The organism is Salinarimonas soli (genome assembly GCF_008386575.1).
Taxonomy (GTDB): Bacteria; Pseudomonadota; Alphaproteobacteria; order Rhizobiales; family Beijerinckiaceae; genus Salinarimonas_A; species Salinarimonas_A soli.
This window is the reverse complement of the sequence record NZ_VUOA01000006.1, coordinates 1-53,291: the sequence shown is the minus strand read 5'-3', so window position 1 is coordinate 53,291 and position 53,291 is coordinate 1. Positions and strand designations below refer to the sequence as shown.

The 53,291-nt window shown below is 71.1% G+C and carries 58 protein-coding genes (1 of these 58 running past the window's edge); 33 read left to right on the top strand and 25 right to left on the bottom strand.

Annotation, left to right across the window (positions count from 1 at the left end):
• Window positions 1–218, bottom strand: partial view of an RNA polymerase sigma factor region1.1 domain-containing protein gene (locus F0L46_RS02750; RefSeq protein WP_149815497.1) — the 5' portion only. Its footprint begins 217 nt before the window's first position; only the first 218 of its 435 coding nucleotides appear in the window; it begins with the start codon at window positions 216–218; its stop codon lies beyond the left edge, outside the window.
• Between the two features lie 166 nt (window positions 219–384).
• Between F0L46_RS02750 and F0L46_RS02745 the strand changes: the two genes are divergently transcribed.
• The 8 genes from F0L46_RS02745 to F0L46_RS02710 all read left to right on the top strand — a co-directional run bounded on the left by F0L46_RS02745 (window position 385) and on the right by F0L46_RS02710 (window position 6,752).
• Window positions 385–762: an SPW repeat domain-containing protein gene (locus F0L46_RS02745; RefSeq protein ID WP_149815496.1), complete on the top strand. Its 378-nt coding sequence runs from the start codon at window positions 385–387 to the stop codon at window positions 760–762.
• A 139-nt stretch (window positions 763–901) separates the two neighbouring features.
• Window positions 902–1,552, top strand: a complete 651-nt coding sequence (locus tag F0L46_RS02740; RefSeq protein ID WP_149815495.1) for an NAD(P)-dependent oxidoreductase — start codon at window positions 902–904, stop codon at window positions 1,550–1,552.
• A complete protein-coding gene (locus tag F0L46_RS02735) occupies window positions 1,549–2,031 on the top strand; it encodes a GNAT family N-acetyltransferase (protein ID WP_149815494.1) in 483 nt (160 codons plus the stop codon). The genes F0L46_RS02740 and F0L46_RS02735 overlap by 4 nt, the downstream gene beginning before the upstream one ends.
• On the top strand, window positions 2,028–2,555 hold the full coding sequence (locus tag F0L46_RS02730; protein WP_149815493.1) for a dihydrofolate reductase: 528 nt from the start codon (window positions 2,028–2,030) through the stop codon (window positions 2,553–2,555). The genes F0L46_RS02735 and F0L46_RS02730 overlap by 4 nt, the downstream gene beginning before the upstream one ends.
• Window positions 2,556–2,664: 109 nt before the next feature.
• Window positions 2,665–3,831: an FtsH protease activity modulator HflK gene (gene hflK / locus F0L46_RS02725; protein ID WP_149815492.1), complete on the top strand. Its 1,167-nt coding sequence runs from the start codon at window positions 2,665–2,667 to the stop codon at window positions 3,829–3,831.
• Window positions 3,828–4,862, top strand: a complete 1,035-nt coding sequence (gene hflC, locus F0L46_RS02720) for a protease modulator HflC (RefSeq protein ID WP_149815491.1) — start codon at window positions 3,828–3,830, stop codon at window positions 4,860–4,862. Before hflK ends, hflC begins: the two co-directional genes overlap by 4 nt.
• Before the next feature lie 6 nt (window positions 4,863–4,868).
• Entirely contained in the window at window positions 4,869–5,060 is a 192-nt protein-coding gene (locus F0L46_RS02715) for a DUF2065 domain-containing protein (RefSeq protein WP_149815490.1), read from the top strand.
• A gap of 96 nt (window positions 5,061–5,156) precedes the next feature.
• Entirely contained in the window at window positions 5,157–6,752 is a 1,596-nt protein-coding gene (locus F0L46_RS02710) for a DegQ family serine endoprotease (protein WP_240539829.1), read from the top strand.
• Window positions 6,753–6,817: 65 nt separating this feature from the next.
• Here F0L46_RS02710 and F0L46_RS02705 read toward each other — a convergent pair whose 3' ends face one another.
• Both F0L46_RS02705 and serB read right to left on the bottom strand, forming a co-directional pair.
• Window positions 6,818–7,651, bottom strand: coding sequence for a hypothetical protein (locus tag F0L46_RS02705; protein ID WP_149815489.1), 834 nt, complete (start codon window positions 7,649–7,651; stop codon window positions 6,818–6,820).
• A gap of 82 nt (window positions 7,652–7,733) precedes the next feature.
• The gene (gene serB / locus F0L46_RS02700; protein ID WP_149815488.1) at window positions 7,734–8,612 is read right to left on the bottom strand and encodes a phosphoserine phosphatase SerB; all 879 of its coding nucleotides are present in this window, start codon (window positions 8,610–8,612) and stop codon (window positions 7,734–7,736) included.
• Between serB and miaA the strand changes: the two genes are divergently transcribed.
• The 6 genes from miaA to ilvN all read left to right on the top strand — a co-directional run bounded on the left by miaA (window position 8,604) and on the right by ilvN (window position 13,909).
• Window positions 8,604–9,530 carry a tRNA (adenosine(37)-N6)-dimethylallyltransferase MiaA gene (gene miaA, locus F0L46_RS02695; protein WP_149815487.1) on the top strand — a complete coding sequence of 309 codons (927 nt, stop codon included), beginning with the start codon at window positions 8,604–8,606 and terminating at the stop codon, window positions 9,528–9,530. The two genes, serB and miaA, sit on opposite strands and share 9 nt — an antisense overlap.
• A 198-nt stretch (window positions 9,531–9,728) precedes the next feature.
• On the top strand, window positions 9,729–10,190 hold the full coding sequence (locus tag F0L46_RS02690) for a PAS domain-containing protein (RefSeq protein WP_149815486.1): 462 nt from the start codon (window positions 9,729–9,731) through the stop codon (window positions 10,188–10,190).
• Window positions 10,191–10,412: 222 nt separating this feature from the next.
• Window positions 10,413–12,185, top strand: coding sequence for an acetolactate synthase 3 large subunit (locus F0L46_RS02685; protein WP_149815485.1), 1,773 nt, complete (start codon window positions 10,413–10,415; stop codon window positions 12,183–12,185).
• 76 nt (window positions 12,186–12,261) lie between these two features.
• Window positions 12,262–12,666, top strand: a complete 405-nt coding sequence (locus tag F0L46_RS02680; RefSeq protein ID WP_149815484.1) for an endonuclease domain-containing protein — start codon at window positions 12,262–12,264, stop codon at window positions 12,664–12,666.
• Between the two features lie 6 nt (window positions 12,667–12,672).
• Window positions 12,673–13,359 (top strand): glutathione S-transferase family protein, encoded by a 687-nt coding sequence (locus F0L46_RS02675; protein ID WP_149815483.1) that lies wholly within the window; start codon window positions 12,673–12,675, stop codon window positions 13,357–13,359.
• A 7-nt stretch (window positions 13,360–13,366) separates the two neighbouring features.
• Window positions 13,367–13,909, top strand: a complete 543-nt coding sequence (gene ilvN, locus F0L46_RS02670; RefSeq protein WP_149815482.1) for an acetolactate synthase small subunit — start codon at window positions 13,367–13,369, stop codon at window positions 13,907–13,909.
• Between the two features lie 2 nt (window positions 13,910–13,911).
• On the opposite strand, the gene F0L46_RS02665 is transcribed toward ilvN, so the two are convergent.
• Window positions 13,912–14,457, bottom strand: a complete 546-nt coding sequence (locus F0L46_RS02665) for a DUF924 family protein (RefSeq protein WP_149815481.1) — start codon at window positions 14,455–14,457, stop codon at window positions 13,912–13,914.
• A gap of 275 nt (window positions 14,458–14,732) precedes the next feature.
• Window positions 14,733–15,143: a hypothetical protein gene (locus tag F0L46_RS02660; RefSeq protein ID WP_149815480.1), complete on the bottom strand. Its 411-nt coding sequence runs from the start codon at window positions 15,141–15,143 to the stop codon at window positions 14,733–14,735.
• Window positions 15,144–15,270: 127 nt separating this feature from the next.
• Between F0L46_RS02660 and F0L46_RS02655 the strand changes: the two genes are divergently transcribed.
• Window positions 15,271–15,498 (top strand): hypothetical protein, encoded by a 228-nt coding sequence (locus tag F0L46_RS02655; RefSeq protein ID WP_149815479.1) that lies wholly within the window; start codon window positions 15,271–15,273, stop codon window positions 15,496–15,498.
• Window positions 15,499–15,551: 53 nt separating this feature from the next.
• Here F0L46_RS02655 and F0L46_RS02650 read toward each other — a convergent pair whose 3' ends face one another.
• Together F0L46_RS02650 and F0L46_RS02645 are read right to left on the bottom strand one after the other, a co-directional pair.
• Window positions 15,552–16,262 (bottom strand): phasin family protein, encoded by a 711-nt coding sequence (locus tag F0L46_RS02650; protein WP_149815478.1) that lies wholly within the window; start codon window positions 16,260–16,262, stop codon window positions 15,552–15,554.
• A gap of 47 nt (window positions 16,263–16,309) precedes the next feature.
• Window positions 16,310–16,732, bottom strand: a complete 423-nt coding sequence (locus F0L46_RS02645) for a phasin (protein ID WP_149815477.1) — start codon at window positions 16,730–16,732, stop codon at window positions 16,310–16,312.
• Between the two features lie 208 nt (window positions 16,733–16,940).
• Between F0L46_RS02645 and F0L46_RS02640 the strand changes: the two genes are divergently transcribed.
• Window positions 16,941–20,156 carry an ATP-binding protein gene (locus F0L46_RS02640; RefSeq protein ID WP_149815476.1) on the top strand — a complete coding sequence of 1,072 codons (3,216 nt, stop codon included), beginning with the start codon at window positions 16,941–16,943 and terminating at the stop codon, window positions 20,154–20,156.
• A gap of 400 nt (window positions 20,157–20,556) precedes the next feature.
• Here the strand turns inward: F0L46_RS02640 and F0L46_RS02635 are convergent, their stop codons facing one another.
• The 3 genes from F0L46_RS02635 to F0L46_RS02625 are packed head-to-tail and all read right to left on the bottom strand — an operon-like array spanning window position 20,557 to window position 22,377.
• A complete protein-coding gene (locus F0L46_RS02635; RefSeq protein WP_149815475.1) occupies window positions 20,557–21,069 on the bottom strand; it encodes a DUF1697 domain-containing protein in 513 nt (170 codons plus the stop codon).
• 10 nt (window positions 21,070–21,079) lie between these two features.
• Window positions 21,080–21,610 carry a 2,4'-dihydroxyacetophenone dioxygenase family protein gene (locus F0L46_RS02630; RefSeq protein WP_149815474.1) on the bottom strand — a complete coding sequence of 177 codons (531 nt, stop codon included), beginning with the start codon at window positions 21,608–21,610 and terminating at the stop codon, window positions 21,080–21,082.
• 14 nt (window positions 21,611–21,624) lie between these two features.
• Window positions 21,625–22,377 carry an SDR family NAD(P)-dependent oxidoreductase gene (locus F0L46_RS02625; RefSeq protein WP_149815473.1) on the bottom strand — a complete coding sequence of 251 codons (753 nt, stop codon included), beginning with the start codon at window positions 22,375–22,377 and terminating at the stop codon, window positions 21,625–21,627.
• A 204-nt stretch (window positions 22,378–22,581) separates the two neighbouring features.
• Between F0L46_RS02625 and F0L46_RS02620 the strand changes: the two genes are divergently transcribed.
• Together F0L46_RS02620 and F0L46_RS27020 are read left to right on the top strand one after the other, a co-directional pair.
• A complete protein-coding gene (locus tag F0L46_RS02620) occupies window positions 22,582–23,940 on the top strand; it encodes a dicarboxylate/amino acid:cation symporter (protein WP_149815472.1) in 1,359 nt (452 codons plus the stop codon).
• A 328-nt stretch (window positions 23,941–24,268) separates the two neighbouring features.
• Window positions 24,269–25,060: a cold-shock protein gene (locus F0L46_RS27020; protein WP_149815471.1), complete on the top strand. Its 792-nt coding sequence runs from the start codon at window positions 24,269–24,271 to the stop codon at window positions 25,058–25,060.
• A gap of 360 nt (window positions 25,061–25,420) precedes the next feature.
• On the opposite strand, the gene F0L46_RS02610 is transcribed toward F0L46_RS27020, so the two are convergent.
• From F0L46_RS02610 to F0L46_RS02595, 4 genes are all read right to left on the bottom strand, one after another.
• Window positions 25,421–26,065, bottom strand: a complete 645-nt coding sequence (locus F0L46_RS02610; protein WP_149815470.1) for a transglutaminase-like cysteine peptidase — start codon at window positions 26,063–26,065, stop codon at window positions 25,421–25,423.
• A 336-nt stretch (window positions 26,066–26,401) separates the two neighbouring features.
• The gene (locus F0L46_RS02605) at window positions 26,402–27,028 is read right to left on the bottom strand and encodes a transglutaminase-like cysteine peptidase (protein WP_149815469.1); all 627 of its coding nucleotides are present in this window, start codon (window positions 27,026–27,028) and stop codon (window positions 26,402–26,404) included.
• A gap of 432 nt (window positions 27,029–27,460) precedes the next feature.
• The gene (locus F0L46_RS02600; RefSeq protein WP_149815468.1) at window positions 27,461–28,078 is read right to left on the bottom strand and encodes a PilZ domain-containing protein; all 618 of its coding nucleotides are present in this window, start codon (window positions 28,076–28,078) and stop codon (window positions 27,461–27,463) included.
• 93 nt (window positions 28,079–28,171) lie between these two features.
• Window positions 28,172–28,762 carry a PAS domain-containing protein gene (locus F0L46_RS02595; RefSeq protein ID WP_149815467.1) on the bottom strand — a complete coding sequence of 197 codons (591 nt, stop codon included), beginning with the start codon at window positions 28,760–28,762 and terminating at the stop codon, window positions 28,172–28,174.
• Window positions 28,763–29,177: 415 nt separating this feature from the next.
• Between F0L46_RS02595 and F0L46_RS02590 the strand changes: the two genes are divergently transcribed.
• Both F0L46_RS02590 and F0L46_RS02585 read left to right on the top strand, forming a co-directional pair.
• Complete coding sequence (locus tag F0L46_RS02590) at window positions 29,178–30,005, top strand: rhomboid family intramembrane serine protease (protein WP_149815466.1); 828 nt, start codon at window positions 29,178–29,180, stop codon at window positions 30,003–30,005.
• 97 nt (window positions 30,006–30,102) lie between these two features.
• Window positions 30,103–30,531, top strand: a complete 429-nt coding sequence (locus F0L46_RS02585) for a CBS domain-containing protein (RefSeq protein WP_149815465.1) — start codon at window positions 30,103–30,105, stop codon at window positions 30,529–30,531.
• A 401-nt stretch (window positions 30,532–30,932) separates the two neighbouring features.
• Here the strand turns inward: F0L46_RS02585 and F0L46_RS02580 are convergent, their stop codons facing one another.
• Together F0L46_RS02580 and F0L46_RS02575 are read right to left on the bottom strand one after the other, a co-directional pair.
• Window positions 30,933–32,015 (bottom strand): FG-GAP repeat domain-containing protein, encoded by a 1,083-nt coding sequence (locus tag F0L46_RS02580; RefSeq protein WP_149815464.1) that lies wholly within the window; start codon window positions 32,013–32,015, stop codon window positions 30,933–30,935.
• A complete protein-coding gene (locus F0L46_RS02575; RefSeq protein WP_149815632.1) occupies window positions 32,008–32,730 on the bottom strand; it encodes an SDR family NAD(P)-dependent oxidoreductase in 723 nt (240 codons plus the stop codon). The genes F0L46_RS02580 and F0L46_RS02575 overlap by 8 nt, the downstream gene beginning before the upstream one ends.
• A gap of 287 nt (window positions 32,731–33,017) precedes the next feature.
• Between F0L46_RS02575 and F0L46_RS02570 the strand changes: the two genes are divergently transcribed.
• Both F0L46_RS02570 and F0L46_RS02565 read left to right on the top strand, forming a co-directional pair.
• Complete coding sequence (locus tag F0L46_RS02570) at window positions 33,018–33,599, top strand: hypothetical protein (RefSeq protein WP_149815463.1); 582 nt, start codon at window positions 33,018–33,020, stop codon at window positions 33,597–33,599.
• Between the two features lie 51 nt (window positions 33,600–33,650).
• Entirely contained in the window at window positions 33,651–34,484 is an 834-nt protein-coding gene (locus F0L46_RS02565) for a hypothetical protein (RefSeq protein WP_149815462.1), read from the top strand.
• 219 nt (window positions 34,485–34,703) lie between these two features.
• Here the strand turns inward: F0L46_RS02565 and pdxH are convergent, their stop codons facing one another.
• Window positions 34,704–35,336, bottom strand: coding sequence for a pyridoxamine 5'-phosphate oxidase (pdxH, locus tag F0L46_RS02560; RefSeq protein ID WP_149815461.1), 633 nt, complete (start codon window positions 35,334–35,336; stop codon window positions 34,704–34,706).
• Window positions 35,337–35,358: 22 nt separating this feature from the next.
• Between pdxH and F0L46_RS02555 the strand changes: the two genes are divergently transcribed.
• The 3 genes from F0L46_RS02555 (at window position 35,359) to F0L46_RS02545 (ending at window position 38,075) form a co-directional block, all read left to right on the top strand.
• The gene (locus tag F0L46_RS02555) at window positions 35,359–35,844 is read left to right on the top strand and encodes an RT0821/Lpp0805 family surface protein (protein ID WP_240539828.1); all 486 of its coding nucleotides are present in this window, start codon (window positions 35,359–35,361) and stop codon (window positions 35,842–35,844) included.
• Between the two features lie 180 nt (window positions 35,845–36,024).
• The gene (locus F0L46_RS02550; RefSeq protein WP_149815460.1) at window positions 36,025–36,996 is read left to right on the top strand and encodes a DnaJ C-terminal domain-containing protein; all 972 of its coding nucleotides are present in this window, start codon (window positions 36,025–36,027) and stop codon (window positions 36,994–36,996) included.
• A 221-nt stretch (window positions 36,997–37,217) separates the two neighbouring features.
• Window positions 37,218–38,075: a sulfite exporter TauE/SafE family protein gene (locus F0L46_RS02545; RefSeq protein WP_149815459.1), complete on the top strand. Its 858-nt coding sequence runs from the start codon at window positions 37,218–37,220 to the stop codon at window positions 38,073–38,075.
• Window positions 38,076–38,082: 7 nt separating this feature from the next.
• Here F0L46_RS02545 and glpK read toward each other — a convergent pair whose 3' ends face one another.
• Window positions 38,083–39,567: a glycerol kinase GlpK gene (gene glpK, locus F0L46_RS02540; RefSeq protein WP_149815458.1), complete on the bottom strand. Its 1,485-nt coding sequence runs from the start codon at window positions 39,565–39,567 to the stop codon at window positions 38,083–38,085.
• A 134-nt stretch (window positions 39,568–39,701) separates the two neighbouring features.
• On the opposite strand from glpK, the gene F0L46_RS02535 reads away from it, so the two are divergent.
• The 3 genes from F0L46_RS02535 to F0L46_RS02525 all read left to right on the top strand — a co-directional run bounded on the left by F0L46_RS02535 (window position 39,702) and on the right by F0L46_RS02525 (window position 41,616).
• Complete coding sequence (locus F0L46_RS02535; protein WP_149815457.1) at window positions 39,702–39,962, top strand: DUF3072 domain-containing protein; 261 nt, start codon at window positions 39,702–39,704, stop codon at window positions 39,960–39,962.
• 110 nt (window positions 39,963–40,072) lie between these two features.
• A complete protein-coding gene (locus F0L46_RS02530) occupies window positions 40,073–40,435 on the top strand; it encodes a response regulator (RefSeq protein WP_149815456.1) in 363 nt (120 codons plus the stop codon).
• 158 nt (window positions 40,436–40,593) lie between these two features.
• Entirely contained in the window at window positions 40,594–41,616 is a 1,023-nt protein-coding gene (locus F0L46_RS02525; RefSeq protein WP_149815455.1) for a Tim44 domain-containing protein, read from the top strand.
• A gap of 247 nt (window positions 41,617–41,863) precedes the next feature.
• On the opposite strand, the gene F0L46_RS02520 is transcribed toward F0L46_RS02525, so the two are convergent.
• Entirely contained in the window at window positions 41,864–42,256 is a 393-nt protein-coding gene (locus F0L46_RS02520) for a hypothetical protein (protein ID WP_149815454.1), read from the bottom strand.
• A gap of 152 nt (window positions 42,257–42,408) precedes the next feature.
• Between F0L46_RS02520 and F0L46_RS02515 the strand changes: the two genes are divergently transcribed.
• Window positions 42,409–42,639, top strand: coding sequence for a hypothetical protein (locus F0L46_RS02515; protein WP_149815453.1), 231 nt, complete (start codon window positions 42,409–42,411; stop codon window positions 42,637–42,639).
• Between the two features lie 13 nt (window positions 42,640–42,652).
• On the opposite strand, the gene F0L46_RS02510 is transcribed toward F0L46_RS02515, so the two are convergent.
• Window positions 42,653–42,940, bottom strand: a complete 288-nt coding sequence (locus F0L46_RS02510) for a hypothetical protein (protein WP_149815452.1) — start codon at window positions 42,938–42,940, stop codon at window positions 42,653–42,655.
• Between the two features lie 65 nt (window positions 42,941–43,005).
• Complete coding sequence (locus F0L46_RS25995) at window positions 43,006–43,167, bottom strand: hypothetical protein (protein ID WP_188311825.1); 162 nt, start codon at window positions 43,165–43,167, stop codon at window positions 43,006–43,008.
• A 330-nt stretch (window positions 43,168–43,497) separates the two neighbouring features.
• Here F0L46_RS25995 and F0L46_RS02505 point away from each other — a divergent pair, with 330 nt between their 5' ends.
• The 3 genes from F0L46_RS02505 (at window position 43,498) to ppdK (ending at window position 48,139) form a co-directional block, all read left to right on the top strand.
• On the top strand, window positions 43,498–44,151 hold the full coding sequence (locus tag F0L46_RS02505) for a L,D-transpeptidase (RefSeq protein WP_149815451.1): 654 nt from the start codon (window positions 43,498–43,500) through the stop codon (window positions 44,149–44,151).
• 268 nt (window positions 44,152–44,419) lie between these two features.
• Window positions 44,420–45,295 (top strand): hypothetical protein, encoded by an 876-nt coding sequence (locus tag F0L46_RS02500; protein ID WP_149815450.1) that lies wholly within the window; start codon window positions 44,420–44,422, stop codon window positions 45,293–45,295.
• Window positions 45,296–45,460: 165 nt separating this feature from the next.
• A complete protein-coding gene (gene ppdK / locus F0L46_RS02495; RefSeq protein WP_149815449.1) occupies window positions 45,461–48,139 on the top strand; it encodes a pyruvate, phosphate dikinase in 2,679 nt (892 codons plus the stop codon).
• Between the two features lie 254 nt (window positions 48,140–48,393).
• Here ppdK and F0L46_RS02490 read toward each other — a convergent pair whose 3' ends face one another.
• On the bottom strand, window positions 48,394–49,476 hold the full coding sequence (locus F0L46_RS02490) for a PA0069 family radical SAM protein (protein ID WP_149815448.1): 1,083 nt from the start codon (window positions 49,474–49,476) through the stop codon (window positions 48,394–48,396).
• 123 nt (window positions 49,477–49,599) lie between these two features.
• Here F0L46_RS02490 and F0L46_RS02485 point away from each other — a divergent pair, with 123 nt between their 5' ends.
• Window positions 49,600–50,094, top strand: a complete 495-nt coding sequence (locus F0L46_RS02485) for a hypothetical protein (protein WP_149815447.1) — start codon at window positions 49,600–49,602, stop codon at window positions 50,092–50,094.
• 243 nt (window positions 50,095–50,337) lie between these two features.
• Here F0L46_RS02485 and F0L46_RS02480 read toward each other — a convergent pair whose 3' ends face one another.
• From F0L46_RS02480 to F0L46_RS02470, 3 genes are all read right to left on the bottom strand, one after another.
• Entirely contained in the window at window positions 50,338–51,474 is a 1,137-nt protein-coding gene (locus F0L46_RS02480) for a carboxylate-amine ligase (RefSeq protein WP_149815446.1), read from the bottom strand.
• Between the two features lie 116 nt (window positions 51,475–51,590).
• Window positions 51,591–52,340: a 16S rRNA (uracil(1498)-N(3))-methyltransferase gene (locus tag F0L46_RS02475; RefSeq protein ID WP_149815445.1), complete on the bottom strand. Its 750-nt coding sequence runs from the start codon at window positions 52,338–52,340 to the stop codon at window positions 51,591–51,593.
• Between the two features lie 9 nt (window positions 52,341–52,349).
• A complete protein-coding gene (locus tag F0L46_RS02470) occupies window positions 52,350–53,225 on the bottom strand; it encodes a 4-(cytidine 5'-diphospho)-2-C-methyl-D-erythritol kinase (protein ID WP_149815444.1) in 876 nt (291 codons plus the stop codon).
• Between the last annotated feature and the right edge of the window lie 66 nt (window positions 53,226–53,291).

The window sequence follows — 53,291 nt, the reverse complement described above, 5'->3', positions numbered from 1 at the left end:
GGTCGCAGGGCTGCAGGCCGGGCGCCGCCCGTCAGCAGCGCGGCGTCGACCTCGACCGGGATCCCGGCTTCCTCCAGGTGCACGATGACGAGGGCAATCTCGTCGGGATCCATCGCGTTCACCGGAAGCTCCGCCTCCAGGTCGCCCGTCGTGAGATGGCCGCGACGACGGCCAAGCGCCATCAGACGCTCCAGTGCCGCCTTGTCGAAACCCACCATCGCGCCGCCTCCGTCCGTTCGCCGACTCAACGGCGGGAGCCCTGTTCGGTTGCATCGATCTTAACTCAAGTTAATTTGCAAGTATTCAGTCAAGCCTTGCAGTAGGCGGCGGAACGTTTTGCTGTTCAGTGGATTGAAAGTCTCAAATCCACATAGGAAAACAGCCATGCGCATCATTCCGACCCGTATCCACGGCATGCTCGACTACGCGACGGGGCTTCTCCTGCTCATCTCGCCCTATCTGTTCGGTTTCTCGCGCGTCGGCGGCGCGGCGCAGTACCTTCCGATGATCATGGGCGTCGCGATCATCGGGTTGAGCCTCGTGACGGATTACGAGCTCTCGATCGCGAAGCTGATCCCGATGCCGACGCACCTTGCGGGCGACGTCGCGGCGGGGGCCCTGCTCGCCGTCTCGCCTTGGCTCTTCGGCTTCTCGGACCGCGTCTACCTGCCGCATCTGGTCATCGGTCTCGCCGAGATCGGCGCCGGCCTCATGACCCGCACCACGCCGGACCGGGCCGCGTTCGCCGGCCACCATTCCTGAGAGGCCGCCCGCGACGGACGATATCCTCTCCCCCATCATCGGGACGGGGGAGAGGAGACCGGCGGCCCGCCGCTGGGGCATTGAGCTTCGGGGCCGAATCGGCGTTCGTGATCCTTGAGACCACGGCCGGGGACGGTTCATGCGCATTTCCGTCATCGGGGCGACGCTCGGCGTCGGGCTCGCCCTGACCAACCAGGCGAGAGCGGCCGGTCACGCCGTGACGGCGGTCGGGCGTAGCCTGCCGGCTTCGCTCAGCCCCGACCTCATCCATGTCCAGGGCACGATCGAGGATCCGGAGGTGGCGCGCCGGGCCGTGGAGGGCGCCGACGCCGTGGCCTGGTGCGCGGGCGGCCACGGGTTCGGCCCCGCCTTCCTGAAGCGCGTCGACTGGATCTCGCGCGGGACGACCTCCCTCATCGACGCCATGCGCGCCGAGGGCGTACGCCGCCTTGCCGTGGTGACGGGCATCGGCGCGGGCGACAGCTGGGGGCACGGCGGGGCGCTCTACGACCGGCTGCTCCTGCCACTCGCGGTCGGCGCGCTCTATGCCGACAAGGACCGGCAGGAGGCGATCGTGCGGGCCTCGGACCTCGATTGGACGATCGTCCGGCCAGGCTTCCTCATCGACGAGCCGCCCCGGCGCCGCTACGGTGTCCACACGGATCTCACGGGCCTCGTCGCGGGCCCGATCAGCCGCTCCGACGTGGCCGACTGCCTCCTGCGCTGCCTGGTCGACGGGGAATGGCTGCGCGAGACCATCCTGATCTGCGACAGCAGGACCATGGCATGACGCTCCATCTTCGGCCCGCCCGCCCCGGCGAGGCCGGGCTCGTCCTCTCCTTCGTGCGCGAGCTCGCCGAGTACGAGCGCCTCGCCCACGAGGTCGACGCCACCGAGGCGGACCTCGACCGCGCGCTGTTCTCGCCCCATCCGCGCGCCTTCTGCAGCATAGCGGAGTGGGACGGGGAGCCCGCGGGCTTCGCGCTCTGGTTCTACAACTTCTCCACCTTTCGCGGGCGGCACGGGATCTATCTGGAGGACCTCTTCGTGAGGCCCGCGCACCGGGGGAGGGGGATCGGGCGGGCGCTGCTGGAGAGCCTGGCGCAACGCTGCCTCGACGAGGGGCTCGCGCGGCTCGAATGGTGGGTGCTCGACTGGAACGAGCCCGCGCTCGCCTTCTACCGCTCGCTCGGCGCTGAGCCGATGGAGGAATGGACCGTGCAGCGGGTGACGGGCGAGGCGCTGGCGCGGCTCGCGGGGCGCGCGTGAGCCGCCCGCTCGCCATCGTCGTGGCGGTGGCCGAGAACGGCGTCATCGGCCGCGACAACGGGCTCGCCTGGCACCAGCGCGCCGACCTCAAGCGCTTCCGGGCGCTCACGCTCGGCAAGCCGATCGTCATGGGCCGCAAGACCTACGCCTCCATCGGCAAGCCGCTGCCCGGCCGCGAGACGGTGGTGCTCACCCGCGACCCGGCCTTCGCGGCGCCGGGCGTGCACGTCGCCCATGACCTCCCCGGAGCCATGCGCCTCGCGGACGAGATCGCCGGCCGGATGGGGGCGGACGAGATCCCGGTCGTGGGCGGCGCCGAGCTCTATCGCGCGGCGCTGCCGCTGGCCGACCGCCTCCACCTCACCCTCGTCCACGCGGAGCCTGAGGGCGACGTCAGCTTTCCAGATTACGATCCCGCCGACTTCGTCGAAACCTGGCGCGAGAGCCATCCCGCGGGCCCCCACGACGATCATCCGTTCACCTTCATCGATCTCCGGCGGCGGCGGCCCGCCGCATCCTGTTGACGAAACCGTGGCGCCACCCCAATTGCCCCGGTACAGGCGGGTCGCACTTCACAACGATCCCTGAAACGGTCACAACGACCTCACGAACATTCTCAAGGGAAGGCTCAAGATGCCTTGGAGCAATCAGAGCGGCGGCGGCGGGGGCGGTGGTCCCTGGGGCGGCGGCGGGGGCGGTCGCGGCCCCGGCGGGCCTTGGGGCAACGGTCCCCAGGGCGGCGGCCCGGGCGGCAACCCGCCCGATCTGGAGGACATCCTCCGCCGCGGCCAGGACCGCATCCGGGACATCATGCCCGGCGGCTCCATGGGCGGTAAGGGCCTCGTCGCGCTCCTCCTCCTCGGCGCTCTCCTGTGGCTCGCCACGGGCATCTATACCGTGCGGCCCAACGAGGTCGGCCTGAACCTGCGCTTCGGCCGCTTCATCGGCCAGTCGAGCGAGGGCCTGCGCTACAACTGGCCCTATCCGATCGGCCAGGTGATCAAGCCCAGCGTGACGACTGTGCAGCGCACCGAGGTCGGCTACCGCTCCGGCGGCGGCCCACGGGGCGGCAACCGCGACGTCCTCGAGGAGAGCCTGATGCTCACCGGCGACGGCAACATCGTGGACATCGACTTCGACGTGCAGTGGCAGATCGACGCCGCCCGCGCCAACAACTACGTCTTCAACCTCCAGAACCCGGACGGCACCATCAAGTCCGTGGCCGAGAGCGCCATGCGCGAGGTCATCGGCCGCCGCCAGATCCAGAACATCCTCACCACCGAGCAGGGCAGCATCGCCCAGGAGGTGCAGGCGATCACCCAGGGCGCCCTCGACGCCTATGGCGCGGGCGTGCGGATCAACGTGGTCCAGCTCCAGGCGGCGGTGCCGCCGGCCCAGGTGCGCGAGGCGTTCTTCGACGTCAACGCGGCGCAGCAGGACGCGGTCCGCCTCCAGAACGAGGCCGAGACCTATGCCAGCCGCGTGGTGCCGGAAGCTCGGGGCCAGGCGTCCCAGATCGTGCAGCAGGCGGAAGCCTATCGCGAGCGCGCCTTCGCCGACGCCACCGGCCAGGCGAGCCGCTTCAACCAGGTCTACGACGAGTACCGCAAGGCGCCCGACGTGACCCGCCAGCGGCTCTTCCTCGAGACCATGGAGCGCGTCTTCGGCGGCACCGACAAGGTCCTGATCGATCCGAGCGCCCAGAACGGGTCGGGCGTGGTGCCCTTCCTCCCGCTGAACGAACTCCAGCGCCGTCCCCCGCAGGCCGGGACCCAGCAGGGCCAGGGAGCCGCCCGATGAACAATTCCGCGATCCGCATGGGCGGGCTGATCGTCGCCGGTCTCCTGGCGCTGCTCCTCTTCGCCTCCCTCTTCACGGTCTACCAGACCCAGTACGCCATCGTGCTGCGCTTCGGCGCGGTCCAGAAGGTGATCTCGCAGCCGGGCCTCTACTTCAAGGCGCCGCTGATCGAGACGGTGCTCAACGTCGACAAGCGGGTGCTCGACCTCGACCTGCCGGTCCAGACGATCCTCTCCACGGACCGTCAGAACCTGGAGGTAGACGCCTTCGCCCGCTACAAGATCACCGACCCGCTGCGCTTCTTCCAGGCCGTGAACAACGTCCAGAACGCGGGCGCGCGCCTCACCAGCTTCACGAATTCCGCGCTGCGCAACGTGCTCGCCAACGCCACCACGACGGACATCATCCGCACGCGGCGCGGCGAGCTCATGAACGAAATCCAGGACAGCGTGAACCGCCAGGCGCGGGGCCTGGGCATCGAGGTGGTGGACGTGCGCCTCACCCGCGTCGACCTGCCGCCGCAGAACAGCGAGGCCGTCTACAACCGGATGCGCACCGAGCGCCAGCGCGAGGCCGCGGACCTGCGGGCGAACGGCCAGCGCGAAGCCCAGACCATCCGGGCCCGCGCCGACCGCGAGTCGACCGTGATCGTGGCCGAGGCGACGCAGCGCTCCGAGGAACTGCGCGGCCAGGGCGACGCCGAGCGCAACCGCATCCTCGCGGAAGCCTTCCAGCGCGACCCCGACTTCTTCTCGTTCTACCGCTCGATGCAGGCCTACGAGACAGGCTTCCGCCCCGGCGACACCCGCCTGGTGCTGTCGCCGAACTCCGACTTCCTGCGCTACTTCAACGATCCGATGGGTCGCGGCAACGCAGGCGGCACCCGACCGGCGACGCCCCCGCCTCCGGCGCCGCCCCGGCCCGGCCCCCAGGCGGGCGCGGTTCCCCCGCCCGCGCCGCCCGCAGGCCCCTCCGCCTCGGCGGGGCCTGAAGCCGGGCCTCCGGCCGCACGGCCGGTCGTGCCGCAATAGGCGGCGATGAAGGATCTGCTGGCAGCCCTCGGCCTCGTTCTCGCGGTCGAGGGCCTCCTGTTTGCGGCCTTCCCGGAGGCTGTGCGCCGTGCCATGATCGATGCGGCGCAAAGTCCCGCCGACCGGATGCGTCTGGTCGGGATCGGTTCGGCGGTGGCGGGCGTTGTGCTGCTGTGGGTCGCGCGTGGCGGCATCTGAGGCATGCCCGTGCATGGCAAAGCCCCGCTTCCGCCCTATTTGACACATGAAACACGCGATACCGGGCGGATCTGCCCCCATCCGAAGAGGACCGATATGGCTCAAGTGGTGAAAGCGCTCGCGCGGACGGCGGCCATCGCCGCCCTGGCGTCGAGCGCTCTGCTGCCTCTCCCGGCAGCCTCGCAGGGCACGCAGCCGCCCGCAATGGTGACGCCCGCCCAAACCATCGCGCCGCTGCCCGCGCCCGCGCAGCCCCCACGCAACGCGCCCATGTCCTTCGCGGATCTGGCCGAGCGGCTCTCGCCCGCCGTGGTGAACATCTCGGCCGCGACCACCGTCGAGGCTCGCGGCCGCACCCTGCCGCAGCTGCCCCCCGGCACGCCCTTCGAGGACCTCTTCGAGGAGTTCTTCAACCGGCGTGGCCAAGGCGGGCAGGGCGGCCAGGGCGGCCCCGGCGCCGAGGGGAACCGCACGCCGCAGCCGCCCCAGCAGCAGCAGCGCCGCTCGAACTCGCTCGGCTCCGGCTTCGTCATCGACCCGTCGGGGATCGTGGTGACGAACAACCACGTGATCGGCGATGCCAACGACATCACCGTGATCTTCGCCGACGGCACCCGCCTCAAGGCCGAGGTGATCGGCAAGGACACGAAGGTCGACCTCGCGGTGCTGCGCGTGAAGTCCGACAAGCCGCTCCCCGCCGTGCCCTTCGGCGACGCCGAGGCGATCCGCCCAGGCGACTGGGTGCTCGCCATCGGCAACCCGTTCGGCCTCGGCGGCTCGGTCACCGCCGGCATCATCTCGGCCCGGGGCCGCAACATCGATTCCGGACCCTACGACAACTACATCCAGACCGACGCGTCCATCAACAAGGGCAACTCGGGCGGTCCGCTCTTCAACATGGCGGGCGAGGTCATCGGCATCAACACGGCGATCCTGTCGCCCACCGGCGGCTCGGTCGGCATCGGCTTCGCCGTGCCGGCCTCGACGGCGGCGCCCGTGATCGACCAGCTGCGCCAGTTCGGCGAGACCCGCCGCGGCTGGCTCGGCGTGCGCATCCAGAACGTGGACGAGTCGACCGCCGAGGCCCTTGCGCTGGGCTCGGCCCGCGGCGCTCTGGTGGCCGGCATCGACGACAAGGGCCCGGCGAAGCCCGCGGGGCTCGAGGTCGGCGACGTGATCGTCCGCTTCGACGGCCGCGAGGTGAAGGATTCCCGCGATCTGCCGCGCATCGTCGCGTCCACCCCCGTGGGCAAGAGCGTCGAGGTCACGGTGGTGCGCAAGGGCCAGGAGCTCAAGCGCAGCGTCACCCTCGGCCGCCTGGAGGAGGGCGAGGCGACGCGCCAGGCGAGCGTCAATCCGCCCGCCGGCAACGCGCCGGAATCCCCCAACGCCACGCGCCGCGTGCTCGGCCTCGAGCTCTCCGGCGTCACGGAGGAGCTGCGCAAGCGCTACAACATCAAGGACACGGTGAAGGGCGTGGTCGTCACGCGGGTGGAGCCCAATTCCAACGCAGCCGACAAGCGCATCCAGGCCGGCGAGGTGATCGTCGAGGTGGGCCAGGAGGCGGTGAACTCCCCCGCCGACATGGCCCGCCGCGTCGAGGCGCTGAAGAAGGAGGGACGCCGCTCGGCCCTCCTCCTCGTCGCCAACACGCAGGGCGAGGTTCGCTTCGTCGCCGTCACCATCGAGTGATCGCGCCGGGGCTCCAGCCCCGACGGATGCGAACGCCCGGCCCCGCGGCCGGGCGTTTCGCGTTTCTAGGGCAGGGTGATTTGCACGCCGCCCTGGAGCACGGTCTGGCCGGCGCCCGGCGAGAAGGCGCTGCCGGCGGGGTTTGTCGAGGGCGCGTCCGCGCCGGTGAGACCATGGGTCACGGAGCCGATGAGCCGGACGTTCGGGGCGACCTGGACGCTCGCGTTCACCTGACCCGTCACGACGACCTCGTTACCGGCCGCCGCGACACCCGCCGCGCCCGCCTCGTTGAGGGGGATATTGCCGCCGACATTCACCTGCGCGCCGACGGAGAGCCGGTCCGACGCCTTGTGGGTGACGCCGACGCTCACCCGGGGCTGCGCGACGAGGGAGGTCGCCCCGCCCTGCGGCGTGCTCGCGTTGATGCCGACGCTGCCCGTGAGGTTAAGGTTCGTCCGGGCGTCGAGGGGGATCGTGTCGCTCACGCTCACCCGCGCGCCGGCGCCCTGCGTGGTGCGGCCGTTGAGGTTGTTGCGGTTGTCCTCCACGGACACGCTCCCGGTGACCGTCACGCCGCCCATCGGCGCCGAGACGCTCGTCGTCGCACCCTGGACGAGGTTCGAGACGGGCTGGCCCGCGCCGTTGCGGCCGTCATTGGCCGTGGTGGTGGCCGTGACGTTCACACGCGTCCCGTCCGCGTCGAGGGGCACCGTGACGTTCACCCCCGCCGTCTGCGTATTGATGGCGCCCGTCGTCGCGGCGCCGCCGGTCACGGTGACGGTCGGCTGCGGCATGCCGGGATTGGCGCGCTGCTGGTTCACGGCCTGGGCGAACAGGCTCGCGCCGCGGTCGTCGACCGGGGTCTGGGATCGGGAAGCGTTCGTGATCGCAAGGGTCATGGCTGTCTCCGCTGCAAGCGGATGAGCGCATAGCTTACATGCGGATAAATGTAAATAAACTACATATTATGAGTAAAAGTTATCAATGCTCGACCGAGTGGCCCTGCAGGTAGAGGAGCGCCGTGAGATCCCCATGCTCGATCCGCGCCCCCGCCGCGTCGGCGACGGCGGGCTTCGCCCGGTAGGCGACGCCGAGGCCCGCCTCGCCGATCATCGCCAGATCGTTCGCCCCGTCGCCCACGGCGAGGGTCTCCTCGGCGCTCAAGCCCAGCCGGTCGCGGATCTCGATGAGGCTCGCGCGCTTCGCCTCGCGGCCCAGGATGGGCTCCTCGACCAAGCCTGCGAGCCGGTCGCCGTCGGTCAAGAGCCGGTTCGCCCGGTTCTCGTCGAAGCCGATCCGCGCCGCGATGGGACCGGTGAACAGTGTGAAGCCGCCTGAGACGAGGCAGGCATAGGCGCCCCAGGCCTTCATGCCGGTCACAAGCTCCCGGGCGCCGCTCATGATCCGGATGCGCTCGGCGATGATCTCGTCCACCACGCTCAATCGCAGGCCCTTGAGAAGCGCCACGCGCTCGCGAAGTGCCGGCTCGAAGGCGATCTCGCCCCGCATGGCGCGCTCGGTGATCGCGGCCACCTCGGCTTTCAGCCCCACGAAATCGGCGAGCTCGTCGATGCATTCCTGCTCGATCATGGTCGAGTCCATGTCGGCGAGGAGGAGGCGCTTGCGGCGATGGGCGAGGGGGACGACGTTGACGTCGACCGCCGCAGGGGCGATGGCGTCACGCAGGGTGCGGCCCAACGGAATCGGGTCCGCCTCCGGGACCGGGATCTCGGCGGCGACCCCGCGGCGCAGCCAACGCGGCGCTCCGGCGCCGGGCACGAGGGCCGCGATGTGGGCGACGAGGGCCTCGTCGAGAATGGGACGGGCGGGAGCGCAGGTCAGGCAGACGACATGGGGCATGGCACGGACGATCAGGGCGGCGGACGGGTGGTTCTCATCGCAGGGCCGACCGCGTCCGGCAAGTCGGCGCTGGCGCTGCGGCTGGCCCGGGAGACCGGCGCCCTCGTCGTGAACGCGGATTCCATGCAGGTCTACCGCGACCTGCGGGTGCTCAGCGCCCGGCCGACGCCCGAGGAGGAGGCTCAGGCGCCCCACCGGCTCTATGGCCACGTGGACGGCGCCGTGAACTATTCCGTGGCGCGCTACATGGAGGACGCCGCGCGGCTCATCGGGGAGGCGGGCGGTCTCCCGCTCGTCTTCGTCGGCGGCACGGGGCTCTATTTCCGGGCGCTGCTGGAGGGCCTTTCCGACATCCCGCCCGTGCCGGACGAGGTGCGCGAGAGGGTGCGCGGCGAGGCCGAGGGGGTCGAGACGCCGGAGCTCCACGCGCGGCTCATGCGCCTCGATCCCGCGACCGGCGGAGATCTGCGCCCGAGCGACCGGCTGCGGGTCCTGCGGGCGCTCGAGGTCCACGCCGCGACGGGCGGCTCGCTCGTGGCGTTCCAGGGCCGGCGGATCCCGGGCCCGCTCGCCGGCGTGCCCACGACGCGGCTCTTCCTCAGCCCCGACCGCGAGGTGCTGCGCCGGCGCATCGACGCGCGCTTCGTCGCCATGGTGGGGCAGGGGGCCCTGGACGAGGTGGCGGCACTTGGCGCGCGGGGGCTCGATCCCATGCTCCCCGTCATGCGTGCGCACGGCGTGCCGGGGCTCCTCAGTCACCTGCGCGGCGAGACGGGCCTGGAGGCGGCGATCGTCCGGGGGCAGGGGGACACCAGGCGCTACGCGAAGCGGCAATTCACCTGGTTTCGCCACCAGATGCCCGGATGGCGCTGGCTGTCGCCCGAGGAGGTGGCAGGGCTCGCCTGGAGGCCGTGCTGAGCCGCAGGTCTAGCGCGTTTCATGGTTCTCGAGGCGACAAACCCCGGTCTTTGCGCTGGACTGACGAAGGGTCACCTCGCATATCCATCGCGACAACTGACGCCTGAACGGTTTCGGGCGCGGGTCTTGGGCCCGCTGGCGTTGAGGAAAGCCCGTTCCGTGCTCGCGGCGATGGCGTGTCGTGTCGAGGAGGACGTAATGACGGTTGAGGACTTGATCCGAACGCTCGCCGAGGCGAACGACACCGCGATCGTGCTCACCGACACGAGCCTTGGCGAGCCCGGCCCCACGATCCTTTACGTGAACCCCGCCTTCTGCCGCATGACGGGCTACGAGGCACACGAGGTGGTGGGGCGCAGCCCGCGCATGCTCCAGGGCGCCCGAACCAACCGCCTCGTCCTGCGCACGCTCGCCCGGGCGCTGCGCGAGGGCAAGCCGTTCTCCGGCTGCGTGGTGAACTACCGCAAGTCGGGCGAGCAATATCTCTGCCAGGTGGACATCGAGCCCCTGTTCAACCGCGCGGGCGAGCTGGAGCATTTCATCGCCTTCGAGCGGGAGGTGAAGCGCCGCCGCGGGCGGCCCGCCAAGGGCGCGCTGGGACGCTTTGAGGCGGTCTCGAACCGGCAGCCAGCCCCGAAAACGAACCCTTCGCCCGCTTGACCCGCATGGCCCGATCGTCTAGCGTCGCGCAACTTTCACACCGGAATGCGGCGGCTATGCGCAAGCTTATTCTCGTACTTCGAGCGCCATCGACGGAGCAGGGCTAGCGCCCTGCAACTCCGGAGATGGCGCATGGGCCCCTCAGAGGGCCTTTTTTTATTGCCTGCACGCCACCGACATACGCCGACCAGACAGCCAGACCCCAACGGAGCTTTGAAGGCCATGAGCGAGATGATGACCGGGGCCGAGATGGTCGTCCGCGCCCTCCAGGATCAGGGCGTCGAGCACATCTTCGGCTATCCGGGCGGCGCGGTGCTTCCCATCTACGACGCCATCTTCCACCAGGGGAAGGTGCGCCACATCCTCGTGCGCCACGAGCAGGGCGCGGTCCACGCCGCCGAGGGCTATGCCCGCTCGACGGGCAAGGTCGGCGTCGTTCTCGTGACCTCGGGCCCAGGCGCCACCAACGCCGTGACGGGCCTCACCGACGCGATGCTCGACTCGGTCCCGCTCGTGTGCATCACGGGCCAGGTGCCCACCCACCTCATCGGCACCGACGCCTTCCAGGAATGCGACACGGTGGGCATCACGCGCCACTGCACGAAGCACAACTACCTCGTGAAGAGCATCGAGGACCTGCCGCGCATCCTGCACGAGGCGTTCCACGTGGCGGCGAGCGGGCGCCCGGGGCCCGTGGTCGTCGACCTGCCCAAGGACATCCAGTTCAAGACGGGTGCCTATGCCCGCCCCCGGGACAACCAGCACAAGACCTACCGGCCGGCGGTGAAGGGCGACATCGAGAAGATCAAGGCCGCCATCGCGCTCATGGCGTCGGCCAAGCGCCCCGTGTTCTACACCGGTGGCGGCGTGATCAACGCGGGGCCCCACGCGGCGGCCCTGCTGCGCGAGCTCGTGCAGCTCACGGGCTTTCCCATCACCTCGACGCTCATGGGGCTCGGCGCCTATCCGGGCTCCGATCCGCAATTCCTCGGGATGCTCGGCATGCACGGCACCTACGAGGCGAACCTCGCCATGCATGGCTGCGACGTGATGATCAATATCGGGGCGCGCTTCGACGACCGGATCACCGGGCGCATCGACGCGTTCTCGCCCGGCTCCCGGCGCATCCACGTCGACATCGACCCGTCCTCCATCAACAAGACCGTGAAGGTCGACATCCCGATCATCGGCGATTGCGCCCACGTGCTTGAGGACATGGTCCGCCTGTGGCGCTCCAGCGCCCCGCAGGTCGACAAAGGCGCCATCAAGGATTGGTGGGGCAAGATCGAGGGCTGGCGCCGGCGCAACTGCCTCGGCTTCCGCAACTCGTCCGAGACGATCAAGCCACAATACGCGGTGCAGCGGCTCTACGAGCTCACCAAGGACCGCAAGACCTTCATCACCACGGAGGTCGGCCAGCACCAGATGTGGGCCGCGCAGTACTACCGCTTCGAGGAGCCCAACCGCTGGATGACCTCCGGGGGCCTCGGCACCATGGGCTACGGCCTGCCCGCCGCCATCGGCGTCCAGCTCGCCCATCGCGACGCGCTGGTGGTCGACATCGCGGGCGAGGCCTCGATCCTCATGAACATGCAGGAGATGTCGACCGCCGTGCAGTACCGCCTGCCGGTCAAGATCTTCATCCTCAACAACCAGTACATGGGCATGGTGCGCCAGTGGCAGGAGCTCCTGCATGGCGGCCGCTACTCGGAGAGCTATTCCGAGTCCCTGCCGGACTTCGTGAAGCTCGCCGAGGCCTATGGCGGGGTGGGCATCCGCTGCGAGAAGCCCGGCGACCTCGACGGCGCGATCAAGGAGATGATCTCCGTCGACCGCCCGGTGATCTTCGACTGCGTGGTCGACCAGGCCGAGAACTGCTTCCCGATGATCCCGTCGGGCAAGGCCCACAACGAGATGCTCCTCAACGACTATCTCGGCGAGACGGGCGCGGACATCGGCTCGGTCATCGACGACGCGGGCAAGATGCTGGTGTGATGAGCGGATCTCCCCTCTCCCGGATGGGAGAGGGGCCGGGGGTGAGGGTGGCGCGCTGAACCAGGGGACCGCGACCTTGACGACGCATCAGCGCCAGTTCGCCCGCACGCTCCGCCGTCAGGCAACCTCGGCGGAAGACCTGCTCTGGCAGGCGTTGCGGGGGCGGCGGCTGGACGGCCTCAAGGTCCGCCGCCAGGTTCCGCTTCTGACCTACACCCTGGACTTCGTCTGCGTGGAACGCCGTCTCGTCGTGGAGCTCGATGGGCGCGGTCACGCATGGGAAGCGGACTATGACGCCCGACGGACCCGCGAGGTCGAGGCGCACGGATTGAGGCTCATACGCGTTCCGAACGCGATGGTGCTCGACGATCTCGACGTGGTGCTCCATCACATTGCCATGGCGGCGAGGTCCCACCAACCTCCCGGCGTGCCACCCTCACCCCCGGCCCCTCTCCCATCCGGGAGAGGGGAGGAGCGCTAGCCCCCCATGCCCACCCTCGTCATCGCCAACAAGCTCTATTCCTCCTGGTCGCTGCGCCCCTGGCTGCTGCTGCGCCAGCTCGGGATCCCGTTCGAGGAGGTCCTGATCCCGCTCGACCGGCCCGACACCAGGGAGCGGATCCTGGCCCATTCGCCCGGCGGCAAGGTGCCCGTGCTCGTGGAGGACGGGTTCAGCGTCTGGGAGTCGGTCGCGATCATGGAGCACGTCGCCGACACGCGGCCCGACCTCGGCGTATGGCCCTCGGATCCGGCGGCGCGGGCCATGGCGCGCTCGGTCTCGGCCGAGATGCACGCGGGCTTCTCGGCCTTGCGCTCCGCGTGCCCCATGAATCTCGGCAAGCGCTACGCGACCCGCGACCGGGGCGAGGCGGTGGCCCGGGATGTCGCTCGCGTGACCGCGATCTGGCGCGAGGCGCGCGAGCGCTTCGGCGCGGGCGGGCCCTTCCTCTTCGGCGCCTTCTCGGCGGCCGACGCCATGTACGCCCCCGTGGTCACCCGCCTCGACACCTACGCGATCCCCGTCGATCCCGTGTCCCGCGCCTATATGGACACGATCCTAGGGCTCCCCGCCTTCCGCGAGTGGCTCGAGGCCGCCCTCGACGAGGAATGGGTGGTCGCCCACGACGAGGTCGACGAGGAGCCCACCGCCACCTTGCGCCGCCGCAACCCCTGAGAGCCCGATGTCCGTCATGAACACGCACTATCCCGATCCCACCCGCATCGAGACCGCCGCCCGCCACACGCTCGCGGTGATCGTCGACAACGAGCCCGGCGTGCTCGCCCGCATCGCCGGCCTGTTCTCGGGGCGCGGCTACAACATCGAGAGCCTCACGGTCTCCGAGACGGAGCACGAGAAGCACATCTCGCGCCTCACCATCGTCACCACGGGCACGCCGGCGGTCATCGAGCAGATCAAGAGCCAGCTCGGGCGCCTCGTCCCCGTCCACCGGGTCACGGACCTTACGGTTCAGGGCGAGGCGATCGAGCGCGAGCTCGTCCTGTGCAAGGTGGCCGGCAAGGGCGAGCAGCGGGTCGAGGCCATGCGGCTCGCCTCCGCCTTCGGGGCCCGCACCCTCGACGCGACGCTCCAATCCTTCATCTTCGAGCTCACCGGCACCACGGACGAGGTCGAGCGCTTCATCGGGCTCATGACCTCGGTGGGCCTCGTCGAGGTGTCGCGCACGGGCATCGCGGCGATGAGCCGTGGCGCCGAGGGCATGTAGGCTCAGCCCTGGAAGCCGTCCGCCTCCAGGTAGGCCGCCTCCTCGGGCGTCGTCTCGCGGCCGAGGAGCGCGTTGCGGTGGGGGAAGCGGCCGAACCGGGCGACGATGTCCCGGTGATGGTGGGCGTAAGTCACGCATTCGGCGTCGCCCAGTGCCTCGTTCAGCGCGACCGAGCGGTCCTGCATCGCCAGATCTTCGGCATGCATGAAGGGCAGGTAGAAGAAGCGCTGTAGGGAGGGGTCGACCGCCCGGTCGTGACCCCGGTCGATGGCGCGTTCCGCGGCGAGAAGCGCCGTGTCGTCGGTGGCATAGACGCGCCGGGTGCCCCGGAACATGTTGCGCGGGAACTGGTCGAGCACGAGGACGATGGCGAGCGCGCCCTCGGGCGTCAGCTCCCACTCGTTGAGATCGCCCCGGGCCGCCGCCTCGTAGGTCGCGAGGAAGCGCTCGCGGATCGCGGCATCGAAGGCGTCGTCCGGCGAGAACCAGCGGTCCGGCCCGGCCTCGCTCCAGAAGGCGACGACGTCGTGCGGGGCGGCTGCGGTCATGGCGGGCGTCCATCCTTGTCTGTCGGAGCGCCCAAGATGGGGCGCCGCCCCCCGTGGCGCGAGAGGCGGCGGACCGGTCGTCAGAGCGCTTCTCGGGCTGAAGGGAGCTCCAATTCCCCCCTCATGCTGAGGAGCCCGCGCTAGCGGGCGTTTCGAAGCACGCAAGACGCTCGTGAGCCGGAGGGAAATCCCTGGAGCGCCCTTCGAGGCTCCCCCGGACCAGGTCCGGGGTCGCACCTCAGGACGAGGGTAGAGGATGGGGCAAGCGGTCTATCTCAGGCCGCGGCGGGCGAGGATACGCCCTGCGGGCTCCTGGCGCCGGAGAGGGCCATCGCCACGAGGTTGGCGAGGAACAGGAGGGCGGCGGCGAGCCACACGAAGGAGGCGGCGATCGCGAGGCCCGGGTTCTCGGCGAGGATCGACAGCGTGATGCCGGCCGGGAGCGTCACGGCGCCGAGCGCGGCCGCCGCGAAGTGGAAGCCCGCAATGCGCGAGGCGCCCAGCGCCGGATAGGCCCGGTAGGTGAGGCCGAACAGGGCGAGCGAGGCCCAGCCCAGCAGGTTGAGATGGGCATGGACGGGACCGAGGCGGAAATCGTGGACGACGCCCATGGCGATGCCCATGACCACCCCGACGATGAGGCAGGCGGCGGCAAGGATGAGGAACCAGAGGTCGTAGCGGCGCATGGTGCGGTCTCCTGTCGGATCGACGCCGCTTCCTCTACGCCCGATGGGGTTTGGTCATTGTGCGGCGGCGCACTCTCGGCTTTCCGGCACCTCTTGTGCTATGAGCCCTGCGCACCCCGAGGGATCCATGCCACCGCAGAATCTGTCGCCCCAGACCCTCACGATCCTGGCCTTCGCCTTGGCCCTCGCGGGGCTCGCCTGCTTCCTGTGGCCGTCCTTCCAGCGTCTCTCCGGACGGGCCGTGGCGCCGCGGGAGGGCGCGGACAAGACCATCCGCTCGCCCCTGTGGTGGACGGGCTTCGTGCTCACCGCCATCGCCCTGATGCTCCAGCGCATGGCGGCGGGGGCCGCCTGAACGACGAAGGCCGCCCCTGCGGGCGGCCCTTGGGAACGCTCAGGTCGAGGGCATCAGCCCCGCTTGAGGGCCGACTGCATGGGCCGCATGGCGGCTTCGGCGGTGCGGCCGGCGGTCTCGGCGATGCTCTTCCAGTGGCCCGCGGAGGCCTCGTAGACCTGGCGCACGCCGCTGGTCTGGACGCGGATCGCCTCCGACATCGAGCCTGCCGCAAGGGCCGAGCGCCACAGCGACAGGGTGGCGTCGCTGTGGGCCCGCACGAGGTCGAGCATCTGGCTGTTGAGCTCCACCAGGCCGCGGCTCGTCGCTGTGGCGCTCTCGCTCATGGCGTTGCGCAGGGTGTCGCCCGTCTCCTGCGCCCGGGCGTACAGCGCCCGCGGGTCGCGGGTGCCGAGCACGGCCTTCATGGGGTTGAAGAGCGCCTGCGGAACGGGCCCGTCACCCGAGAGGCTGAGCGCCGCGATCGGGACCACGACGGTCTCGACCAGCGAGGGCGGGGGAGGGGCGGCCGGCGTCTCGACCGCGACGGCGGCCTTGGGCTGGGCCACCGCCTTGGCGGCGGCCTTGGCCGGAGCCCTCGCGGGCACCTTGGGGGCGGGCTGGGCGGGGGCGTCGAACAGGGCCGGCTCGGAGACGGGCGCGGGCTTCGCCTTGCGTACCGTCCGGGCCGCCTTCGCAGCCGGCCGTGCCTCGGGCGCCGGCGCGGGGCTTGGGGCCTTCGTCCGGCCCTTGCCGCGAGCGGGTTTCACCTTCACGTCGTTCATCACCGTCTCCATCCATCACCCCGCCCGCCGCAGCGCGAGCCGAGGCCTCAGCTCTTCTTGCCGCCCCGCGGGGTCACGGACTCGGCGGCGCTCTGGGCCGTCTTGGCGGCCTGGCCGGCGGCGTTCTGCATCAGACCACCGAACTCGCGCATCTGGGACTGCATCGCCTGGAACTGGCTCTGCACGAACTCGGCCTGGAGGCGCATGGCCTCAGCCGGATCCTTCGCCCGCACGAGGCGCTGGGCGTGCTCGAAGGCGGCGCCGAGGTTCTGCTCGGCGAGCGCCAGCGACCGGCGGCTCAGGTCGACGGCGCTGGTCTGCACCGGGTTGGCGGAGCCGTCGAACGTGTCCATGGCGCGCTGGGCGGCACCGATGAAGCCGTCCATGGCCTTGCGGGCCTGCTCGACGCTCTTCTCGGCGAAGTCGCGCATCTCGGTGGGGATCTCGTAGCCTCGCTTCTCGTCAGTCATGGGACCTCTCCTCCTGTCTTGGCCTGCAGCTATATTGTGCATCGCAATATCATATTGTGCGATGCAAAATCAACCAACTCCTATATTGGCATTAAGGTTGATGGAATGGAAACGCGCCGCAACCGCGAAGGCTGCGTGCATCGCCGGGCGGCTTGGATTAATTCTCCCTTAAGCAATCCTGCCGAGAGGCGCGTTCAGACCGGGGACCATGGTGCGTTGGCGTGAGGACATCGGGGCGGCCGTGGAGGGGTGGGCAGGAGACCCGTCCTTCGCGCCGCTACTGCGCGCGGGGTGCGCGGTGCTCGTCTGGGACGGCACGGGAAGCCGTCCGATCTGGGCGTCGGGCCCGGCGCAAGGCCTCGCCGACGCGCTCGCGCGGGACCCGGACGGCGCGCTCGCCGCGGCCGTCCCCGCCGCCTCCCGCCTGCGCGCCCTCGCCGGCGGCCTCGCTCCCCGCGCGGGCTCGCGCCTCGAGAAGCTGCGCTTCGACCGAAGCCCGCTCGTGCCCTTCGCCACCTGCGCCTGCCGCCTCGCCGCCCTGCCCTCGGGCGAGGAGGTGCTGATCACCGCCTTCGTCGGCGCGCTCCCCGCTCTGTCCGCGCGGGCGCGCCCAGCCATCCCGGCGCCGGCCGTGGAGGTGCTGGCCGCTCCCGAGCCCGCCGTTCCCGATCAGCCCGCCACAGAGGCGGCGGCCTTCCTGGGCCAGGACGAGCCGCCGGCCGAGACCTCCGACGCGCTCCCCGTGGAGCCCATTCCCGACCTCGACCTGGAGGAACCCGAGCCCGAGCCGCCGGCATCGGACCGGCAGCCGGAGGCGCCTCCCGCCGTCGATCCCCTGGACAGCGTCCGCGCCCGGGGCACCGTCCGCTTCCTTTGGCAGGCCGACGCCGCGGGGCGCTTCGTTGCCGTATCGGGCGCGCTCGCCGAGATCGTCGGTCCGGAGGCGGCCGACATCGTCGGACGGACCTGGGCCGAGATCGGCCGCTTCGTCGAGGACCCGGGCGGGATCGTGGCCGAGCACTTCGCCCGGGGCGAGACCTGGAGCGGGCGCACCGTCCTGTGGCGCATCGGGACAGGCGATCATGCCGTGCCTGTCGATCTTGCGGGTCTCACGATCCGCGACCGCGAGCGTGGCCTTCTCGGCTTCCGCGGCTTCGGCCTGATCCGGGCCGGTGCCGTCATGGCCCGCCCGCCCTCCGCGGCCCCGGACAGGGCTCCGGCAGCCGAACCGATGCTCGCCCGTCCGGCCGAGGGGCGTGCGCAGCCGTTGGCCGCGCCCGAGGAGCCGGTCGCGGCGCGCGCCCCGGTCCACGAGGCATCCGAGCCCGTGACCGACGCCGCGGTCGAGCTGGTCCATACCCCCGCGACCGTTCTCGACATGCCGGCCCCCGAGCCCGCCAACGACCGCGACGAGCCGGTCGCGACCTTCTCGTCCATGGCGGGGCGGATCTCAGCCGACTTCCTCATGGTCTGGGAGACCGACGTGCCGCTCGGCGGCCCGGTCGCCGAGGAGTTCCCTGTCGCGGCCGACCCGCAGCCCGAGCCGGCAACGGAGCCCGAGGCGGCGGCTCCTGCGATGCCGGCTGCCGAGAGGCCCGTCCTGGCCGAGGAGCCGCCCGCTCCGATGCCCGCGGCCACGTCCGCCGAGCCCGAACCCGCGCCTGAGCCCGTCACGGCCGAGGCGCTTCCCGCTCCGGTCCCGGCGGCGGCGTCCGCCGAGCCTGAGGTTGCGCCCGAACCCCCGGCGGGCCCGCCCGCGCCGCAGAAGCCCGCGTCCGGCGGCACCACGACGCTTCGCCTGTCGGCCGCGGAGCGCAACGCCTTCCGCGAGATCGCCCGCGCGCTCGGCGCCCGCTTCGAGGACGAGGAGGAGAGCCCCGAGGCCCCGAGCACTGAGGAGGAGCCGTCGCCCCCTCAGCCCCCCGGCCTCCCGCCCCTGGAGCCGTCGGCGACGCAGGTGCTGGCCCGGATGCCCGTGGGCGTGCTCGTCCATCGCGGCGAGGATTTCATCTACGCCAACCGCGCCCTCCTCGACCTCGCGGGCTACGAGGGGGCGGCGGATCTCGTCGCGGACGGCGGCCTCGCGCGCCTGTTTCGCGGCCGAGCCGGGGTCCTGGCCCGCGCCGACGTCGAGACCCCCGCGCCCGTGCCGCTCACGACCCGCTCCGGCGAAACCTTCGCGGCCGAGATCCGGCACGCGCCCGTGGACTGGGAGGACGGGCCCGCGGGCCTCATGCTCGTGCGCAAGCTGCCCGACAGCGACCCGGGCTTCCGCCTGAAGGCTCTGGAGGCGGACCTTCGCGCCCGTGACGGCCGGGTGCGCGAGCTCGCCTCGATCCTCGACACCGCGACCGACGGCGTGGTGGTGCTCGACGACGTCGGGCGGATCCTCTCCCTCAACCGCTCCGCGGAGGCGCTGTTCGGCTTCGAGCAGAACGAGGTCTCGGGCGAGTCCTTCACGGCCCTGCTGGCGCCCGAAAGCCACGTGGTCGGCCTCGACTACCTGGAGGGGCTGCGCGCCAACGGCGTCGCGAGCCTTCTCAACGACGGGCGCGAGGTGCTCGGCCGGGTGCGCCAGGGCGGGGTCATCCCGCTCTTCATGACCATGGGCCGGGTCAATGACGGCCTCGACCGCAAGTTCTGCGCGGTGCTGCGCGACATCACGGCCTTCAAGAAAGCCGAGGACGAACTCCTGGCCGCCAAGCGCGCCGCCGAGGACGCCAACGCGCAGAAGTCGGACTTCCTGGCCAAGATCAGCCACGAGATCCGCACGCCCCTCAACGCCATCATCGGCTTCACCGAGGTGATGCTCGAGGAGCGGTTCGGGCCCGTGGGCAACGAACGCTACCGCGACTACCTGCGCGACATCCACAGCTCGGGCACCCACGTGACGGCCGTGGTCAACACCCTCCTCGATCTCGCGAAGGTGGAGGCGGGGCGCATGGAGCTCTCCTTCACGAGCGTGAGCCTCGGCGAGCTCGTCACCGCCTGCGTGAGCCTCATGCAGCCGGAGGCCGCGCGGGCGCGCATCGTCCTGCGCACGAGCTTCGCCGGCAAGCTGCCCCCTGTGGTGGCGGACGAGCGCTCGGTGCGCCAGGTGATCATGAACCTCCTCTCCAACGCCGTGAAGTTCACGGATGCGGGCGGCCAGGTGATCGTCTCGACGGCGCTCACCGACCGGGGCGAGGTGGCGTTCCGGGTGCGGGACACCGGCATCGGCATGACCGAGGGCGAGATCGAGGCGGCGCTCGAGCCCTTCCGCCAGCTCTCCACCGCCCGGCGCGGCGGCGGCACGGGCTTGGGCCTGCCGCTCACCAAGGCCCTTGTCGAGGCCAATCGCGGCACGCTGCAGATCTCCTCGACGAAGAGCGAGGGCACCCTCGTCGAGGTGGTGTTCCCGCCGACGCGGGTGCTCGCCGAGTAGGGAAGGGGGGCGGCTGGGAGGACGAGGTTGGAGAGTGGGATCTAGCCATGTCCGCCACCCTCATGCTGAGGAGGCCTGCGGAGCAGGCCGTCTCGAAGCACGCAGAACGCTGCCATAGCCATCCGGGGGCCCTGCAACGCCCTTCGAGGCTCCCCCGATGAAGTCCTGGGTGCCTCCCCTCTCCCATGGGGAGAGGGGAGGCGCGAAGTGCCAGGGGGTGAGGGGGGGACCACGGGGATCCAGAGTGCTCCCCACCCCCTCATGCTAAGGCGTGAGCGGCGCGAGCCTCGAAGCACGCACCACGGGGCCACAGCCCTCCGGAGACCGCTGGAACGCCCTTCGAGGCCCCGCGTTGCGGGGCACCTCAGGACGAGGGTGAGAATGGGATGAGGCACCCCCCTCAGATCTCCCCCGCCATCAGCGCGAGCCGCGCCACCGTGTTCATGTTGCGCGCCGTGCCGTGCTCCGCGGCGGGGATGCGCAGACGGGAGCGGCCCATGCCGGCGCCGTAATGGACATAGATCTCGCGCGCCCCGAGCCGCAGCTCCTCGCCGTCCCGCCCCGTGACCTGCGCCAAGGCGCCCGGGGGAGGGGGCTCGTCGAGGAAGATCGAGACCGTGCGGCTCGGATCGGCGTCCGGGAACGGGTTCCCCGCCGCCACCCCAGCCATCTCGGCCGCATCCCGCACCAGGACGCCCACGGGCTTGCCGGCATAGGCCAGCAACGCGCTCTCCAGGGCGGCCTTGACCCCGGCCTCGGACCCGGCGCTGCGGAAGACCACGTTGCCGCTCGCGATATAGGTCCGCACCCCCTCGAAGCCCGCGCGCTCGCACAGGGCCGCGAGGTCGCTCATGGGGAGCTTGCCCGTCCCGCCCACGTTGACGGCGCGCAGCAAGGCCACGAACACCGGCATGCGATCGCCCCTAGCGGATGAACCGGTCCGCGTAGTCTGCGCCGAGCCCCACGGCCGCGTAATGGGCCCGGCACTTCTCGATGCGGGTGAAGACGTCGTCGTAGCCGAGCGTCTTCCCGTCCGGGTCGACATAGATCATCGCGCCGTTGACCTGGAACAGGGTGATCATCTCCTCGACATGCGGATCGACCACGAGAGTGTGGGTCTCGCCCGGCGCCTCGTAGGCGTAGGAGCCCTCCGTGGCGACCCAGTCGTGCTCCAGGTAGCGCCACTCGCCCTTGATCACGAAGGCGTGGACGGGCTGGGGGTGGCGGTGGCGGGAGAGCACGCCCGCCTTGCGCACGCGCAGCAGGTTCACCCAATAGCCCCGCGAGGCGGCAAGCAGGAGCGGGCGGAACCAAACGTTCTCCTCCAGCGGCACCCAGACCCGCTCGTCCTTGGGGACCGCGTCCGGGATGACGAGCTCGGGCGGCGAGTCCGCGGGCTGGGGATGGCGGTAGGGGATCCATTTCTCGTTGAAGAAGGCGGGTTCGCTGCTCATGACGGACTCCGGGGTCAGACGGTCAGGTAGCCGCCGTCCACGGCGAGGACGGCGCCGGTGACGAAGCGGGCGGCGGGCGAGGCAAGGAAGAGCACGGCGTCGGCCACCTCCTCGGGCGTGCCCCACCGGCCCATGGGCGTGCGCGCCAGGATGGGATCGCTGCGGGCGGGGTCGTCCTGGAGGGCGCGGGTCAGCGGGGTGCGGATCCAGCCCGGCGCGACCGCGTTCACGCGGACGCCGTCCGCCGCATAAGCCCCCGCGAGGCTCTTCGTGAGCTGCCCGACGCCGCCCTTCGAGGCGCTGTAGGCGGGAGCGCGGGGCGCGCCGAAGAAGGTCAGCATGGATGCGACCGTCACGATGCAGCCGCGCGAGCGCGCGAGCGCCGGCCGGGTCGCCGCGCAGACCCGCATCGTGCCCGAGAGGTTCACCGCGATCACCTCCTCGAACACCGACGGGTCGTGCTCGGCGTCGCGGCGGATCATCCCCGCCGCCGTGACCACCACGTCGAGGCGGTCCAAGCCGCCGACGAGCGCCTCGACCGCCGAACCATCGCGAACGTCGAGGCTCGCGAAAGTAATCCCTGCATGGGCCGGATCGGCCGCCGCCGCCTCGCGCTCGGCGGGCGTCGCCCCCGTGGCCGTGACCGCGGCCCCGAGGCCCCGGAAGGCGAGGGCGCAGGCGAGCCCGATGCCGCTGGTGCCCCCGGTGACGAGCACGGCGCGGCCGGCGAAGAGATCCGTGGCGAAGGTGTCGAGGGGCCCGGGCATAGGCCACGGTCGCAGACCGCGCGATCCCGTGCAAGAGCCGTTCGGGCCGGTCATACCTTAGGGGAATGCGCCCGCAAATGCCTGTGCCGCCAAGTATCGCCGAGAGATCGCCCGTACGAGTACGTAATTGATTTATACCTGGTTTTTAGGTGAAAAGACGGCTCCACCTCCCGGGCCCGAGGCCCCTCATCAGGAGCCGGCCGCATGCACGCGCCCGTTCACGCGCACAAGGCGCGCACGCCCTTTTACAAGGTGCTCTACGTCCAGGTCCTGATCGCCGTGGCGATCGGCATCGCGCTCGGCCACTTCTATCCGGCGCTCGGCGCGGACATGAAGCCGCTTGGCGACGCCTTCATCAAGCTCGTGAAGATGATCATCGCCCCGGTGATCTTCTGCACCGTGGTCACCGGCATCGCCGGGATGACCAACCTCGAGAAGGTCGGCCGCGTCGGGCTGAAGTCTCTCACCTACTTCCTCACGTTCTCGACGCTCGCCCTCATCGTCGGCCTGATCGTCGCCAACGTGGTGCATCCGGGCTCGGGCCTGCACATCAACGCAAGCGCGCTCGATCCCAAGTCGGTCGCGACCTACACCGCCAAGGCCCACGAGACGGGCGTTGTCGACTTCCTGATGAACATCATCCCGACCACCGTGGTCGGCGCCTTCGCCTCGGGCGAGATCCTGCAGGTGCTGTTCTTCTCGGTGCTGTTCGGCTTCGGCCTCGCCCTTATGGGCCCGAAGGGCAAGCCCGTCTACGACCTCATCAAGGGGGTCTCGCAGGCGATCTTCGGGGTGGTTGGCATCATCATGAAGGTGGCCCCCATCGGCGCCTTCGGGGCCATGGCCTTCACCATCGGCAAGTACGGCATCGGCTCGATCGCGAACCTCTTCCTGCTCGTCGCGACCTTCTACCTGACCTCAGCGATCTTCGTCTTCGGCGTGCTGGGCGTGGTCGGCTGGTACAACGGCTTCTCGGTGGTGAAGCTCGTGCGCTACATCAAGGAGGAGCTCCTCCTGGTGCTCGGCACCTCGTCGTCCGAGACGGCGCTGCCCTCGCTCATCGAGAAGATGGAACGGGCGGGCTGCTCGAAGTCGGTGGTGGGCCTCGTGGTGCCGACCGGCTACTCGTTCAACCTCGACGGCACCAACATCTACATGACGATGGCGGCGCTCTTCATCGCGCAGGCCACCGACACGCCGCTCTCGCTCGGCGACCAGGTGCTCCTCCTCCTCGTCGCGATGCTCTCGTCGAAGGGCGCCGCGGGGGTGACGGGCTCGGGCTTCGTGACCCTCGCCGCCACCCTCTCGGTGGTGCCGGCGGTGCCCGTGGTCGGCATGGCGCTGATCCTCGGCATCGACCGCTTCATGTCGGAGTGCCGGGCGCTCACCAACTTCATCGGCAACGCGGTCGCCACCGTCGTGGTGGCGCGCTGGGAGGGCGAGCTCGACGAGGAGCGCCTCGCGGCGGCCCTGGCCGGGCGCGCGCTGCCGCCGCTCGCCGAGGAAGATCCGGCGGACGCCGGCCTGTCCCCGGCGGCCGTGCGGCTCACCCCCGCCGAATAGGCCGGACGGGCGTATCCGTCTGCGGGAAACCCGGCTGGGTACGCGCCCGCCGACCCTCCCGGGGAGGGGCCCGCCGCCTCGTCTTAAGCTCCCGCAAGTCAAAGGCGTGCAAACTTACGCAGAGTTTGCAGTTGCACCCTCGCGCGACGTTATCGAAGCTGTTACAGTGCCCCCGCCGTGACGTCCAAGAGGCGTCACGGACCGGTGGGCTTTCTCACGTCGAGAGGTCTGTCGGCCACGCTTCCGACTAACCTGTCGCCCCCGCGGCGACCGCGCGAACCCGACCGGTCCTGGACCAAGGCACGCCTGCATTTGCGACGAGCATAAGATGAGCCGCTATCAAGATGACGATTTTCCGAGCCGGCGCGATCGCGACCGGGGCAGCCGGCGCCGTCAGCCCGACGATGCCTGGGGCGCACCCGCGCCCGAAGCCCCGGCGTGGCCGTCGACTCCCGCGCCGCGCGGCCCCTCGCGGCCTCCGATGCAGGGCGGCCCCGAGGTCGAGGCCGTCGTGAAGTGGTACAACCCCACCAAGGGGTTCGGCTTCGTCGCTCCGGCTGACGGCACGCCCGACGTGTTCATGCACGCCGAGGCGGTTCGTCTGGCAGGCCACACCGAGCTGCCGCCAGGCGCCCGGCTGCGGGTCCGCGTCGCTCAAGGCCAGAAGGGCCCGCAGGTGACGGACATCGTCGAGGTCGACCTGAGCACGGCCCAGGCCGAGCCGGCGTTCCGCCCGGCCGCCCGTCCCGACCGCTTCGGCGGCGGTGGCGATCGGTTCGGCGGTGGCGGCGGCGGCGACCGCTTCGGCGGCGGCGACCGTTTCGGCGGCGGCGGCGGTGATCGCTACGGCGCTCCGCGCGGCCCCCGTCCCGACCGCTTCGGCGGCGGTGGCGGCGGTGCGACGGGCGAGCGCCAGTCGGGCTCCGTGAAGTGGTACAACCCCACCAAGGGCTTCGGCTTCATCGCGCCCGAGGGCGGCGGCACGGACGTGTTCGTCCACGCCACGGCGCTCGAGCGGGCCGGGATGCGCGACCTCGCGGAGGGCCAGGTTCTCTCCTTCGTGGTCGAGACCGATCCCCGCTCCGGCAAGACCAAGGCCATCGACCTGCGGGTCGACTGAGCCTCCGGTTCAGGGCCTTACATCAGGCCCGGATCGCGTGGTGCTCTCGCCCACGCGATCCGGGCCTTTTTCGTTTGCGATGACGGGGTGAGGGGGCTGGAAGGCGGGGCTAAGGAGCGCCCGGCGGCGCGGCTTCTTGCGCTGCGTCCCGGATCTGCGATCCGCTTCGCCTGCGGCTCCGCCCCTCTTGTGCGGGAAAATGGTGGAGAAAGGTCCAGAGGTCTGCGGAACCTCACCCCCACGTTCTCGGACAAGCCCCACGCGATGGGGCGCAGATCCGGGACCCAGGAGTCAGCCGCCGCGCAGCGGCGGCGCACGCTTGGAACGAGCGGGCCGCCGTGGCGGCCCAGGCCCTCTCGATCACTCGTAGTTGGCGGTGGTCACGGGCTGGGTCGTGACGCCGCCCAGCGAAACCCACGCGGTGCCGTCGTGGCCCTCGCGCTTCACGTAGACGTAGCCCGTCTGCTGCCAGGGCAGGACCGCGTTGGTCTTGTTGTCGAGGATGAAGTCGCCCCGGTCGGTGCGGACCATCAGGACCGCGTGGCCCTCGTTGAGCTCGTCGATCACCACGGTCATGCGCAGGGCCCGGCGGGGCAGGCCGCGCTCGACCAGGAGCTTGCGCTTGAGGAGCTGGTAGTCCTCGCAATCGCCGATGCCGTCGGTGGGGAAGTCCCACGAATCGACCACGCCCCAATGGTCCTTGTCGGTCATCGGGCGGATCTCGCGGTTCACCTTGCGGTTCACGGCGGAGATCAGCTGCCAGAGCTGCGGGGTGAGGGTGATCACCGCGGGCTCGCGGATGTCGACGGCGCATTCCTTGGGGAAGCGGTCGCAGAACTTGTTCCAGGCCGCGACCGGACGCGCCGACCCGGTGGCCTGAACCACGTTGCCCGCCGGGGGCAGGGACGCTAGGGTCTGCGCCTGCGCCGTGGCGCCGGTCAGGAGCCCGAAGGCGAAGAGGCATGCCGCCCCAAGGCTCCTCGCGCCCGCCAAGCGGGACGTCATCGAGGAAACGCGCAGAAGTGCCGACCCGAAATGACTTTTCAACATGCCCCGCAAACCCTGGCTTAATGTTGTTTTAACCAAGGTGGCACGGCAGGATTCTTAGGCGCAAGTCCGGAGTTAAACCATCGTTAACGACACTGGGGCGGCGTTGGTTCCATGCAACACAGCGAAGGCTCCAAGTTCGGCGTTTCGGCGGCCCGGCGCTCCGCCGTATGAGGGGCAGCCCCTATGGGCCGGGCTCCGGCGCGACGAAGCCGGCCTCGCGGCCGGCTTCGGGCGAACCCCTATCGTGGGACGGGGAGGGGATGCGACCGGGGTTCGCGTTCGAATCAGGCCTCAGCGATTCGCCGTGACGGTGGGCGAGCGGGCGCCGCCGAGGGAGACCCAGGCCGTCGAGTCGTGGCCCTCGCGCTTCACGTAGGTGTAGCCGGTCTGGTGCCAGGGCAGGATCGTGTCGGTCTTGTTGTCGAGCACGTAGTCGCCGCGGTCGGTGCGCACCATGAGCACCGCGTGGCCCTCGCCCTTCTCGTCCACCACCACGGTCATGCGCAGGGCGCGGCGGGGAAGGCCAGCCTCGACGAGGAGCCGGCGTTTAAGGAGCTGGTAGTCCTCGCAATCGCCGTAGCCGTCCGTGGGCAGGTCCCACGAATCGAGGACGCCCCAGTGCTCCTGGTCCGTGAGCGGCTGGATCTTCCGGTTCACCGTGCGGTTCACCGAGACGATGGTGCGCCAGGTCGTGGCGGTGAGCGTCACGGTGGCGGGCTCGGCGGGGTTCACGGCGCAGTCGGCGGGCATGCGGCGACACCACTCGACCCAGGCCGCCACGGGCTTGGCCTCGCCGGTGACGGCGGCCGGCACCGCGGCGGGCAAGGCCGCGAAGGTCTGGGCGCCCGCAGTGCCCGAGAGGATGCCGAGGCCGGCGATCGCGATCGCGAGGCGAAGCCAGGTGCGGATCGAGTGCATGGATGAAGTCTCCCTGTCCGTGGAAGACCTTCGCCCCGATCCCTTCGCCGGGCGCTTGCCGCGATAGGAGCAATTTTATCGATCCCAAGTCCTTGCCGGATCACATGAAAGTCACGCCGAACGGCCGCTTCCCGATTTGTGTCGAATTGTTCGGATCGCTGTGGGCATCCCGGTAGGGGAGGTTTCGCGACCGTTGACGCCGCGGGTTTGCCGCGGGCGGAGTCCGGTTGGGAAGTGCAGAAAAACCTGAGTGGCCGCCTCGTCGTAGGACCCATCTTTCCCCTCGTCCTGAGGCGGAGCGGAGCGAGCCTCGAAGGGCGCTCCAGGGCTCTCCTGGGGGGCTGTGGCAGGCGTGGTGCGTGCTCCGAGGGCCTGCTAGGCAGGCCACCTCAGCATGAGGGAGACAGGATTAAATAGGTCCGGGCCGGACGCTCAGAGGACGATCGATTCGTCGAAGCGGTCGGGCGAGAGCGGCAGGAGGAACTCGACCGCGACGCCGCCCTGGAAGTGGCGCACCACCTTGCACGGCGTGCGCCCGAGCGTCACGGCGACGCCGAGCGGCGGCAACGGGTCGAGGGCGACGCCGGCGCCCGACAGCGAGACGTCGATGAGGCGCACCATCGCGGCGGGGCCGTTCTCGATCCGCATCTCGACGACGGGGTTGCGGGGCACGATGCGCTCGTGGCGCCGGTCCTCGGGCAGGCCGAGCGCGTGGCGGTTGGCGAGCCAGGTGAGCTGCGAGGCGAGCTTGTCGCGCTTGCGGGGCGTCGCCGCGATGGCGATCGCGAAGCCCCGGTCCACGAGCCGGGCGATCTGGCCTTCGACGCGCCCCAGATGCTCGAGATAGACCACGACGCGGTCGCCGATCCGGCCCTGCACGGGCGCCACGAGGAGCGCGCCGCCCGGCGAGATGTCCACCGTCTGGCACGGATATTCCTGCCGGTCGGGGAGCATGTAGCGTCCCAGCAGCGCCACGGCCACGCGCGCATGGCGACGCTTGTCGGCGATGCGCAGCAGGCGTGGTCTGACGTGATCGGCGAGGGCTTCCATCGGAACTCGTCTGGGGCGAACGAAGCGACTCTACGAGGCCCCCGTTAACGTTGCCTTAGCCCCGTCCCTCGCTCTTAACCGAACCGCGCAGGGTCAGTCCCCCGCGACCGAGCGGCCGCCTTCGTGGACCACGAAGCGCCTGCGGCGGTCCTGCGGATCGCCCCGGCCGAAGCTCGGGCCCTCGGACCGGCCCGAGGGCCAGATCACCCGCAGGGACACGGTGGCGAGCGAGGTGACGGGGCTGAAGCCGAGCCAGGCGGGGATCGTGGCGGGCGAGAGGGCGCCCAGCACCCGCGCATGCGGCTTGCCCCGGTGGCGCAGCGGCAGGAGCACCATCTCCAGATCGACCGTGTCGCCCGATTCCGTGGTGCCGAGGAGGCCGATGACGAGGCCCGCCGTCTCGTCGATCACCGTCCCGACATGCCGCCGGATCCCGGGGCCCGCGTGCTCCGGCCACAGGTCGACGAAGCGCGCGCCTTTCAGCTCGCGGCCGAACAGGGCGCACAGCCGCGTGCCGGCCAGGCGGAACTCCGCCGTGCGGTCGGCCCCGATCTCCAGGATGAACGTGTCGGCCAGGACGTGGCGGATCTCCCCGGGCTCGATCTCGCCCCGGTCCGGGGCCGCGCGCTCGCCGCGCAGGGCATCCCAGTAGGAGAAGATCATCCGGGTGGAGGCGTGTTTCATGCTTGCACCAACGTAAAGGCCGTCCGCGGCCGGCTGTCCCGGTTCGGGACGCTTCCGGCCGCATCGGGCCAATCAGACACCGAGTCGGGTGCCGTGGAGCAGGGGTTATGCCGAACCCCACCGGGTTGTTTCCGGAAACCATTAGTTAACCTTAACGGATGGTTGACGTTGCCCGGCCGGGTGGCCTCGGCCATGGTGATCGGGCCACGGTTGAGGCGGGAGCGGATCAGGGTCTGGTTCCCGCCGGCGGACTCGACACGAGAGCGCAACGTCATCGGCTCCGCCTGCTTCAAGCGGGCGAGGGAGCGACGCTCGACGTCAAAGGGGAGGGTGCAGGCTGCGCTCTCCCCTTCTTTTTTGCCCCGCGACGCCGCGCAGCCTTGCCGGATGCCCCCGCGCCACCCATCGTCGTGGCATGAGCGAGCGCCCGTACTCCCCCGGCCGGGAGCCCATGTTCAACCTGCCCGGCGTGGTGATCCTCACGGCGGGCCTCCTGGCCGCGATCCATGTCGGGCGTGGGCTTCTCTCCCCTGAGACGGATTTCCGCCTGCTCCTGGAGCTCGCCTTCGTGCCCGCGCGCTGGAGCCTCGCCTTCGGGTCGGGCGGCCTCGACGCGGTCGCGACCGAGCTCGCGACGCGCGGCGCCGAGGAGGCGAGGGACCTCGCCGGGCTCGCCTCCATCGTGCTGGCGGACGGGGAGGCGAAGGTCTGGACCGCCGCCACCTACGGGCTTCTGCACGCCTCCTGGGCCCATCTCCTCTCGAACGCCGTCTGGCTCGTCGCCTTCGGCACCCCGGTGGCGCGCCGCCTCGGGCCGGCCCGGTTCCTCGGCCTCACCCTCGCCGCCGTCCTGGCGGGGGCGGGCGCGCATTTCCTCGCCGACCCCTACGCCGTGGTGCCGATGATCGGGGCGTCGGGCGGCGTCTCGGGGCTCGTCGCCGCGGCGGCGTGGTTCGTGTTCACGCCCGTGCCGCCCTGGATCCCCCTGGAGCCGCATGAGCGCCCGCGCCAGACGCTGCGGGCCATCGCTGGCAATCCTCGCGTCCTCGGCTTCCTGGGCGTGTGGCTTGCCGTCGACATCGCGGTGGGGCTCCTCGCCGGGCCTCTCGGCATCGCGGGCGGCGCCATCGCGTGGCAGGCTCATATCGGCGGGCTCCTGGCGGGCCTCGCGCTCTTTCCCCTGCTCGACCCGCTGCGGGACGCCGTCGGGGTGCCGGACCGGGACGAGGCCGACCGGGGGTGAGCCCCTCGCTTGAAAGCGGGCCCGGGTGACGGCACACTCCCCTGACGAGCCGGGCCGCCCGCCCCGCGGCGGCAAGAGCCCGGCCTTGGAGGGAACCATGAGCGTTCAGCACATCCTGGCCGAGAAGGGAGGCGACGTCGTCACCATCGCGCCCGATCGCACGCTGGCCGAAGCCGCGCACCTCCTCGCCGAGCGCCGCATCGGCGCCGTGATCGTCTCGGAGGGGAGCCGGGCCGTGGCCGGGATCCTCTCGGAGCGCGACATCGTCCGGGCGCTCGCCCGGGGCGGCGCGGCGGCCCTCGACCATCCCGTCTCGCGGCACATGACCGCCGAGGTGGTGACCTGCACGCCCGACATCGTCATCGTCGAGGTTATGGAGCTCATGACCCGCGGCAAGTTCCGCCACGTGCCCGTGGTGCAGGGCGGACGCCTCATCGGCATTGTCTCCATCGGCGACATCGTCAAGCGCCGCCTCGCCGAGGTGGAGACGGAGCAGCAGGCGCTTCGCGAGTACATCACGAGCTGAGGGGCGGGCACGCTCGCGTAGGGAAGGCGCGCTTGCATGCGGCGCGGCGACCCGCGCTGGCCGACCAAGGGCCCTGGCCGGGCATAGAGTGCGCCTTCGGCGCAGCAAGCCGTGCTGGATCCCCTTCCACTCCGGCGGACAAGCCGCCTCCGGCCGGGGATGACAGACGTGGCACGCTCCCCGTGTCATCCCCGGCCGGAAGCAGCGTGAGCTGCTGGAGGGGAAGGGGATCCAGCACCACTCTTGTCGCGAAGCGACGCATAATGCCCGTCACGGGCCTTTGAGGGCCATCCCGAGCCGCTTCGCGGCATCGACATTGCGCTGGATCGCATTCCGCTCCGCACGACGCGTGCGCCCCGCCCGGCGATCACCGCCGAAGCGAAACGTCCCTCACCACTCCCTCAAGGCTTCACCACCGCCACGCGCCCGTCCTCCAGCGCCACCACGATCCGCGCCCCGCGCCCCGTGCCAAGCACCGCGAGGCCGCGGCCGGTGGGGGCGGGGAGGGGGATCCGGGCGCGCTCGTCGATGCCGCGGCCCACCGAGAGGATCGCGATGGCGCGCCGGTCGAGGGTCGGGGCCACGATCTCCGGCGTGCCGTCGCCGTCGAGATCGGCAGCGGCCGCGTTGTCGAGGGCCGTCGAGCCTTGAGCATGGGTCGAGTAGCCCGCCTTCTCGTGCAGGAGGCGCAGGCCGCCCCCGTCCCAGGTCCAGACCTGGAGGACCCCGTCGATGTGGGGCGTGCGCACCACCACGATGTCGGGCTTGCCGTTGCGGTCGAAGTCGGCCACCGGCCCGGGATTGAGCCAGCGGTTCGACGTCCCGATCGCGGGCGTCTCGGCGACCATGCGCCAGACGCCCTCGCGCCGTCCCGCAATCACGAGGGCGGCGCCCGCGCTCTTCGAGGAGCGTACGACGAGGATCTCGGGCACGCCGTCCCCGTCGAGATCGGCCAGGCGCGGCTCCAGGTCCTCGAAGACCGCGTCGGGCCCGGCCTCCAGGCGCGTCACCGTGACAGGCACCTTCTGCACGCCCGGACCCGCCTGGACGGGGCGGCGCTCCTCGATGACGAGGGTGCCTGCCTCGACGGAATCGCCCAGGACGCCGTGGCCGTAATCCGTGCGCGGCGAGGCGAGATAGGCCTTGATCGGCCCCTCGGCGGCCTGGCGGGCATGGGGGATCGCGTCGGCCGGGCGCTCGCCGAGCCCCGACGGATTGCCGCGCAGCGGAATCACCGAAACCTCGCCGTCCGCGAGCGTCAGCGCCGCCGCGCCGCCCGCGCCCCAGGCGAGCGCCACGGGGCCCTCGCGACCGGGGCGCCGGAGCGCCGGATCGGCGGTCGGCGCGATGCGGGCCAGATAGCTGCCGGGCCCGCGGAACTCCTCGACCGCAAAGGGGAGCGGAAGCACGGCCACCTCGGCGGCTGCGGCGGGCCCCGCCAGCACGAGCGCGAGGGCCGCGAGCCCCCGGCGCAGGTCAGACATGCTGGCCGCCATTGATGTGCAGCTCGGCTCCGTTCACGTAGGAGCTCATGTCGGTGCACAGGAAGTAGATCGCCTTCGCCACCTCGTCCGGGGTGCCGAGGCGCCGCTGCGGGATCTGCTCCACGAGCCGCTCGGTGCCCGGCGAGAGGATGGAGGTGTCGATCTCGCCCGGCGAGATCGCGTTGACGCGCACGCCCAGAGGACCGAAATCCGCCGCCATCTCGCGGGTGAGCGCGGCCAGCGCCGCCTTCGACGTGGAATAGGCCGCGCCCGCGAAGGGGTGGACCCGCGAGCCCGCGATGGAGGTCACGTTCACCACGGAGCCCTTGGCCCGGGTGAGCTCCTCGCACAGGCCCCGCGCCAGCATGATGGACGCGAAGAAGTTCACCTGGAACACGTGCAGCCAGTCGCGGTGCGCGGTCTCGATGGCGCTGAGGCGGGAGCCGCCGGGGCCTTTGGGCGAGATGCCGGCATTGTTCACGAGGGCGTGGAGCTGGCTCCCCTCCACCTCGAGACGGCTCTTCACGTCCTCGATGGCGCGGCGGGTGTCCTCGGAATCCGAGAGGTCGACCTGGAGGTGGTCCTCCGGCCCCATCTCCCAGGGGCAGTTCTCGGGGAAGGCGTGGCGGGAGGCCGTGATGACGCGCCAGCCCGCGGCCGAGAACCGCTTGACCGTGGCATGCCCGATGCCGCGGCTCGCGCCCGTGAGGAGCATCACGCGGCGTCTCTGGTTGGACGACTGGCTCGTTGGCAAGGCTGCGCTCTCCGCTGGGGTGCGGCGGGACCCTACGACGCCAGCCCCCGACCGTCCATGCCTAAGCCGATGTTATGCGGCGGCCAAGCTTAACCATCGGTTCAGCATATTCAATATCTTGAAATGATATATTACCTCAATTAACAACAAACTTCGTTGTTCAAATGTGTTTGACTTAGATAGTGTTATCGCCGAGTTAAAACCTGTGATGCGGATATCACGTTTTCTGTTTGTGCCGGAGAGTTCCTATGCAGATCGGGGCTAATCAACAGAACATCGACACGAGCCAGTGGGCCAGCCTCGACGGCAAGGCCGGCCTGTCGTTCAACGACATTCTGATGGGCATGCTTCAGCTTCTCCAGTCCGGCCAGAGGGTCGGCGAGGGAGCGGGCGGCGGAGCGGCCGGCGAGGCGGGCGGCTGCGGCGCGGCGGGCAGCGCCACAGGCTGCGGCGGCGCGGGCGGGGCAGGCGGCATCGGCGATGCCGGCGCCACGAATGCCTGCGGCGGCGCGAACGGCTCCGACAACGGGATCCTGATGCCCAGCCAGGCCGGCGGCGCCGGGGCGGTGGGCTCGTCGGGCTCGTGCGGCGGCATGGACGGGGGCTACGATTTCGGCTCGGACTCCCTGGACGCCGCGGGCGGCTGCGGCTCCTCGTCGGGCGTCGGCGAGGCCGGCGGCTGCGGCGAGGTCGGCGCGACCGGATCGGACGTCGACGGCGCGTCCGGAGCCGGCGAGGGCTGCCCCCGGTGCTGCGGACCGCAGTGCAGCTGCAATGGCAACGCCTCGCGCAACGGCGTGAGCGTCTTCCGCGGCAACAAGCTCCAGTGATCCGGCGGTCCGGCTCCCGCGCCGGATCCCCGCCAAGCGAGAGGTGACGAGATGGGCCCCCTCGATCTCACGCGTCTCGATCCCGCCGCCATCGGCGGGATCGCACGCCTTCGCCTCAAGGCGGCGCTCGACGAGCGCCGTCACCTCGTCGATCCGGAGGCCTTCTTCACGGAGGCTACCGAATCCGGCCTGTTCACGGGCACCGCGCTCCATTTCGAGAACGGCCTTCTCACCGGCCGCAGCAGCGTGGACGGCCCGGCCGCCGCCTATCTCCAGTTCTTCGACGACGGGCGCCGTCTCGGGCTCGCCCGCGAGCCCCTGGAGCGCTACATCGCCCAGCGGATCGCGGGGGTCACGCTTCCCGCCACCCTGCTGCCGGAGGCGCGCGAGGAGGCCCTGGCGCTCGGCTTCGCGACGCCTCCACCGGACGCACCCCTCCACCGGACGGGCACGGCGGCCATGGTGCTGGCGCCGGGCCAGCGCGCGCGCATTCTCGGCTCGTGGCGCTGGGGCAACTGGAGCGATCCGGACCTCAACCGCATCGCGCTTCATCGAGGGGAGGGCGGCCTCGTCCTCGACCTCTATCGCTTGGGCGGCGCGGAGCGCACGCCCTCCGCGCGGTGGGCCCTGCCCTGGGAGGAGGACGTGGTCCTGGCCGCGCGCCTCCTGCTCTCGCCCGAGGAGACCGCAGCCCTTCTCGACGGCGCGAAGGACCCCGACTTCACGGGCGGCCTCGTGGAGAGTCTCGAAGGCGGTCCGCTCTGGCGCTCGGCCATGACGGTGCTGCGCCAGCGCATCAGCATCGAGCCCTCGCCCGACCACCTGCGCCTCACGGTCGAGGCGCTGCGCATGATGGCCCGCATCGGACGGCCGATCTACGCGTGAGACGAGGGGGCTATGCTCCAACCTCGCCCCCTGCCTCCGCGGGGGCAGGCTCTGAGGCGCCCACGGCGTGGGCCTCGAAGGATGCCCCAGAGGGCTCCGGGGAACTGTGGCCCCGTCCTGCGTGCTTCGAGAGGCGCTCTCCGAGCGCTCCTCAGCATGAGGGGGTGGGGAGTGTGATGAAAGGGGAGGGAGCCGCGCCCGTCCCCGTCCCCGATCGCCTCAAGGATAAAGCATCTCCCGGCTCCAGCCCTCGCTCCCGCGCGTGAACACGGCGCGGTCGTGGAGGCGGAAGGGGCGGTCCTGCCAGAACTCGATGCTCACCGGCGCGATACGGAACCCCGTCCAGTGCGGCGGGCGCGGCACGTCGCCCACGGCAAAGCGCGTCGCGTGCACCGCCACTGCCTTCTCCAGGGCGAACCGGCTCTCCAAGGGGCGCGACTGGCGGCTCGCCCAGGCGCCGATGCGGCTGTCGCGGGGGCGGCTCTGGAAATAGGCGTCGGCCTCGGCGTCGTCCACGACCGTGACGGGGCCCCGGGCCCGCACCTGCCGGCGCAGGGACTTCCAGTGCAGGCAGATCGCCGCCTTGCCCTGGCCGAGCAGCTCGCGGCCCTTGTTCGATTCCGTGTTCGTGTAGAAGACGAACCCCGTCTCGTCGAAGCCCTTGAGCAGCACCATGCGCACGTTGGGCAGCCCCGTCTCGTCGACAGTGGCGAGAGCCATGGCGTTGGGGTCGTTGGGCTCGGACGCGGTAGCCTCCCCGAGCCAGTCGCGAAAGAGGGCGAACGGCTCCTCGGCCTCGGTGAAGTCACCGGCTTTTAACCCATTCACGGTTTTATCCCCTCGTGTGGTCATGGAGTATCGGGTGGAGCGGCGCGTGAGGCAGGCCCTGTCGCGACGGGTGTACAGGATCGCGGCGGCGCGAGTCGACGGCGCGCGCGTCGCACTCGCGTGTCTTGCCGGATATGCCGGCCTCGTGCTCGGCGGCTGCTCGGTGACCATGCCCATCACCTCCATCGGCGCCGACCGCGACGTGACGGGCTCCACGACGCCCCGCTCCATCTCGCCGCTCTCGCCCGATCTCGGCACCGAGGACTGGCGCCGCGCCAAGGCCGCGATGGCGGTGGCCCTCGACCCGCAGGGCAATGGCGCCGTGGTGAACTGGGACAATCCCGACACGCTGCTCAAGGGCACCTTCGCCCCCGTGGGCTCGCCCTTCGTGAAGAACGACCTCGTCTGCCGCGCCTTCATCGCCTCGCTCGGCGGGCAGGACGAGACCAAATGGCTCCAGGGCTCGGCCTGCCGCCCCTCGGGCGAGGAATGGACGGTCCAGGACGTGAAGCCCTGGCGCAAGCCCGCCTGAGCGCTCCTTTGCCGGCATGAGGGCTTGAAACCCTCGCGCAAGCCTGTCCCTTTAACCTGGACGTCAAATCGCGTCGTCCCGTTGTTGCCGCTCGGCAACACCCCACCCATATGAGCGGGAGCCGCTCATGCCCGGGAGAACCCTGGGCGCACGAACCCCCGCGGCACCGGATGATGGCCCATGCGTGACCCCTACGACGTGCTCGGCGTGCCCAAATCGGCCAGCGAGGCCGAGATCAAGAAGGCGTTCCGCCGGCTCGCCAAGGCCTACCATCCCGACCAGAACCAGGACGACCCTAAGGCGACTGCGCGCTTCTCGGAGGTGAACCAGGCCTACGAGATCCTCGGCGACGCGGCCAAGCGCGCGCAGTTCGACCGCGGCGAGATCGACGGGGACGGCAAGCCGCGCTTCCGGGGCTTCGAGGGCTTCTCCGGCGGGCGCGGCGAGGGCATGGGCCGGGGCGGCTTCGGGTTCGGCTTCGGCGGGCGCAAGGGCGGCGCGGGACCGGGCGCCGGGGCGGGCACGGGTCCCGGGGGCGACGACATCTTCTCCCAGATCTTCGGCGAGGCGTTCCGCGCCGCCGAGCAGCGTGCCGGCGGCGGCGGAGCGGGAGCGACCGGCGGCACCCGCTCGCGCACCACGGGACGGGGAGGGGACGTGTCGGTCACCCTCACGGTCACCGTTGAGGAGATCGCGCAGGGCGCCAAGAAGCGCCTCGACCTGCCCACCGGCCGCTCCGTCGACGTGAGCATTCCGAAGGCCGTCACCGACGGGCAGGTGATCCGCGTGCGGGGCCTAGGCGAGGCGAGCCCCTTCGGCGAGCCGGGCGACGCCATGCTCACCATCCGCATCGCGCCCCATCCACGCTTCACGGTGGAGGGCTCGAACCTGCGGCTGCGGCTGCCCATCGCCCTCGACGAGGCGGTGCTCGGCGCCAACGTGCGCGTCTCGACCCTCGACGGCGAGGTCGCGATGACCGTGCCGCCCATGACGAGCTCGGGCCGCACCTTCCGCCTGCGCGGCAAGGGCCTCCCCTCCAAGGAGGGCACGGGCGACCTCTACGTGGTGGTGGAGATCAAGCTGCCCGAGGGGCCCGACGAGGAGCTCGTCGCCTATGCCCGCAAGCGCCGGGCCGCCCGCGTCGAGGGCTGAGGACAACGGCGGGAGGGCTTAGCCCTCGTCCCGAGGTGCTCAGCTGTAGGTGAGCCTCGAAGGATGTTGCAGGGTCCCCAGAGAGCTGCGGCAGCGTCCCTCGATACGCGCGGAGCCGGCTCGGGCGCCCGCGCCCGCGCATCGGGCCTATGCATGGAGCAGCCTTGCTCCGGCCCGCCGCCTGACGCAAAGAGGGCGCCCCTCCCGCGCAAGGGCGCCCCATGATCTTCGGAATCCCGTACTCGGACGTCGCTTTCCTCGCGGTCGCGCTGCTCGCGGCAGGCGCCGCGACGGGGCTTCTCGCGGGGGTGTTCGGGGTGGGCGGCGGCGCCGTGGTGGTGCCGGCGCTCTACGAGCTCTTCCGCGCGGTGGGCGTGCCCGACGAGGTGCGCATGCCGCTCTGCGTGGGCACCTCGCTCGCCGTCATCATCCCCACCTCGATCCGCTCGTTCAACGCCCACCGGGCGAAGGGCAAGGTGGACATGTCGGTGCTGCGGCAATGGGCGATCCCCGTGGTGGCGGGTGTGATCCTCGGCAGCCTCGTCGCGCGCTACGCCCCCGCGGACCTGTTCAAGGGGGTGTTCGTCGCGGTGGCGGGCATCTCGGCGGTGCGGCTCCTCTTCGCCCGCGACTCGTGGCGCTTCGGCACGGAGATGCCGACGGGGCCCATCATGACGCTCTACGGCCTCGTCATCGGCCTGCTCTCGGCCCTCATGGGCATCGGCGGCGGGCAGCTCTCCAACCTGTTCATGACCTTCTACGGCCGCCCGATCCACCAGGCGGTCGCGACGTCGTCGGGGCTCGGCGTCCTCATCTCGATCCCCGGCGCCATCGGCTATCTCTATGCGGGCTGGCCCAAGGCCGCCGCCTACCCGGATGTGGCGGCGCTCCAGTTCCCCCTTGCGGTGGGCTATGTCTCCCTCATCGGCTTCGCGCTCTTCGTGCCGACCAGCATCTGGACGGCGCCCATCGGCGCGCGGTTCGCCCACACCCTGTCGAAGCGCCGCCTGGAGGTGGCGTTCGGGATCTTCCTCCTGCTCGTCTGCGTCCGCTTCCTCTGGAGCCTCATCGTCGGCTGAGGCGGCCTCAGCCGGTCCAGTCCAGGGACCGGCCGACGGCCTTGGCCCAGAGCGCCACCTGGCGCTCGCGCTCGTCGGCGGGCAGCGAGGGCGTCCAGCGGCGGTCGACGGCCCAGTTCGCGGCGAGCTCGTCCGTCCCCGACCAGACGCCGACCGCAAGCCCCGCCGCATAGGCCGCGCCGAGCGCCGTGGTCTCCGTCACCTTCGGGCGCACGACGGGGAGATCCAGGAGGTCGGACTGCACCTGCATGAGCAGGCCGTTCACCGTCATGCCGCCGTCGACCCGCAATTCCGTGAGGCGGATGCCGGAATCCTGCGCCATGGCCTCCAGCACGTCGCGGGTCTGGAAGGCGGTGGCCTCCAGGGCGGCGCGGGCGATCTCGCCTCGGCCCGCATAGCGGGTGAGGCCGCCGATGAGCCCGCGCGCCGCCTCGTTCCAGTAGGGCGCGTAGAGCCCCGAGAAGGCCGGCACGATCACGACACCGCCATTGTGCGGCACGGAGGCCGCGAGCGCCTCGATGTCGGCGCTGTGCTCAATAAGACCGAGATTGTCGCGCAGCCATTGCACGAGCGCCCCCGCGATCGCGATCGAGCCCTCCAGGGCATAGACGGGCCGGGCGGCGCCGAAGCGGTAGGCGAGGGTGGTGACGAGGCCCGCCTTCGAGGGGAACGGCGTCTCGCCCGTGTTCATGAGCATGAAGCAGCCGGTGCCGTAGGTGTTCTTCGCCTCGCCGGGACGGAAGCACGCCTGGCCCACGAGCGCCGCCTGCTGGTCACCCAGGATCCCGGCGATGGGCACGCCCTTCAGCGGCCCCGACACGGCCTCCCCGTAGACCTCGCTCGAGGAGACGATCTCCGGCAGGCAGGTGGCCGGGATGCCGAACAGGTCGAGGATGGCGGGGTCCCATTCGAGCGTCGCGAGATCCATAAGCTGGGTGCGGCTCGCGTTCGTCACGTCCGTCACGTGGCGGCCCGTGAGGCGCCAGAGCAGGAACGCGTCCACCGTGCCGAACAGGGCGTCGCCGCTCTCCGCCCGCTCGCGGGCGCCCGGCACGTTGTCGAGGAGCCAGCGCAGCTTGAGGCCCGAGAAGTAGCTCGCGAGCGGCAGGCCGGTCGTGGCGCGAAGGCGGTCCTTGCCGCCCTCGCGCGCAAGCTCCGCCACCATGGCGTCGACTCGGGTGTCCTGCCAGACGAGGGCGTTGTGGAGCGGTGCGCCCGTGCGCCGGTCCCATAGGAGCGTGGTCTCGCGCTGGTTGGTGATGCCGACGGCCTTGAGGTCGCTCCCCGCGATCCCCGCCTTCGCAAGCGCCTCCGCGATCACCGCCTCGGTGTTGCGCCAGATCTCCTCGCCGTCGTGCTCGACGAGGCCCGGGCGCGGATAGACCTGGGCGTGCTCGCGCTGCGCCATGGCGACGATGGCGCCGTCGCCGTCGAAGACGATGAAGCGCGTGCTCGTGGTGCCCTGATCGATGGCGCCGACGACGTCCCTCATGATGCGTTTCCCCTGAAATCCTTGTTGCCGAGACCTTGGCGGGTGTCGCCGCTCTTGTCACGCGGGAGGGCCGGAACCCGGCCGCCGATGGGGCGTTTCCAGAGGAGAACATTTAGCGAACAAGGAAGCCCCTCATGGCCCAGCAGAACGCGAAGAGCCGCCACAAGGACCCAGTCGAGGTCGAGAACCCGAAGGTGAACCCGGATCCCAACACGAACCAGGTGAAGGACCCGGAGGATTGGGTCACCGGCCACGAGCCGATGACGGGGGCGCAGGCCTCCTACCTGAAGACCCTCTCCGAGCAGGCCCATGACCCGAAGGCCTACGACCCGGAGCTCGACAAGGCCGAGGCGTCGAAGCGCATCGACGAGATGAAGCACAAGACCGGGCGCTGAGCCCCGTCCGCCACAGGCGGGTCCGATCTCTGACGGGGCGGGCCCGCCTTAACCTTTTGTTAACCATGACGGACGAGCGTGCCGGCTCCAAACGCAGATGGAGCGGGCACGTGAGGCGGGAACGGGTTCTGATCGTGGAGGGCGACCGGATGAAGCGCGAGCTTCTCTCCGCCTATCTCGGCGCTGCGGGCTACGCCGTGGTCGAGGCCGCGAGCGGGGAGGAGGGCTTCTCCCGCCTGCGCATGGATCGCGCGCGAATCGACCGTCTGGTCGTGGGTGTCATCCCCCACACGATGGTCTGCGCCGCTGTGCTCGTCGACGAGTTCAAGGCCCATCACCGCGCCCGCGAGGCCCTGGTGATCGAGCGGACAGCGTCGCCCGCCGACGTCGCGGCGCTCCTCCAGCGCGCGGCGACGGCTCCCGCGCCGGTGCGTCCCGCGCTCGCTGCCCAGCCGGTCGCCGCGGCCGCGTAAATCGGCCGTTGACGGCAATTCCGTCCGCTCACGCTTGTTCCCGGGGAACCCCTCGCATTTTCGTGCGTGGTTTCCCATATAAGGATCATGGGGCAGCGGCCCCGCGCCAAGGCGTCAGGCCCCGGCGCGTCGCGGCATTCCCCGACAGGTGAACGGATATGTTGAACCACGCTTCTCGCCGCTCCTTTGCGATGGTCGCGCTCGCCGCGATCCTCTCGCTCGCTGCGGCCGACGTCGCCGACGCCCGCGCGGGCCGCTCCGGCTCGTTCGGCTCCCGCGGCGGACGCACCTATCAGGCTCCCCCCTCGACGCCGACGGCGCCGACCCAGGCCCGTCCGTTCGACCGCACGATCACGCAGCCCGGTCCGGCCCAGCCTGGTTTCCGGCAGCCCGGCGCGCCCGGCAACCTGGGCACCCAGGCGGCGCGTCCGCGCTTCGGCGGCGGCTTCTTCGCGGGTCTCCTCGGCGCGGGCCTGCTCGGCGCGCTGTTCGGCGCGGGCTTCTTCGGGGGCCTCGGCGGCCTCGCCTCGATCCTCGGCTTCGTGCTGCAGGTGCTCCTGATCGGCGGGCTCATCATGCTGGCGCTGCGGTTCTTCCGCCGCCGGCAGGAGCCCTCCTTCGCGGCCCAGCAGCGCTCCGCCCTGGGCGGCATGGGTGGCCCGACGGGCGGACCTGGCCCGATGGGCGCCCAGCGCTCAGGCCTCGGCCCCATGGGGGCCATGGGCGCCGCCGCGGGCACGCGCCCGGGTCCCATGGGCGGCCCCGCCGCGCAGGCGCCGCTCCAGGTGCTGCCGGCGGATTTCGAGGCCTTCGAGCGCAACCTCGTGGCCGTCCAGGCGGCCTATGACCGGGGCGACGTGGGCACGCTGCGCACGCTCACCACGCCGGAGATGGCGTCCTATTTCGAGGGCGAGCTCTCCGACGACGGCCGCCGCGGGGTCAAGGCCCACGTCACCGACGTGAAGCTCCTCCAGGGCGATCTCGCGGAAGCCTGGCGGGAGAACGGCGTCGACTACGCCACGGTCGCCATGCGCTACCAGCTGCGCGAGGGCGTGACCGAGCGGGCCACAGGCCGGGTGATCGAGGGCGACCCCACGCGCCTCACCGAGGCCACCGAGGTCTGGACCTTCCGGCGCGAGCCGGGCGCCTCCTGGAGCCTCTCGGGCATCCAGCAGGTCTGACGCCCACGGGCGGACGCGATATGCAAGAGGACGGCCGGCGCCACGCCGGCCGTTTTCGTTTGGGGGGTAGGGCAGGGTCGCCTCTCTCCACCGCCCTCATGCTGAGGAGGCCTGCGAAGCAGGCCGTCTCGAAGCACGCACCACGCTTGTAAGCGGGAGGGAGATCCGCGGAGCGCCCTTCGAGGCCCTGCTCCGCAGGGCACCTCAGGACGAGGGTGAGGATTGGATCGGCGGGGGGCTCCCCCCGTCAGTGCCCGCCGCGGCTCTGGCGGACGTCGCGGGGGCTTTCCAGGATGGAAAGCAGGCTTTCGGCGACGTGGCGCGCCTCGTCGTCCTGCAGGCGCAGCAGCATGGGCTCCCGGGCCCCGGCCTGAAGCGCCAGGATGGGCTGGCCCTCCTCGTCGACGCCGATGTCGATGGTGGGCGAGGTCACGTCCTCGATGTCGCCTTCGAGCTCGCCGGCGTCCTCGTCGGCCAAGGGAGCGTCGCCGGCCTGCGCCATGACCTCGACGAGCTGCGTCAGCGCGGCCGCGAGCGTGCGGGCCGAGCCCGCATCCATGACGACGGCCGTGGTCTGCTCGTCCTTCTGAAACGAGATCTGGATCTTGTCGCCGTCGACGGAGAGGGAGATGGCGGCCATGCTCGGTCCGGTTGCCTGACCCCATCATGTGGGGATCGGCGGTCTTTTTGTCCAGGGACGGGGCTAGGGCAGGCCCCGCCGCCCGCGACGGCGCCGGAACCGGGCTTCCCGCCCCCTGTTGACCCCAAATATCGGTGACCAGGAGAGCATCCGTGAGCCAGACCCTGCAGACGCAAGCCTTCCCGGACCCCACGCCCGCCGATCCGAACCCGGCGCCGGCCCGGCCGGGAACGCCGAGCGAGGCGCCTCAGCGCGACGTGCCGATCGGTGTGCCCTCGCCCGTGCCCGAGCAGGCGCCGGTCCCCTCGGAGCCCGTCGGGGTTCCGCCGACGGCGCCGCCGGAGATCCCCTCGAACCCGACGAGCCCGCAGCCGATGATGTAGGGCGGTCCGACCTTCAAGGGCGCGGCGCCGGGCTCGGCGGGATCGCGCCGGGATCGTTCGGGCCCGGCACGGCTTGCGTCGCGGCGGGGCGGCCCTCCATCAAGGGCAGGTTCTCGGGACGCGACGCCGAGATGTCGACAGCCGTCGAGGCCGGCGGGCTCCCGGGCGCGGCGGGCAGGGTGGCGTTCGGCGTGGCACCCGGAGCGACCCCCGGAAGCGGGGTCTGCGGCGGCACCGTGCCCTGCGCCGCGGCGAGCGCGGTCGAGGCGATCAGGGCGAGGGCGGCGAGGCGTAGGGGCATGGCGTCACTCCGGGGAACCGGGTCGCCAACGTCCCGCCGCGAGGGCGGGTTCCGGCGCAAGGGTGTCAGCCGTCCGCGTCCGGCTGGGAGCGGCGGGACCGCTTGTCCTTCCAGCGCTCGAGCGGCCGGGCCCAGCCCAAAGGCTCCTCGTCCCGCGACAGCCACTCGACGAGGGCGATCACGAGAAGCACGAAGGCCAGGCCGATCACCCAAGCCGAGTAAGACATTTCACCTGCAACGGAGGGATGAATGAGCCTCCATACTGCCCGGGAAATCTAAAGGATGGGTTTTCGCGGGGGTGAGGTTACTGGGGTACTTGGCGAAAACGAAGGGTTCCACGAGTTGTCGTGCCACGACAACGCTACCTTTTCTGGCGAGGCGAGCATTCCCGGCCCCGCTGCGAGCATCGCGCGGGTCGAGCCGCGGGCCGCCGTCTCGCGCGAGCGTGATCCGGACAACTGCCGATAAGATCCCAGCCTGTGGCGGGGATGCGACACCGCTTGCGGTCCCCGCCTGCTAGTGCTGGGTCTCGCATGATCGATTCGTAAGCAAGGCTCATGATCTCTCGACGCATCCTCATCGCCGCTCTCCTGGGCGCCCCGGTCGCCGCCTGCAACACGGTGCAGCAGGCCCAGACCGCCGTCACGGCCGAGGACGATCTCTCGGGATGGTATACGGGCGAGGTGATCCCCGACAGCCCGCACCCGATCCCGAAAGTGGACCGCACGCGGCTGCGCCCCGAGTTCAACCGCCAGGTCGTGGCCTATGACGGCGGCGAGGCACCGGGCTCCATCGTGGTCGATATCGACCGGCGCTTCCTCTATCTCGTCCAGCCCGAGGGCAAGGCGCTGCGCTACGGCGTCGGCGTGGGCCGCCAGGGCTTCTCGTGGCGCGGCGTCGCGACCGTCGGGCGCAAGTCCGTGTGGCCGGCCTGGAGCCCCACCACGACGATGGTGAGCCTCAACCGGACCCTGCCACGCTTCATGGAGGGCGGCATCGGCAACCCGCTCGGGGCCCGCGCCCTCTACCTCTACCAGGGCGGCCGGGACATCCTGTTCCGCATCCACGGCACGAACGAGCCCTGGTCCATCGGCGAGGCCGTCTCGTCGGGCTGCGTCCGCATGCTCAACGAGGACGTCCGCGACCTGCACGACCGCGTGCCCGTCGGCACGACGGTCTACGTCAAGCGGGGCGGCCGTCTGCGGACCTGAGGGCCTCCTTTGCGTCCGAGATATATGATCAAGGAGACTTAATGCACCGGTCGGAGTTGGCCGAACGGTGCGTTATTCTATCCAGCAAACAGGCCCGATCGCCTGTGGCCCTTATAACGTAAACCTCTGTCTACAGCGCTCTCCGCTCTCGCCGTTAAATCTAAAAATTTACGCCGATCACAGTTTCCCCTGCATGCCCTCTCCAAACCGCATAGCCGCTCGGCTACCTTGAGCGTTATACGGATGAGCGGATCCGTGGGAGCGTTGCGTGTCGTCCCCTCCTGTCAACGTCAATAACCGAGCGGCCATCGAGCGTGTTCTGGAGAAGACGCTCGAGGAGACGCAGCGCGATCTCGCGGCGTTCCTGAAAGCCCGGACCGAGGCGCCGACCCTCGATCCGCGCCAGAACGACGGCCGCAACCGCGAGCAGCCCCGCGAGCCCGACACGGGCGCGCAGGCCCGCCTCAAGCAGGCGATCCGCGAGCAGGAAGCGCTGGACGCCAGCCGCCGTGCCTCCCGCCTCGTCGCCCCCGAGCCCGTGCGTCCCGCAACGCCCCGGCGCGAGGCGCCCGCGCGTCAGGCGCCGGTTCCGCAGCGCCCCGACGCGGCCGGGCTCGTGCCGGGGCGGACGCCTCGCCAGCCCATCACGCCCCAGGCCTTCGCGACGCCGGGTCTCGTCCCCAATCCCCTGATCGCCGACGACCGGCCGGTGGCCGGCACCGGCGCGCCCCGCGTCTCGCCCGCCGGCTCGCGCAACCCGGCCCCCGTCGCGCCGCCCGCGCCGGTCGAGCCGAGCCGCGCCGAGCGGCTTCTCGCCGAGCGCCGCCCGGTCGGCGACTGGCCGCCCATCCCGGCCGACATGCGGGTCGCGCCGACGGGCGCCGCAATCCTTGCACCGGCCCCCGGCGGGCCGCGCCTCAGCGCCGTGGTGCCGCGCAAGGTGCAGGATCGCATCGACGAGTTCTACCGCACGGGCGTCTTGAACCCCGAGCCCTTCCGCTTCGATCCCGTCGACCCGCTTCCCGTGGTGTCCCGCGCGGCGCCGATGCCACGCTCGGGGCTCGCCGCCAGCGGCCCGTCGGACGCTCCCCGCGCCATGCCCGAGCCGCCGCGCCTGCGCCTCGTCGCGGGCACGATGGCCTGAGAACCCGACGCCGCGTCACGTATCGCGGCGCACCGCAACTGCCGGACGAACATGCTCCCGTAAGGGAACTTGGCTGTTCTGCCGCTGTTGCAAAAGCGCTTGGCTTGGGCCAAGCCATGAACCCGCCCGTGGGCGGCTTGAACGGCTGAGCATTTGGGGACAGCGATGACGAAGTGGGTGTACACCTTCGGCGACGGTCAGGCCGAGGGCGAGGCCGGCATGCGCAATCTGCTCGGCGGCAAGGGCGCGAACCTCGCCGAGATGTCGAACCTCGGGCTTCCCGTCCCGCCGGGCTTCACAATCACCACCGAGGTCTGCACCTATTACTACGACCACGGCCAGTCCTACCCCCCTGAGCTCGAGGGCCAGGTGCGCGCGGCGCTCGACACTGTTGGGCGCCTGACGGGCCGCGCCTTCGGCGATCCGGCGAACCCGCTCCTCGTCTCCGTGCGCTCGGGCGCCCGCGCCTCCATGCCGGGCATGATGGATACGGTCCTCAATCTCGGCCTCAACGACGGCACCGTCGAGGCGCTGGCGAGGGCCGCGGGCGACGAGCGCTTCGCCTATGACAGCTACCGCCGCTTCATCACCATGTACTCGAACGTGGTGCTCGAGATCGACCACCACCATTTCGAGGAGGTGCTCGACGGCTACAAGGACCGCAAGGGCTACACCCTCGACACGGACCTCACGGCCGCCGACTGGAAGACCCTCATCGGCCAGTACAAGGGCATCGTCGAGCGCCATCTCGGCCGGCCCTTCCCGCAGGATCCGCAGGAGCAGCTCTGGGGCGCCATCGGCGCCGTGTTCGGCTCGTGGATGAACAACCGCGCCATCAAGTACCGCGAGCTGCACGCCATCCCCGCGAGCTGGGGCACCGCCGTCAACGTCCAGGCCATGGTCTTCGGCAACATGGGCGAGACCTCGGCCACGGGCGTGGCCTTCACCCGCAACCCCTCCACGGGCGAGAGCGAGCTCTACGGCGAGTTCCTCATCAACGCCCAGGGCGAGGACGTGGTGGCGGGCATCCGCACGCCGCAGGACATCACGGAACGCGCCCGCATCGCGGCCGGCTCCACGAAGCCCTCCATGGAAGCCGAGATGCCGGAGGCCTATGGCGAGCTCGTGCGCATCTACGGCATCCTGGAGCGGCACTACCGCGACATGCAGGACATGGAGTTCACCATCGAGGCGGGGAAGCTCTGGATGCTCCAGACCCGCAGCGGCAAGCGCACGGCGAAGGCCGCCCTGCGCATCGCGGTGGAGCTCGCGAGCGAGGGCCTGATCAGCGAGGCGGAGGCCGTCGGCCGCGTCGATCCCGCCTCCCTCGACCAGCTCCTCCACCCGACCATCGACCCCAAGGCCGACCGCACCATCCTCGCCACCGGCCTGCCGGCCTCCCCTGGCGCCGCCGCCGGCGAGGTGGTGTTCAATTCCGAGGACGCGGAAGCCGCCCGGAAGGCGGGGCGCAAGTGCATCCTGGTGCGCATCGAGACCAGCCCTGAGGACATCCACGGCATGCACGCGGCGGAGGGCATCCTCACCACCCGCGGCGGCATGACCTCGCACGCCGCCGTGGTGGCGCGCGGCATGGGCAAGCCCTGCGTCTCGGGCGCCGGCACCATCCGGATCGACTACGCCAACCAGACCATGACGGTGGGCGGACGCACGGTCGCCAAGGGCGAGATCCTCACCATCGACGGCTCGATGGGCCAGGTTCTGCTCGGCCAGGTGAAGATGCAGGAGCCCGAGCTTTCGGGCGAGTTCGCGACCCTCATGGGCTGGGCCGACAAGGCGCGGCGCATGAAGATCCGCGCCAATGCCGAGACGCCGCTCGACGCCCGAACCGCCCGCACCTTCGGCGCCGAGGGCATCGGCCTGTGCCGCACCGAGCACATGTTCTTCGAGGGCGACCGCATCGTCGCCGTGCGCGAGATGATCCTCGCCGAGGACGAGGCGGGGCGCCGCACGGCGCTCGCCAAGCTGCTGCCCTACCAGCGGGCGGACTTCGTCGAGCTCTTCACGATCATGAGCGGGCTCCCCGTCACGATCCGCCTCCTCGACCCGCCGCTCCACGAGTTCCTGCCCCACACGGAGGAGGAGATCGCGGAGGTGGCGGGCGCCATGGGGACGAGCGCCGAGAAGCTCAAGCGCCGCGCCCAGGAGCTGCACGAGTTCAACCCGATGCTGGGCTTCCGCGGCTGCCGGCTCGCGATCCTCTATCCCGAGATCGCCGAGATGCAGGCCCGCGCCATCTTCGAGGCGGCGGCCGAGGCCGCGAAGGCCACGGGCGCGCCCGTGACGCCGGAGGTCATGGTGCCCCTCGTCATGACGAAGGCCGAGCTCGACCTCGTGAAGGCGCGCATCGATGCCATGGCGCAGGCCGTCATGACGGAGACGGGCACGCAGATCGAGTACCAGGTCGGCACCATGATCGAGCTGCCCCGCGCCGCTCTTCGGGCGGGCGACATCGCCGAGAGCGCGGAGTTCTTCTCGTTCGGCACCAACGACCTCACCCAGACCACGCTCGGCATCTCCCGCGACGACGCGGCCTCCTTCCTCGGCCCCTATGTCCAGAAGGGGATCATCGAGGCGGACCCGTTCGTGACGCTGGACCAGGAGGGCGTGGGCGAGCTCGTCTCGCTTGCCGCCGAGCGCGGCAGGCGGACCCGCAACGGCATCAAGCTCGGCATCTGCGGCGAGCACGGCGGCGACCCGGCCTCGATCCGCTTCTGCCAGTCACTGGGCCTCGACTACGTCTCCTGCTCCCCCTACCGCGTCCCGATCGCGCGCCTCGCCGCCGCCCAAGCGGCGATCGGCGGCAAGGTGGCGAGCCAGGCCTGAGGGGCGCGACTCCCCTCTCCCATGGGGGAGGGGCCGGGGGTGAGGGGGTACCACGCGCATCCAGGTATCTCCCCGCCCCCTCATGCTGAGGAGCCCGCGCCAGCGGGCGTCTCGAAGCACGCACCACGCCTCCACAGCTGACTGGCGATCCGTGGAGCGCCCTTCGAGGCCCGCCTGCGGCGGGCACCTCAGGACGGGGGTGAGAGTGGGACAGCGGGTTGGGAGTTTGGCTGGTTTGAGAGGGGAGTCCCCCCTCAAAACAAGCTCAACTGCCCCGGTGCCCCACGCACCGGCGGCACGAAAAGGTCGGTGCGCAGCCGCAACCCCCCGCGACGCGCCATGCCCAGCCGCCGCAGGGCCGTCTCGAAGCGGCGGGCGGTCAGCGTGGCGTAGGGGCCGGTGCCGGTGAGGCGGGTGCCGAAAGCCGCATCGTAGTCCCGGCCGCCGCGCATCTCGCGCAGGATCGCGAACACCCGCTCCGCCTTGCCCGGATAATACTCGACGAGCCAGTCGCGCACGATCTCCTTGAGCTCGTGCGGCAGGCGCAGCACCACGTAGCCCGCCTCGCGCGCCCCGGCTGCGTGGGCCGCCTCCAGGATCGCTTCCAGCTCGTGGTCGTTGATGCCGGGGATCAGCGGCGCCGCGAGCACGAGGACCGGCACGCCCGCCTCCGAGAGCGCCCGGATCGCCTCCAGGCGCTTGCGCGGCGCGCTGGCGCGGGGCTCCATCCGGCGCGCCAGCACAGGGTCGAGGGTGGTGACAGAGACGGCGACCTTGGCTGTCCCGGCCCGTCCCATGGGCCCCAGGAGGTCGAGGTCGCGGGTCACCATCGCGCCCTTCGTGACGATCCCCACCGGGTGCCCCGACTTTGAGAGCACCTCCAGCACCTCGCGCGTGATCCGCAGGCGGCGCTCGATCGGCTGGTAGGGGTCCGTGTTGGCGCCGAGCGCGATGGCCTGGGGCACGTAGCCCGGCGCCGAGAGCTCGCGGGTCAGGAGCTCGGCGGCGTTGGGCTTGGCGAAGAGCTTCGTCTCGAAATCGAGCCCCGGCGAGAGCCCCAGATAGGCGTGCGTCGGGCGGGCGAAGCAGTAGACGCAGCCGTGCTCGCAGCCCCGGTACGGGTTGATTGAGCGGTCGAAGCCGATGTCGGGCGAATCGTTGCGGCTGATGATGGAGCGGGCCGCCTCCATGGCAACGTCGGTGGCAAGCGGCGGCGCCTCCTCGGCGATGTCCCAGCCGTCGTCGAAGCCCTCCCGCGCCAGCGGCTCGAAGCGCGCGTGCGGGCTCGACACCGCGCCGCGGCCGCGGTGGGGCAGGGGCTGTCGGGGAGGGGACATCGGGCGCTCTCCAGGGCGGGAGCGCGAACATATCAGGAACAAGCGCGGCCGTGGAGTCGGCTGTCCGCAATTTTCTTTTCGCACTTGCGAGATCACGCGCCCGGGTCGCGTTATGATGCGCCCATGATCACAGGTCTCGTTCTCGTTGAGCGCGGCGTCGAAGCGCTCGCCGTCACCTTGTCCCACCTCGTCCCCGGCGTCGCCGAGGGGCTCGTCGGCGATGCCGTGGTGATCGCCCGGCGGGACGACGAGGACGTGGCCCGGGTCGCCGATGCGACCGGCGCGGCCCTCGTGGTGATCGGGCCGGGCGACGACCCCTGGACCGCCGCGGCGGGGATCGCGCGGCGCGACTGGCTCCTGTGCCTGCGCGACGGCGACATGCCTGCTGATGGCTGGATTCGCGCCCTCGACCGCTTCACCCTCACCGCGTCCGGCACCGGCCTCCCCATCGGCCGCCTCGCCCGCCCCTGGCGCGAGCGGCTGCCCGCCCTCCTGGAGGGGCGCCTCCACGGCCCGCGCCTCCGCCCCGGCGACCTCGTCCACCGCAGCCGGGTGGCGGAGCCCGCCAGGGCGCGGGTGGTGCGGCTGCCGGTGGGGATCGTGCGGGACGGGGGGTGACGCGCCAACGGCTGTCATCCCCGGCTGGAGCCCGTCAGGGCGGAAGGGAAGGGGATCCAGCGCAACTCTTGTCGCGAAGCGACGCTTGATGCCCGTCGAGGGCCCTTTGCGGGCCGAAGTGAGCCGCTGCGCGGCAGCATCGCTTACGCTAGATCCCCTTCCCCTCCGCGCGACAAGCGCGCTCCGGCCGGGGATGACACGGGGAGTCCGTCATCCAGCGTTAGTCCTCTCCAACGCTAGCCCTTAATGCCGCGCCGACCCGCCCGCTGTCTCCGCCCCGATCCAATCCATCACCTCGCACAGGGCGTCGCGGGGTGTGGCGCCGCGGCCGGTGGCGTCGGTGAAGAGGGCGAGCTGGCGGTCGGCGCTGGTGCCGCGGTGCAGGATGTCGCGGGCGACGGCGAGCGAGGCGTCGCAGCCCATGGCGGCGGCGTCCTCGGCCACGAGGGCGAGGGTCTCGTCCAGCACGGCCGCGACGGGCTTCGCGCTGCGGGTGGCCTCGTCGACGAAGCTGCCGTGGATGCCGTAGCGCTGGGCGCGCCAATGGTTCTCCAGCACGATCGCCCGCGAGGCGCCGTCGAGCCCGCGATTGACCCCCGGCGAGCGGGCGAGGTGGCGCACGAGGCAGCGGTAGAGCGCCGCGATGGCGAGCGCGTCCTCGGCCCGGGTGCACACGTCCGCCACCCGCAATTCCAGCGTCGGATGCTTCAGGGACGGGCGGATCACCCACCACAGGAAGCTCGAGTTCTCGATCGCCCGGGCCTCGACGAGCGTGTCGACGTAGCGCTGGTACTCGGCGGCGCTGCCGAACAGGTCGGGCAGGCCTGAGCGCGGCAGCTCCTGGGCGGCCGCCGAGCGGTAGCTCATCAGCCCCGTGCGCTGGCCCTGCCAGAAGGGCGAGGAGGTGGAGAGCGCGAGCAGCAGCGGCAGGAAAGGCAGGATGCGGTTCATCACGTCGATGCGGTCGTCGAGCTCGCCGAGCGCCACGTGGACGTGGAGGCCCGACACGACGTGGCGGCTTCCCACCATCTGGAGGTCGTGCATCACCTTGCCGTAGCGCCGCTGCGGGGTGGCGCGTTGGCGGGTCCAGGCCGCGATGGGGTGAGTGCCCACGGCGGTCAGCAGGAGGTCATGCTCGCGGGCAAGCCGGGAGAGGCCGCCGCGCAGCCGCTGCAGGGTGTCGCGCGCCTCCTGGCAGGTGGAGAGCGGCCGGGTCGCGATCTCGACCTGCGATTCGAGCAGCTCGGGATGCACCTCGTCGGGGAAGGCGTCCTGCGCGGCCTCGATGAAGCCGCGGGTGCCGTTGCGGGCGGTGTCGCGCCGCCTGGCATCGCTCAGGAAGTACTCTTCCTCGATGCCGAAGGTGAACTCTTGCACCATGGTGTACCCTTGGCGCTCCCGGTCGGGAGCGCTCACTCGAAGCCGTGTGGGATGAAGCGCGTGAGGGCCGCTAGCGTCGTCGCAGCCTCACCCAGCGGCCGGTCTCGCGGGCGCGTCTAGCGCCAGTCGCCGAGCGCGGTCTGGACGAGGGCGAGAACGGCCACCGCAGCCGTGTCGGCGCGCAGGATCCGCGGTCCAAGGGACACGCGAACGACGCGTGGGTGGCGCAGGGCAAGCGCTCGCTCCTCATCCGTGAAGCCCCCCTCGGGGCCCACGATAACGGCCACCTTCGCGGCCGGGTTCCGGCTCCCTTGCCGCAGGGCCCGGACGGGATCGCCGACGGGCGCCTCCTCGTCGCAGAACACGAGATCACGGTCCGGCTCCAGCTCCGCCAGGACCCGCTCCATGGGCGCCTCCGCCGCGATCTCGGGCAGCGCCAGGATCCCGCATTGCTCGGCGGCCTCGATGGCGTTGGCGCGCATGCGCTCCAGGTTCACCCGCTGGGCCTGGGTCCGCCGGGTGATCACGGGCTGGAGGCGGCTTGCCCCCATCTCGACGGCCTTCTGGACCATGTAGTCGAGGCGCGCGTGCTTGAGCGGCGCGAAGGCGTAGACCACGTCGGGGCCGGCCTCCTGCGGGCGGGTCTGCTCGGTCGTGACGAGGTCGGCGCTCTTGCGCCCGTCCGGCGCCACCTCGGCCCGCCACTCGCCGTCGCGCCCGTTGAAGACGAGCACGGATCCGCCCTCGCGCAGGCGCAGCACGTTGAGGAGGTAGTTGGCCTGGGCCCGGTCCAAGGCGACGCGGGCGCCGAGCCTGAGCGGGGCGTCGAGGAAGAGGCGGGGGGCGTCGAAATCGTACTTCGCCATGGCGGTATCCTATGCCCGCACGGCGCCCGCATGGCTCCACCAGCCGGGACGCCGCTCGGCGAGAGTCTCGGCGGCGGTCCGGGCCGCCGCGGTGTCGCGAAACAGCGCGAAGCCCGTGGCGCCGCTGCCGCTCATGGAGGCGTGGACGGCGCCCGGCAGGCGCTCCAGCTCCGCCACCACCTCGCCTACCACGGGCGCGACCGTACAGGCCGCCGGGAGGAGGTCGTTGCCGCGCAGGCGGAGTTCTTCGGCGAGATGCTCGACGTCGCGGATCGGGCCTGCGAGGGGCGGCGGCGCGGGCCCGCGCTCGAGGGCCGCATAGGCGCGGAATACCGCGGGCGTGGCGGTGGCGACGCCGGGATTGACGAGAAGGATCGCGAGCGGGGGCAGGGCAGGGGCGGGCGTCAGCGCCTCGCCGATCCCGGCCATGAGGGTGGGCCGTCCCGCGACGCAGACGGGCACGTCCGCGCCGAGCCTGGCCCCCATCTCGCGCAGGCGCGCCTCGTCGAAACCCGTCTCCCACAGGGCATCGAGGAGGCGCAGGGCCGCGGCGGCGTCCGAGGACCCGCCGCCGAGCCCCGCCTCGACGGGGATGAGCTTCGTGAGCCGCAGCCGCGCGCCCATGCCAGACCGCGCATGCTCCCGCAGGAGCCGGGCGGCCTTGAGCACGAGGTTGCTCTCGACCGGCCCGGCGCGGCCCGCGAAGGGGCCGTCCACCACGAGGCTGAGATCGTCTGCCGGCTCCGCCGCGAGGCGGTCGGCGGGGTCGGCGAAGACGGCGAGGGAATCGAGAAGGTGGTAGCCGTCGGGGCGCCGCCCGACCACCTTGAGGTAGAGGTTGACCTTGGCGGGGGCCTCGGCGGCGCCCGGCCCCGCGGGGCTCATCGCCCGCGGATCCGCTGGCCCTGCTGGCCCTCCTCGCGTCCCAAGGTCTCGAACACCTTGGCGACG

Bases quoted from the DNA above. Each gene is read 5' to 3' on its own strand.
- F0L46_RS02745 (WP_149815496.1), top strand. From the start codon at position 385: ATGCGCATCATTCCGACCCGTATCCACGGCATGCTCGACTACGCGACG.
- F0L46_RS02740 (WP_149815495.1), top strand. From the start codon at position 902: ATGCGCATTTCCGTCATCGGGGCGACGCTCGGCGTCGGGCTCGCCCTG.
- F0L46_RS02735 (WP_149815494.1), top strand. From the start codon at position 1,549: ATGACGCTCCATCTTCGGCCCGCCCGCCCCGGCGAGGCCGGGCTCGTC.
- hflK (WP_149815492.1), top strand. From the start codon at position 2,665: ATGCCTTGGAGCAATCAGAGCGGCGGCGGCGGGGGCGGTGGTCCCTGG.
- hflC (WP_149815491.1), top strand. From the start codon at position 3,828: ATGAACAATTCCGCGATCCGCATGGGCGGGCTGATCGTCGCCGGTCTC.
- F0L46_RS02715 (WP_149815490.1), top strand. From the start codon at position 4,869: ATGAAGGATCTGCTGGCAGCCCTCGGCCTCGTTCTCGCGGTCGAGGGC.
- F0L46_RS02710 (WP_240539829.1), top strand. From the start codon at position 5,157: ATGGCTCAAGTGGTGAAAGCGCTCGCGCGGACGGCGGCCATCGCCGCC.
- F0L46_RS02705 (WP_149815489.1), bottom strand. From the start codon at position 7,651: ATGACCCTTGCGATCACGAACGCTTCCCGATCCCAGACCCCGGTCGAC.
- miaA (WP_149815487.1), top strand. From the start codon at position 8,604: ATGGGGCATGGCACGGACGATCAGGGCGGCGGACGGGTGGTTCTCATC.
- serB (WP_149815488.1), bottom strand. From the start codon at position 8,612: ATGCCCCATGTCGTCTGCCTGACCTGCGCTCCCGCCCGTCCCATTCTC.
- F0L46_RS02690 (WP_149815486.1), top strand. From the start codon at position 9,729: ATGACGGTTGAGGACTTGATCCGAACGCTCGCCGAGGCGAACGACACC.
- F0L46_RS02685 (WP_149815485.1), top strand. From the start codon at position 10,413: ATGAGCGAGATGATGACCGGGGCCGAGATGGTCGTCCGCGCCCTCCAG.
- F0L46_RS02675 (WP_149815483.1), top strand. From the start codon at position 12,673: ATGCCCACCCTCGTCATCGCCAACAAGCTCTATTCCTCCTGGTCGCTG.
- ilvN (WP_149815482.1), top strand. From the start codon at position 13,367: ATGTCCGTCATGAACACGCACTATCCCGATCCCACCCGCATCGAGACC.
- F0L46_RS02665 (WP_149815481.1), bottom strand. From the start codon at position 14,457: ATGACCGCAGCCGCCCCGCACGACGTCGTCGCCTTCTGGAGCGAGGCC.
- F0L46_RS02660 (WP_149815480.1), bottom strand. From the start codon at position 15,143: ATGCGCCGCTACGACCTCTGGTTCCTCATCCTTGCCGCCGCCTGCCTC.
- F0L46_RS02655 (WP_149815479.1), top strand. From the start codon at position 15,271: ATGCCACCGCAGAATCTGTCGCCCCAGACCCTCACGATCCTGGCCTTC.
- F0L46_RS02650 (WP_149815478.1), bottom strand. From the start codon at position 16,262: ATGAACGACGTGAAGGTGAAACCCGCTCGCGGCAAGGGCCGGACGAAG.
- F0L46_RS02645 (WP_149815477.1), bottom strand. From the start codon at position 16,732: ATGACTGACGAGAAGCGAGGCTACGAGATCCCCACCGAGATGCGCGAC.
- F0L46_RS02640 (WP_149815476.1), top strand. From the start codon at position 16,941: ATGGTGCGTTGGCGTGAGGACATCGGGGCGGCCGTGGAGGGGTGGGCA.
- F0L46_RS02635 (WP_149815475.1), bottom strand. From the start codon at position 21,069: ATGCCGGTGTTCGTGGCCTTGCTGCGCGCCGTCAACGTGGGCGGGACG.
- F0L46_RS02630 (WP_149815474.1), bottom strand. From the start codon at position 21,610: ATGAGCAGCGAACCCGCCTTCTTCAACGAGAAATGGATCCCCTACCGC.
- F0L46_RS02625 (WP_149815473.1), bottom strand. From the start codon at position 22,377: ATGCCCGGGCCCCTCGACACCTTCGCCACGGATCTCTTCGCCGGCCGC.
- F0L46_RS02620 (WP_149815472.1), top strand. From the start codon at position 22,582: ATGCACGCGCCCGTTCACGCGCACAAGGCGCGCACGCCCTTTTACAAG.
- F0L46_RS27020 (WP_149815471.1), top strand. From the start codon at position 24,269: ATGAGCCGCTATCAAGATGACGATTTTCCGAGCCGGCGCGATCGCGAC.
- F0L46_RS02610 (WP_149815470.1), bottom strand. From the start codon at position 26,065: ATGACGTCCCGCTTGGCGGGCGCGAGGAGCCTTGGGGCGGCATGCCTC.
- F0L46_RS02605 (WP_149815469.1), bottom strand. From the start codon at position 27,028: ATGCACTCGATCCGCACCTGGCTTCGCCTCGCGATCGCGATCGCCGGC.
- F0L46_RS02600 (WP_149815468.1), bottom strand. From the start codon at position 28,078: ATGGAAGCCCTCGCCGATCACGTCAGACCACGCCTGCTGCGCATCGCC.
- F0L46_RS02595 (WP_149815467.1), bottom strand. From the start codon at position 28,762: ATGAAACACGCCTCCACCCGGATGATCTTCTCCTACTGGGATGCCCTG.
- F0L46_RS02590 (WP_149815466.1), top strand. From the start codon at position 29,178: ATGAGCGAGCGCCCGTACTCCCCCGGCCGGGAGCCCATGTTCAACCTG.
- F0L46_RS02585 (WP_149815465.1), top strand. From the start codon at position 30,103: ATGAGCGTTCAGCACATCCTGGCCGAGAAGGGAGGCGACGTCGTCACC.
- F0L46_RS02580 (WP_149815464.1), bottom strand. From the start codon at position 32,015: ATGTCTGACCTGCGCCGGGGGCTCGCGGCCCTCGCGCTCGTGCTGGCG.
- F0L46_RS02575 (WP_149815632.1), bottom strand. From the start codon at position 32,730: ATGCTCCTCACGGGCGCGAGCCGCGGCATCGGGCATGCCACGGTCAAG.
- F0L46_RS02570 (WP_149815463.1), top strand. From the start codon at position 33,018: ATGCAGATCGGGGCTAATCAACAGAACATCGACACGAGCCAGTGGGCC.
- F0L46_RS02565 (WP_149815462.1), top strand. From the start codon at position 33,651: ATGGGCCCCCTCGATCTCACGCGTCTCGATCCCGCCGCCATCGGCGGG.
- pdxH (WP_149815461.1), bottom strand. From the start codon at position 35,336: ATGACCACACGAGGGGATAAAACCGTGAATGGGTTAAAAGCCGGTGAC.
- F0L46_RS02550 (WP_149815460.1), top strand. From the start codon at position 36,025: ATGCGTGACCCCTACGACGTGCTCGGCGTGCCCAAATCGGCCAGCGAG.
- F0L46_RS02545 (WP_149815459.1), top strand. From the start codon at position 37,218: ATGATCTTCGGAATCCCGTACTCGGACGTCGCTTTCCTCGCGGTCGCG.
- glpK (WP_149815458.1), bottom strand. From the start codon at position 39,567: ATGAGGGACGTCGTCGGCGCCATCGATCAGGGCACCACGAGCACGCGC.
- F0L46_RS02535 (WP_149815457.1), top strand. From the start codon at position 39,702: ATGGCCCAGCAGAACGCGAAGAGCCGCCACAAGGACCCAGTCGAGGTC.
- F0L46_RS02525 (WP_149815455.1), top strand. From the start codon at position 40,594: ATGTTGAACCACGCTTCTCGCCGCTCCTTTGCGATGGTCGCGCTCGCC.
- F0L46_RS02520 (WP_149815454.1), bottom strand. From the start codon at position 42,256: ATGGCCGCCATCTCCCTCTCCGTCGACGGCGACAAGATCCAGATCTCG.
- F0L46_RS02510 (WP_149815452.1), bottom strand. From the start codon at position 42,940: ATGCCCCTACGCCTCGCCGCCCTCGCCCTGATCGCCTCGACCGCGCTC.
- F0L46_RS25995 (WP_188311825.1), bottom strand. From the start codon at position 43,167: ATGTCTTACTCGGCTTGGGTGATCGGCCTGGCCTTCGTGCTTCTCGTG.
- F0L46_RS02505 (WP_149815451.1), top strand. From the start codon at position 43,498: ATGATCTCTCGACGCATCCTCATCGCCGCTCTCCTGGGCGCCCCGGTC.
- ppdK (WP_149815449.1), top strand. From the start codon at position 45,461: ATGACGAAGTGGGTGTACACCTTCGGCGACGGTCAGGCCGAGGGCGAG.
- F0L46_RS02490 (WP_149815448.1), bottom strand. From the start codon at position 49,476: ATGTCCCCTCCCCGACAGCCCCTGCCCCACCGCGGCCGCGGCGCGGTG.
- F0L46_RS02485 (WP_149815447.1), top strand. From the start codon at position 49,600: ATGATCACAGGTCTCGTTCTCGTTGAGCGCGGCGTCGAAGCGCTCGCC.
- F0L46_RS02480 (WP_149815446.1), bottom strand. From the start codon at position 51,474: ATGGTGCAAGAGTTCACCTTCGGCATCGAGGAAGAGTACTTCCTGAGC.
- F0L46_RS02475 (WP_149815445.1), bottom strand. From the start codon at position 52,340: ATGGCGAAGTACGATTTCGACGCCCCCCGCCTCTTCCTCGACGCCCCG.
- F0L46_RS02470 (WP_149815444.1), bottom strand. From the start codon at position 53,225: ATGAGCCCCGCGGGGCCGGGCGCCGCCGAGGCCCCCGCCAAGGTCAAC.